A 57,671-nucleotide genomic window follows, 5' to 3' on the forward strand; every position below is an offset into this window, starting at 1 on the left:
CTCGGGGCGGCTGGTGCACATCGGTTCCCGCTCCGGCTTCGAGGGCGAGCCCGGTGTCAGCCTGTACTGCGCGTCGAAGTTCGCCGTCGCAGGCATCAGCGAGGCGCTCTCCGCCGAGATGGCCCCGTTCGGGATCCAGTCGATGGTCGTCGAACCGGGCGTGTTCCGTACGGACTTCCTCGACGCCAGTTCCCTCTCGGTCGCCGCGAACCGTATCGCCGAGTACGACGACACCCCGGCGCACGTGACGCTGGACTGGATCGACCGGGCCAACCACGCCCAGCTCGGCGACCCCGTCAAGGGCGCCGCGCTCATCGTCGAGGCCGCCTCCGCCGAGAAGCCGCCCACGCATCTCTACCTCGGGCGGGACACCCTGGAGCGGCTGGACGTCAAGTACCAGCAGGTGCGGGACGATCTCGCCCCGTGGCGCGAGAAGTCCGCCGCCACCGGGCACAGCGACGCGGCCTGACGCATCGCCGCCCACCATCAACCACTGCTCGTATCAAAGAGATCGAGGATTTGCGATGTCCGCTGCCCTGCTCACCGGCACGCCCCTGGCCGGCCGTGTCGCCGTCGTCTCCGGTGCCTCCAGCGGTATGGGCGCCGTCACCGCCCGGCGCCTCGCCGAACTCGGCGCCACCGTGGCCGTGTTGGCCCGGCGCAAGGAGCGTCTCGACAGTCTGGTCAAGGAGATCGAGGCCGGTGGCGGCTCCGCGCTCGCCCTGGCAGTCGACGTGACCGACCGTGCCGCCGTCCGGAGCGCCGCCGACCAGGTCGCCGCCCGCTTCGGCAAGGCCGACCTGGTGTTCAACAACGCCGGGGTCCAACTCATCTCCGGCATCGAGGAGTTGAAGGTCGACGACTGGCAGCGCCAGATCGACCTCAACATCGGCGGGCTGATGAACGTGATCGCCGCGTTCCTCCCCCACCTCACCGACGCCGCCGCCCAGGGCCGGCCCGCCGACCTGATCAACACCTCGTCGATCGCGGCGACCCGCATCCTGGCGAAGTTCTCCGTCTACTCCGGCACCAAGGCGTACATCAGCCATCTCACCCGGCTGCTCCGCGTCGAACTCGGTCCGAAGATGGTCCGCGTGGCCACCATCGAGCCCGGCATGGTCGAGACCGAACTCCCCGACCACGTCACCGACCCGGATGCCTCGAAGCTGATGGCGGACCTCATCCACGACATGGACTGTCTGCAGTCCGCCGACATCGCGGAGACCGTCGCCTTCATGGCCGCCGTCCCGCGCCATGTCAACCTCACCGAGATCACCGTCATGCCCACCGCGCAGGCCATCTGAGGTCCGTCCCGTCATGGCGGGGGACACGGACGAGCCGCGCCGGCTCACGGCGTCGGCTGGATGTCCCCGCGGGTGTCGGGTGGAGGACGCGGTGGTGTCGCGGTCGGCGAAGTCGCCCGGGGTGGGAATGCCGGGGTGGTGTCCGAGCCCGGTCGGCGGTGCCGCGGCCGAGGGGCCGAGGGTGAGCCGGGAGACGATGCGGTAGCGGTCGCCGCGGTAGATCGAGTGGACGTACTCGCTCGGGCACATCGAGCAGCTCGGTCTCGGCCCGGGTGACGACGGTCGGCTCGATCGCCTGTACGGCCTCGGAGACCTGTACGGCCGTGCTGTTCGCGCAGATGCTCGTACAGGTCGCCGGCCTCCAACTCCGGGCGCCGTGGTCAACGGCCCCAACGCCGCTGAGAAGTTGGCGGAGTTGAACGGCTTCCCGGCCATGAGGAAGTGCACGGCCGCCCCGCCGTCGGGAGCCTGGACCGACTTCGACGGCAAGGGCGCACGGTACGTCGACGACGTGGGGGCCTGGCAGACCTGGAGCCCGCACTGGACTTCACGACGACGGCCCTGGCGGCCTTCGCCCTGGCGGCGGAACCCGCACAGGGCGAAGGCCGGTAGCCGAGCGCTGGCTTCTCAGGAGGTCAGATAGCAGCCCTTCCGTACACCCGGCAGCGGATCGGTGGTGAACGCCGCCGTCGTGCAGGCGGTGCCGCCGGTGAACGTCCTGTACACGAAGGTGCCCCGCGCGCCGTAGGCGACGGTCCGCTGCCCGGTGAAGGCGCAAGTCCCGGTCTCGTCCGAGCAGTTGGTGCCGTAGCCGGCCGGGCCGCCACTCGCGGTGTAGCAGGCCTTCGCCTCGCCGGGGATCGGATCGCCGAAGGTGGCGTCGGTGCACGGGGTGTCGCCGGTGGCCGTCCTCGTGGCGAAGGCGCCGAAGGCGCCGTACATCACCGGCTGTCCCGGCGCGGCCGGGCAAGTGCCGTTCTGGTCCGCGCACTTGGTCCAGCCACCTGCCGGGGCTCCGGCGGGCGGCAGATAGCAGGACTTGGCGACGCCGTCGATGGGATCGCCGAAGTGTGCGTTGGTGCAGGCGACGGAGCCGTTGGTGACCTGGTGGGCGAAGTTGCCGTTGGCGCCGTAGGCGACGTCACGGTTGTAGCCGGGTACGGCGCAGGTGCCTCCCTCGGCCGCGCAGACGGTGTATCCGGGCGGGCCGCCCGCGTCGGCGACGTAGCAGGACTTGAGGAGATCGGCCGCCGGGTCGCCGCCGAAGGAGGCGTTGGTGCAGGCGGTACTGGCGTTCGCCGTCTTGTACGTGTACGTGCCCGCCCCGTAGGCGACCGCGCGGGTGCCGCTGAAGGAGCATGTGCCGCCCTCGCCCGCGCACCGGGTGAAGCCCGCGCGCAGCGCACCGGTGCCCGGCTCGGCGGGCGGAGGAGGATTGCCCAGCCCGGTGGCGGTCACGGTGTAGCTGCCCGGGGCGACACCGGTGAGGTAGACGTAGGTGTCGTCCTGGCTCGCGCCGCCGATGCCGGAGGCCGGTGTGAACGTCCCGTCGCTCCAGACGACGTTGCCGTTCACGGAAACGGAGATGTTGGAGCCGCCGAACTTCGGGACGCCGATACGGCCGTTGGTGCCGGCCGGGCTGGTGAGGTGCGCGGAGTAGGTGCCGGCGGTGGGGACTCGGGACCAGGACGCGTCGATCGCGCCCTGCGGCATGGTGATGCGGCCCTCGGCGCTGGTCAGGTCGCCGGGGTGCGGGACGAAGCGGTACGCGCCGGTCGCCGACTCGGGCGTGGTGCCGAGCACGTCGAAGGTGAGCGTGGAGGTGGGCGCGGAGGACCAGCCGTGGGCCAGGCTCATGAACGAACCGCCGTAGGCGAGGCCGCCGTCGGCCCTGATGCCCTCCCAGAAGGTGCTCCTGGTGCCGATGTCGCTGTTGAGCATGTGGCCCCAGGTGCGGCGGATCTGCGTCAGGGCGGTGTGGTCGTCGTTGGCGGCGAAGTGGGCGTTCAGCTCCATCCCGCCGGCGAACGGCGAGACGTTGCCGCCCCATTCGGGTGTGGTGGGACCGTAGATGCCCCACCGGGTGGTGAGTTGGCCGACGATGCTGCGCGACTTCGCGGCGGAGTCGGTGAGCCCGTACCAGACCGCGAGCGAGTTGCCGTCCTGCGGGTACAGGCCGCTGGTCGGGTTGTCCTTGTACATGCCCTTGGAGGCGTCCCACAGACGGGAGTTGGCGGCGGCCTTGACGGCGTCCGCCTTGGCGGCCCAGTTCGCGGCGAGCGCGCTGTCGCCCTTGACCTGGGCCAGGGTGACGCCGTTCCTGAGCGCGGCGTACAGCAGCGCGTTGGCGGAGATGTTCTCGCCGCCCTGGCCGACCCGGGCCCAGTCCTGGGTGCGGGTCACGTTGAGCAGATTGTTGCCGTCGATCTTGTTGATGATGAAGGCCATCCCACGCGTGTAGTTGGCCCATTCGGAGTCCAACCACGCCCGGTCACCGGTGTAGTTGTAGTACGTGGCCGTGCCGAGCAGCGTCCAGGTGTGGTAGGTGTCCGAGCCGGTGAGGTTGAACGGCGGGCCGGACCAGGGGATTTCGCCCTCCGCCGACTGCACGTCGTACATCGTGGTGAGCGCGTTGCGGGTCGAGGTGAGGTCGCCCGAGTAGGCGTACTGCGTCGGTACGGCGATGCCCAGGTCGCCCGGCCACACCGTACGGTCGCGCTTGGCCCCGTCGACCAGGACGGACTCCCCCGCGCCGACGGTCGCCCCGTTGTCCCACTCCGTGGCCGGCGGGGGCCAGGCTCGGCCCTGGTCGGAGGCGATGGTGTTGAGCTGCACGGTGTAGGCCCCGGCGAACCAGATGCGGTTGAGCAGGTCGTCGCTGGAGTGGAAGTAGTTGGCGTAGTCGGCCGGATTTACTTTGCCCGGGTCCGCGGTGAACGCGAGGCTGACGCCGGTGAGGTCCACCCAGCCCGAGGTGTCGAGGAAGACGGTGAGGTAGCGGAAGCCGCCGCGCTGTCTCGAAGTGGGCATCGTGTAGGTGCCGTTGGCGGCGGCCGTGGCGTAGAGGGCCCCGTCCTCGCCGTCGCGGCCACTGCTGCGGTCGCTGTTGTTGCCCACGTACAGGGAGGACTCGCTGAAGGCCAGGCCCACGCGTTGGCCGCTGCCGCTGGTGGCACCGAAGGACAACGTTGCCACTCCTCCGACCTCTTTGCCGAAGTCGAGCGTGACGGCCGACTGCGAGCCCGAGATCCGCGTTGCCTGTCCGGCGAGGACGTTCTGCGGGTCGGCGACGCTGCCGGACGTCCGGAAGACGGCGGTCGGCTTGACGGTGCGGGAGGTCGGCGAGTAGTTCAGGGCGTCGAGGCCCGCCGCGCTGACGCCCGTCGGGGTCACCGGGACCGTGGCCGTCGCGGAGGCGGCCGGCGCGGGACCCGCGGCCAGCACGGCGGCCGCGACCATGGCGAGGCTGAGCAAGTGGTACCGGCCTGGCGATCTGCTCAGCGGGGAACGACGGCGCACGGGAACCTCCTGGAACGGGTGCGGGAACACGGGGACGCTGTTTTATGAAACGATTCAAATCCATGACGCGCGAGGCTCGGAGACGGGTCGGACGGTGGGTCGCACGAGGAGCCTCGCCGAAGTGCCACCGATGATGGGTGCCTGAAAACGGGGTGTCAACCCGTCACGGCAACCCCGAACAGCCCTTGAAATGACGCCCGTTGGAGCCATTGACAGGGTCCCGCCATAACGATTCACTGCCCCGGAGGCAGGTATGGACCAGTGTGTGAGCCCCGTCCGGCCCATCGGCATCCCCCACCGTGGAATCGAGGCGAAGCCCGATGTCTGCACGCGATTCCGACATCGTTGTCAGAACCCGAACGCGAGCCCGAACGCGAGCCCGAACCCGAACCCGAACGCGAGCCCGAACGCGAGCCCGATCGCGGCTCCTCGGACTTCTGCTGACGGCCGCTCTCGCGGGTGCGGCGCTGGTCGTCCCGGCCGCGGCGCCCGCGTCCGCCGCCACCCCGGTGTGCGTACTGGCCTGTGACACGCTGGACCCCTCGCAGGCCCGGCAGGAGAGCTTTCCGGTGCCGGCCAGGAACCTCAACGGCCGTCGCCTCCAACTGCATGTCTCGGACGCGGACGACATGGCCTGGGCGAGCATCGACGACGGCGTGACCGGCGACTCCGTGTGGCTGGACCGCTCCTGGGACGGCGGCACGACCTGGGAGGGGCTGCTGGGCAGGGCGAGCGTCCCGGGCACCTGGACCGGTACCAGGACGCTGATGTACAACATCACCGATCCCCGCGACCACCGACGCGGACTGGTCCGGGCCTGCGGCGACGCCGCCGGTGTCGGCTGCACGAACTGGGTCTACCCGACGGTCTGCGACACCCTCTGCGACGGCACCGGCGCCGGCCAGGCGGCGGGCGACGACCAGCCGGTGCCGTCGACGACCCTCTACGGCCGTACGATCCGGCTGCACGTCGACCAGCGGAACTCCATGGCCTGGGCGAGCGTCGACACCGGTGGCGCCGGCGACGAGATCTGGCTCGACCGCTCCTGGGACGGCGGCGCGACCTGGCCGGACGGCTCCTCGCTCGGCCGTACGAGCACCCCGTCCGGGGCCACCGGCACCCGTACCGCGATGTACGCCACCCGCGACCCGCGCGGCCTCCTGTACGGCGGCGCGGTCCGTGCCTGTGGCCGGGAGGCGAGCCACAACGAGGGCAGCTGCACGGCGTGGGTCAGGCCCGCGCCGACCAGGGCGCGCGGAGCGGCGGACGCCCTGATGACCTCGTACGACCCCTACAACGGCTGGTGGCCCGGCAGTTGGTGGAACTCCGCCGCGACTCTCACCGCCCTCGTCGACTTCGCGAGGACCACCGGCAGGCACGACTACGACTGGGTGATCGCGCGCACCTTCGAGCAGAACAGGGGCGTATTCGCGGCCGGGGTGCGCAGCACGGACGCGATCGAGGGCCACTTCATCAGCCGTTCCATCGACGACTCGGGCTGGTGGGCCATCGCGTGGCTCGACGCGTACGACCACACCGGCGACGCCCGGTACCTCGACGAGGCGGTGACCATCGCCAACTACGTTCAGCGGTACTGGGATCCCGGCTCCTGCGGTGGTGGTGTGTGGTGGGACCGGGAGCGGACGTACAAGAACGCGGTGACGAACGGGCAGTATCTCTGGCTGACCGCGGCACTGCACCGGCGCGTCCCGGGCGACACCGTATGGCTCCAGCGGGCGAGGACGGCCGCCGCCTGGTACCGAGCCGGCGGGATGATCAACTCCTCGGGTCTGGTGAACGACGGGCTGACCTCGGCCTGCGCCAACAACGGCGGCACCGTGTGGAGTTACAACCAGGGACTGGCCATCGGCGGCTTCACCGAACTGTGGAGGGCGACCGGTGACGCTTCGCTGCTGACCACGGCGCGCACCCTGGCCGACGCCGCGATCGGCAGCCCGGCGCTGACCCGGGACGGGGTGCTCACCGAGTCCTGCGACCTCGGCTCGGCGTCCTGCGACGACAACCAGAAGCAGTTCAAGGGCATCTTCATGCGGCACTTCGCCGACCTCGCGCAGGTCACCGGGGCAAGCGCCTACCGGGCCTACGTCCAGAAGCAGGCGGACACACTGTGGGCACGGGACCGTACCTCCCTCAACGCCCTCGGCCAGCGCTGGGCCGGCACCGGCCCCAACCAGACCGACTGGCGCACCCAGGCGAGCGCGCTCGGGGCGCTCACCGCGGCAGAGGGCTGACGACCGGTCGGTGGGCAGGGTGCGCCGTGCTCCTGGGCGTACGGCCGGCCTGGTCCCTGGTCCCTGGTTCCGTTCCCTGTACGCGACCAGGGACCAAGACAGGCCGTGGGCCGGCCGCAAGATGCTGTTGACCCCGCGTCGGCCGGCGCATCCGTACCGCCGGGCCTACTCCGAAGGTCGCCCTGCCGCTCAGGACATGAACGGCGGCCCTCGCGTCGGCGTCCGGACCGGTGGGCACGACTTCCGGTGCCCGGAGCTCATCGCCGACGGCCGCTACGGGCGGGTGCTCACGGGCCCACCAGGGCCGGTGGTGGATCGACGGCGACCGTGTCCGCCGGCCGGACGACCTCGGGCTCTGGGCCCGCGGGGAGTTCCAGGGCGAGGGCGGGTCGCGGAGTTCAGCCCCGGCCGTCGGTCTTCCCGCACGTCGGGTAGAACGTGCTCAGGCCCGTGTCGGGCATGTTGCTCGGGGTGTCGTCGTCGGTCTGGTCCGCGTAGATCCTGTATCCGCTCGTGTCGGCGGTCGCGTCGGCGAGTCCCGTGTCGGCATCGCCGAGGCGGGCCTCCGTCTGGTAGACGCCGTCGCCGGCGTAGCTGAACACCGCCAGGTCGGGGTGGGGGTCGTGGTCGTAGTCGGCCACGGCGATGCCGCGTGTCTCGCCGAGGTCGAGGTGCCGGGTGCGCTGTCCCTGTCCGGAGGCCGAGAAGGGGCCCGAGATCAGCTCGTCCACGGTCGGCTCGATCGCGTCGTCCCCCTGTATCCGGCCGGTGGCCACGACGACCAGGTCGTTCCACCCGTCGCCGTCGAAGTCGGCCACGGCGGCGAGCACGTCCTTCTCGTCGCTGCCGGAGCCGCCGACCAGCTTGCGCACGCCGACCGGGGTGCCGTAGCCCGTCTCCTCGCCGAACGCGACGGTCAGTCGGGCACCGGTGCGGGAGGGGTCGGACACGCGGTCCGTGAGGCCGTCGCCGTCGATGTCCGCCAGCAGATCCCCCGACGGCGTCACGCACGAGGGGACCGAGGGGCTGCCCGTGGGATGGGGAGGTGCCCCCTCGACGGCCTCTCCGCAGGCGCCGAGCAGGGCCGCGGTGGCCGCCAGGCCGGCCGCCCGCCTGAGCAGTTGTGCGCGCCCGCCCGGACGGCTCGTTGTTCGCATGACTGTGACAAGCACCTTTCGGACAACGGGAGATGACCGCTGAGGCTCCGAGCGCGGGCGGCGACGGCGTCGCCGGGAAAGGCCGAGCCTACTGATTCGCACCAGGTGCCGGTCGAGGGCCCCGCGCCGCCCGCGCCGCATCGGACCTTCCGTCGTCCGCCTGGGAGTGCGCGGGGGCCGTACGGTCCTCGGTGTCCTGGGCCGTTGCCGAAACGCTCGCGCGGTGGTGGCGCAGCGCGGGCAGGGCCAGCAGGGCGCCCAGGACGAGCGCGGCGGCGACGGCGCGGAGGATGCCGCCGAAGCCCAGGCCGGTCAGGGCGCCGGTGAGCTGCGGGCCCAGGCTGGCGCCGATGAACATGCTGCAGCCGTAGAGGGCGACGGCCGCGCCGCGTGCGTGCGGGGCACCGGCGTTGACGGTCTCGACGACGGCGGGCGCCGCCGCCGCGACGGCGGCCACGAACAGCAGCAGCACGACGACCAGCGGCACGATGTGGCCCCCGAGGAAGGAGCCGGCCGCGACGGTCAGGGCGGCCAGCGCGAAGGCCAGGACCGCGCGCAGGGGTGCGGCCAGGCGCTGGAGGACGGGGGCGAGTACGGGGACGGCGACCAGGGCGGGCAGCGCGCCGGCCCGCAGGGCGAGGATCGCGGAGGAGTCCCCCGCGACACCGGGCGGTCCGGCGATGGCCACGGCCGTGTAGACGGCGACGAAGGCGGCCATCAGGGCCATGGTCGACAGGTAGAGGGCGACCGTGCGCGGGCGGCGCAGCAGTCGTGGCATCGCCGCGAACGCCTGGCTCAGTCCGCCGCCGGTGCCCTGGCGGAGCGTGGGCCGCAGGACACGGCGTACCGGGATCAGGCTCAGGGCCATGAGGGCGGCGCCGATCCAGAAGACCGCGCGCCAGCCGAGCCCGGCGGCGACGGCCTGGGCACCGATCTGGAGGAGCACGGCGGCGGCGAACATACCGCTGGTGATGCAGGTCAGGGCGGTGCCGCGGCGCTGTGGGGCGAGGTGGTGGACGGCGTAGGAGAGCGCGGACGGCGCGAAGGTCGCGGCGGTGAGTCCCTGCACGGCGCGCAGGGCGATGGCGGTGGGGAGGTCGGGGGCGGCACCGACCGCGAGGGTGGCCGCTGTGGCGGCCACGAGGCCGGCAGTGATCACGGAACGCGATCCGTAGCGGTCGGCGAGCGGGCCGGCGAGGAGGAATCCGCCGGCGTAGGCGAAGCCGAACGCCGTCGCCGTCCAGGTGACCTGCCCGGGCGTGGTGCCGAGGCCGGCGGCCATGGGGTGCAGCAGGGCGAGAACGGTGTACATCTGACCGACCATCAGTACGCCGAGGGCGGTCAGCAGGGCGATGGTCGGCGCGGCGGGGGCCCAGGAGGGCGGCGGGCCGGGGGTGTTGGGCGTGGCCGCTGTGGGCGGTAGGGATGTGACGGGGTGGGACATGGGAACTCCAGGAAGGGGGGCGTCGGGTCGCCGCCGCCCCACGTGTTCGCGTGCGGGACGGTCGGCTGGTGGGCGCCGCCGGGGATGCGACGGGTGCCCCGGCCTTGGGCGGACGGCCAGGGGGGTGGGGCGGGAACCGGCCGGTGGGCGGGGGCTGTTCAGGGTTTGCCGCGGTGCTCAGCACGTAGTGGAGCGATCGGCCGGTGGGCCACCGGGATGCGACGGGTGCCCCCGGCCGTGCACGGACGGCCCGGGGGGCGGGACGGGAACTGGGCAGTGGGCGGGGGCCGTTCAGGGTTTGCCGCGGTGCTCAGCACGCAGCGGGGCGATCGACGGTGGGCGCCGCCGGGATGCGATGGGTGCCCCCGGCCGTGGAGGGACGGCCGGGGGACGAGGGTGGGAAGCGGTCGGTGGGCGAGGGCTGTTCAGGCGGGCGGGGGCTGCTCAGGCAGCGGGCGTGTTCAGTACGTACTCGCGTGAGGCGTGTACCTCGTCGCGCAGGGCGGCGAGGTCTATGTCCAGGACCTGGCCGTTCCACTTGCGGGGCTCGCCGGCGACGAGGACGGCGCTGATGTTGCGGGCGTCGGAGCCCAGCACAACCGTGCCGATCGGGTCGTTGAGGGGCATGTTGTTGAGGTCCTCGGCCCGGATGACCAGCAGGTCGGCCTTCTTGCCCGGGGTGAGCGAGCCGGTGACGGCCGCCAGGCCGTTCGTTCGGGCGCCCTGGAGCGTGGCGAAGTCCAGGACGTCGTACGTGGTGATGCGGGAGGGCTGCCGGTCGGTGCCGTAGGCGGAGTTGACCGCGCGCATCCGCTGGATGGCGTGCAGGGCCCGCATCTGGGTGAACATGTCGCTGGCCAGGGCGACTTCGACGTCGATGCTCAGTCCGGGGCGGATGCCGACGGCGAGGGCCTCGTCGACGGCGGGGATCGCGGTCTCCAGGCCGATCTGCGCGTCGGAGGTCGGGGCGAGGGCGACGGTGGTGCCGGTCTCCCCCATGGCCCTCCACGCCTCGGGGGTCAGCCCGGTGGAGTGGATGAGGGTGACGTCGGGGCCGAGGACGCCGTCCTTCGCCCAGCGCAGCACCGCCTCGGAGCCGGACGTGCCGAAGACGGCGTCGACACTCACTCCGATGCCCAACTCCTTTGCGGTGCGGGCGAGTTCGGGGCCGTACGCAAGTGCCGGTCCGGCGATCTCGTCGGTGGCCAGGGTCGCCAGGCGCAGGGTGAGGAGTTGGTCGTCGCTGCTGAAGTACTTGTCCTTCACGCGGGTCAGGTCGCCGGGCCATTGGCGGTCCCACTCGCCGAAGTGCGGACCCATGGAGGCGTGCACACCTCGGATGCCGGTGTCGCGGAGGGCCTCGATCGCGGCGTCGGAGTGCTCGGCGGTGCGGGAGTTGTGGGAGAAGTCGAGCATCGTCGTGATGCCGCTGTCGATCGCGGTCAGGGCGGCGAGTCTGGTGCCGGTGTACATGTCCTGGGGCCGGTAGACCGTCGCGTAACCGGCGAGGGTGGCCATGACGTAGCCGCCGAGATCGTCGACGTCCGGCATGATCCGGCGCAACTGGGCCTCCCAGGCGTGCCGGTGGGTGTCGACGAACCCGGGGGTGAGGACCGTACCGGTGGCGTCGACGACCACGGCGTCGCCGGCGTCGAGGTCGCGGCCGACGGCGGTGATGGTGTCGCCCTCGACGAGGACGTCACCGTCGTCGATGACGCCGAGGTCGGGGTCCATGGTGACGACGGTCGCGCCGGTGAACAGGATGCGCCGCCGGTCGGCGGGGCGGCGCCGGAGCTCTTCGAGGACGGCGGCGCTGGTGGTGTCGTTGGTGTTGGCGTTGGTGTTGGCGTTGGTGTTGGCGTTCATGAGAGGTCTTCTTTCGGCTTTCGATACGGCGGAGTTGGAGGAGAGACAGGGAAGGTCAGCCGAGTTTCATGACGTAGCCCGCGTGGTGCAGTTCGTCGTCCTGGAACGCTCCGTAGGCCCAGAAGCCGAGGTCGTCCAGGTAGTCGATGCGGTCGCCGTCGATCCAGTAGCGGCCCTGGTAGGCGTGCGGGCGTCCGCCCCGGGTCTCGTCGTAGCGGCCGTCGGCGGTGAGTTCCTGGTGCAGGAAGTCGTTCCGGTCGATCCAGACGCCGACGCGCGGGCTGCCGGTCAGATCGGCGGCGGCCGGGATGCCCGTCTCGGGGGCGGTGACGCGGCCGGGGACGTCGGTGCCGGCCCACAGGACCGGTCGGCCGGCCGCGACGAGGGCGCGTACCTGCTCCGGCCGGGTGAAGAGGGCGGCCACGGCGCCGGGCACGTCGGCGGCGAGTTCGTCGGGCAGGACCAGGAAGTCGGGGGTGTTGCCCGGGGTCAGGGTCGCGACGTACTCGGAGCGGTGGCCACGGCCGCCGGTCAGCGCCACGGTGTCCACGACGGCGGGGGCGATGGTCATCCCGGCGCAGTCGACGACGATGGCGTTGTCGTCCGCCGCCGCGGTGATGATGCCGGGGCCGACGCCCACGACCAGGGAGCCGACGAACAGCAGGTCGGCGCCGGTCATGGTCCCGATCAGCGGGTCCGCCGTCAGGATGCGGGCGTTGGTGAACAGGACGGGACGCCCCTCACCGTTCGAGAGGATCTCGGTGAGGGCCTCGGGGTTCCAGCGCACGGCGCCGGAGTCGGTACCGGAGTCGGAGATGGCGTGGGTGACGGTCATTGCGTGCTCCTCGGTGGAGTCGCCTCGTCGGTGTCACCGCTGCGCGAAGTGAGCGCCGGTACGGGTCCGAGGCGAGTGTTTCGGCAGCTGCTGCGGCTGCTCGACCACCAGATTCGTCGCGCCGGGGAATCGGAACCAGGCCGCGGTTTCCCCAGGTGTCGCGCACCCAGGATCCGGCCCGCCGCGTACGGCGGAGGGTGCCCGGGGCGGTCGCTCGCGATGCTGGGTGCGCGGCACCCAGGAGGCCCCCACCTGGGGAGACGGCGGCCTGGTTGCCCCCGGCCGACGGGGCGATCGTAGAGCCATGACCAGCAACGACACGCCCCGCGCCCCGCACCCGTACGTCGGGATGTGGGTGACCGCCGACGGGTTCATCCGCCAGGAACTGCTGCCGAACGGCCGCTACGACGAGGCCCGCGGCAACCGCCGCAGCGCCTACACCGGCAGCTACACCGTCACCGGCGACCACATCGACTACGTCGACGACACCGGCTTCACCGCCACGGGCGACGTCCGTGACGGTGTGCTCTTCCACGAGCACCTGGTGCTCTACCGCGAGGGCACGGAGCCCGCCCGGCGGTGAGCGGCGGTGCCCCAGGCGGGGCCAGGGGGTCGGGGCCGGTGCCCCGGCCCGGGGCCACGGTCAGGGCCGGGGCGAGGGAGGGCGCGCCTCAGGCGGGCCCCCTGCCCGGAGCGGGCCCCCGCCCGGAGCGGCCCCCCGCCCGGAGCGGCCCCCCGCCCGGAGCGGCCCCCCGCCCGGAGCGGCCCCCCGCCCGGAGCGGCCCCCCGCCCGGAGCGCGGGGGCGAACCCCATCGATTCCGATGGGTTGCCCCCGCGCTCCGGGGTCAGGATCCCGCCGCGACCGGACCCGTCTCCGCCCCCGCCGGCGTGAAGGCCACGTCCAGGCGGGTGAGGCCGCGGAAGTTGAGGCTGCGTTGCCACTTCGGGGGCTCTGTGCCGTCGAGGTGGAGGTCCGGGAGGCGGTTGAGGAGGGTGTCCAGGACGATCTCGCCCTCCATGCGGGCCAGTGCCGCGCCGAGGCAGAAGTGCGGGCCGTGTCCGAAGGACATGTGCCGGCCGCCTGAACCGGAGCGTTCGAAGTCCAGCGTGTGGGGGTCGGGGAAGACGGCCGGGTCCCGGTTGGCGGCGCCGCACACCAGCAGCACCGTCTGTCCCTCCTCAATGGCGCGGCCCGCGAGGTCCAGGTCGTGCCGGGCCCGGCGCAGCATCAGCTGTACCGGGGCGTCGTAGCGCAGGAGTTCCTCGACCGCGGCGGGCATCAGCTCGGGTTTGGCGCGCAGTTGGTCGGCGGCGTCCGGGTCGCGGAGCAGGGCGAGGGTGGCGTTGCCGATGAAGTGGGTGGTGGTCTCGTGGCCGGCGATCAGCAACAGGGCGCAGTTGGCGAGGAGTTCGTCGAGGTCCTGGTCGTTGTTGCCGGCCTGTGCGTTCACCATCGCGCGCAGGGTGTGGGGAGTCGGCGTGGCGTCCTGGCGGGTGAGGAGTTCCCGCAGGTACGCGAGCATGTCCGCCATGCTCTGCGAGGCCTCGCGGTTGCGGTCCTCGTCGAGCCGGGAGTTGCCGATGGCCTCGGCGACCGGCTCGGACCAGGCGGCGACGGCGGCGCGGTCCTCCTCCGGTACGTCGAGCAGGTCGCAGATGATGGTCAAAGGGAGGGGCTTGGCGAGGTCCGCGACGATGTCCATGCGGCCGGTCGGCGCCGCCCCGGCGATGATCCGGTCGACGGCCTCGACGATCCGCGCGCGGAGTGCCGCCACCGCGCGCGCGGTGAACGCCTTGCCGATCAGGGCTCGCAGCCGGGCGTGGTCGGGGGCGTCGTTGTAGAGCATCTGTCGGCTCAGGACCCTGGCCAGCGGCCGTAGTTCCTCGGGGACGGCCTCGATGTCGGGGTAGCGCACCGAGGACAGACCGGGCGCGTTCGCGGCGCTGCTGACCACGGCGTGCCCGGTCGCGATCCAGGCGCCCGTACGGCGGTCCCAGAACAGGTCGTCGGCGCTCCGGAGTTCTTCGTAGAAGTCGTAGAGACGCTCTTGGACCTTGGGACGAAACGCCGACAGAAGTGAGGAAGGGGTGCTCATCGGGCCATCTTTTCAGTCCTGTTGGCCCGGAGATCACCGGGTGCCGAGCCGTGGACGTCCATCCGCGGGCATCTATCCGTGGGCATCTATCCGATGTGGACCACTCGCGCCCAGTCGGGCGGCAGGTCCGGTACGTAGTCGTCGTCGCCCTCGCTCTCGCCCCACCGCCGGCCCGTGGGCTGCCTGCGGAACAGGCCCACCACCGTCCGGCACGGGGGCCGCGTCTCCGGCCAGGGGGTCTGCCCGTCGGTCAGGACCACGACGGCGTCGGGGCACGGATTCGCCCCGAGCGCCTTGGCGAAGCCGCTGCGCAGGTCCGTACCCCCGCCGCCCAGCAGGGCAATCCCCTCGGCGCTGCACAGCGTGTGGGCGATCGGGGCCGACGCGTCGCACGGCACCACGGTGACCATGTCCCGTCGGCCGCCCACCGCGCGGGAGATCGCAGCGACCTCCAGGAGCGCGCTGCCCAGCTCGGCGTCGCTGACCGACCCGGAGGTGTCGATGACCACGGAGACCCGGGGCGGTCTGCGTCGCAGACTCGGCAGGACGACGCCGGGGAGTCCGGCCGAGCGGCGCGAGGGCCGGCCGTACGTGTAGTCCTCGCCGACGCCACCGCCGGAGGCCGCCGAGCGGACCGCCGCGCCCAGCAACTCCCGCCAGGGCTGCGGCGGATGGAACGCCTCCTCAGCCCAGCGCCGCCATCCCTTCGGGGCGTGCCCGGGGCGGCCGTTGATGCCCTGCGCCACCCGGAAGCGGACCGCGTCCCGTTCCTGCTCGCTCAGGCCGTGCGCGCCGTCGGGGCCGAGATCCCATTCCCGGCCGAGTCCGTCGGCGCCGCTGCCGCAGTCCAGCCAGTACAGGCCCATCATGTTCGGTGCGAGCTTGAACCGGGTCAGGTACTCCTCCATGAGCAGGCCTTGCGGAAGCCCCGCCGATCCTGGCTGGACGGCGCCTTCGGGGTGAACGAGCCCGTCGCCGAACACGTCGTCGTTGATCTCGAAGTCCGCGGCGATGTTCATCCGCAGCCGCTCCCCGGGGCCGGTCAGCCCGTGTTCGCGGGCGTAGCGGTCGCTGCGGCCGTGGTGGTCGCGCAGCAGGTGCGACACCTCGTGCACCCACACCCCGGCCAGTTCCTCGACCGGCATCCGGTCCACGAACGCCGGCGAGACGTAGCACCGCCAGTGCCGGTCGACGGCCATCGTCGGGACCTGCCGCGACTCGACGGGGTGCAGGGCGAACAGGGCCGTGGCCAGGTACGGGCGGGCCCGCACGGCGTGCAGTCGGGCGGCGAAGAGCTTGCCGAGGTCCAGGGTGGCTCGTGCTGCTGCGTCGGTGGTCATCGGCCGCCCTTCGTGCCGGCCCCGACGCGTCCCGCGACACGGTCCGCCGCCCGGTCCGCCCGCCGGGACAGGGTCACGACACCGGCGAGCCGCTCGATCTCCGCCGGGACGTCCCAGTCCTCCTGCCGCAGCGAGGCCAGTGTGGTCGCCGGGACGACCACCAGGTCCGGGGCCCCGGTCTCCAGCGCCCGGACGAGCAGCGCCCACGCCGCGTCCCAGCGGGACCTGTCCGGGCGCCCCCGGACGGCCGCCACCACACCGTCCAGCACGGCCTGCCGCAGATCCCCGCGCTCGGGCAGGTCGGCACTGGCCGGGTCGGCGAGCAGCGACTCGGGATCCGGGAGGTCCAGCCGGTCCAGGCTCGCCAGCAGTTCCAGCCCCGGACCGTCCCCGACCGCGCCCCTGACCAGCAGCGAGAGCACCTCCCGGGAGGAGCCGGCGGCGGTCGCGAAGGCGATCAGGCTCAGGGTCATGTCCCAGGTCCGGGGTGACGGCCAGGCCCCGCCCCGGCGCGTCTCGTTGCTGGGCAGCTGGTGCACGAGCTTGGGCCGGGCGGCGAGGAGCGCGCTCACCGCGCGGCGGGCGAAGTCCACGGCCTCCGGCAGCTTCTCGGGGTCGAGCCGGGGCAGCGTGGCCCGGGGCCAGGTCCCGCCGAGGCCGCGTACGACGACCTCGTGGTCGTGGGTCCACCGGAGATGGACGAAGCGGTTGGCGAGCGGCGGGCTCAGTTCCCAGCCGTCGGCTGCCGAGGACCGGGGGTTGGCGGCGGCCACGATCCTTACGCCGGGCGGCAGTTGGAGGGCGCCGATCCGCCGCTCCAGGACCAGCCGGAGCAGCGCGGCCTGAACGGCGGGCGGCGCGGTGGACAGTTCGTCGAGGAACAGCAGTCCCCGGCCGGCCCGTACGAGTCGTACCGCCCAGTCCGGCGGGGCCATCGGCACTCCGTGCGTCGCGGGATCGTCCCCGACGACGGGCAGCCCGGAGAAGTCGGACGGCTCGTGGACACTCGCGATCACCGTGGTGAGGGGCAGGTCCAGGGCGGCGGCCAGCTGTGTGAGGGCCGCGGTCTTGCCGATCCCCGGTTCACCCCACAGCAGCACGGGCAGGTCGGCGGCCACGGCCAGGGTCAGGGCCTCCAGCTGGATGTCGGGGCGGGGTTCGGTGGTGGTGTCGCGCAGCAGGGTCAACAGCTCGGCGGCGATGTCGAGTTGGGGGGTGGGGGGGTAGGGCCGAGGAAGGAACAGGGGCGGCGAAGGAGATGTCTGTGGGCATGTTTGATCACCTTTAGGTTCGTAGTAATCAGCGGAAGTACAGGGGGATTCAGCAGCAATGCAGGGTGTTTTGGAGCGGCGCTCAGTGCGTTCGGCGGCCGTGGGGGCGGCGGCCCCGGGATCCAGGTCCCGGCCCGGGTCCGGCTCCGGGTCCGGCTCCGATCAGGCCCGCCCTGAACAGTCCGTAGGTGATCCGCCGCTCGGCGGCCCGCTCCAGCTCGTCGCGCAGGGCACCGCCGCGCAGCACCGCCTCAGGACCCAGCAGTCCTTCTACGACGGCCAGCGCACCGGCGATGTCTCCGTGGTCCAGGCGCTCGCGGACGCCGGTGAGGCAGTCCGGGTGCCGGTGTGCCTCGTCGATGGCCCGCAGACAGGGCATCGGGGTGCCGGTCAGCTCGGCCAGGAGTTCTTCCCTGCGAATCTCGGCCGGGTCGTGGTCCAGCGGGGCGAGGACCCCGTCGACCAGGGCGATCCGATGGCGGACGCCCCGGCACTCGACGAGGCGCGGCTCGCCCGCCCGGTCCGGGATCCGGGGCGGGCCGGTCGGCGGACGGTCCGGTACGAGTGCCGAGGCGACCAGCGGGTGCAGCCGGTCCACCTCGATCGCGCCGGCCCGGAGCAGCTCCAGGTCGGGCAGTACCCAGGTCGACGCGTCCGGCAGGACCGGGAGCCCAGAGGCGTGGCTGCCCTTGGGCGCCTCCGTGATCCGCAGCGCGGGCGGGACGCCGCCGTCCGGGGCCGCGACCAGCTCCAGGAGCAGTCGGCGCCGGGCCCCGAACCGTACGGTGACGACGCCCGCGCCGGTGCCGGAGGACCGCCCGTCGGCGTCGAGCACCAGCTCCGCCTCGGCCGCCCACCGGTCCACGGCACAGCGGCGCCCCTGCGGGACCCGGCCCAGCAGATCCGGGGCCGGTGCGGGACGGTCGTCGCCGGGCGGCCGGTCGGCCCCGGACCGGATCCGCAGCTCATCGGTTCTGCGCGCGTCCCACAGGTGGCGATGCAGGTCGAGGCGGAACCGTCGGCTGGGGTGGGGGTGCGGATGGCGGCGGGCGCCCGCATCGGCGTGGGAGGCGTGGAAACCGTAGGAGCTGTGGGCGCCGAGGGAGCCGTCCCACAGCGTCAGGCTGATCCGCTGGCCCGCGTCCGCCCAGGCGGGCGGGGTCCGGACCACGAGGTGCACCGGGTGGGCGCCGGGGTGCCCGGTGGCGCCGTACCGGGCCAGGCTGATCGTCAGTCCGGGGCGCAGCAGTCCGTCGGGGGCGATCCTCGGCAGGTGCCAGCGCAGCAGGTCGGGTGCCAAGTGGCGGAGATCGGCGCGGAGTTGGGCGGCGAGTTCGCGGCCATGGGTGCGGGCCACGGACCGTGGGTGCAGATCGACGTCGACGCCCGCGGCGGCACACGCGCCCGCCCAGTCCCCGGCCAGACGGCGCGCGGTCGCAGTCTCGATCATGGACGGAGGCACGGCGAACTGTCGTACGCGCGGCCAATAAGAGAGGTGGGTGTCCCCGGACGCGTGGCGAGTGAGCATCAGCACTCACCTTGCGCGGACGGGACCCCCGTTCTGTCAACGGAGTCAGTAGTCATCGTGCGGGACCGTACCGACCCCCGGCCGCGGTCCGCCACCTCTTTTCCGCCCGGCCATTCCCCATCAAATGCCCCAAATAACCATAAATAGATTTCGCTACAAGTTCCGAAATTATTCGTGACGGCAGTGCCACTCGACCGAAATACCTCGCTCATACCTTTTCGCCATCAGTCACTGGCACAACCCCTGCACAGGAGTCCCGAGTGTCCATACCCTCCAGACGCGGCGCCCTGAAGCTGACCGCGGGCCTCGCTCTCGCGGGCGCCTTCGCCCTCACGGGCTGTGGACGCAGCGACGACACCGCCGCCGCGACAACCACCGCCGAACCCGTCGACAGCTCCCCGGCCACCGGGACCGTCACCGTCTGGGCCGCCCAGGGCGACGCCGACGTGCTCGACAAGGTCATCAAGCCCTTCAAGGCCGCGAACCCCGACGTCACCGTGAAGCTGACCCTGATACCGAACGGTGAGTACTACACCAAGCTCCAGTCGGCGATCGCGGCGGGCAAGGGGCCCGATGTCGCCCAGTTCTTCCCCGAGTCGCAGGCGCAGTTCCTCGACCCGGCGATCCTCCGGCCCGTCCCGGACGGCCTCGTCGACAAGTCGTCCTTCTTCGAGAGCCTCTGGGCCGCGGGGGTGGCCGGAAACGTCGCCTACACGGTGCCCTGGTACGCGTACACCTACGCGCTCGTCTACCGTGCCGACCTCGCCAAGAAGGCGGGCGTGAGCGCGCCGGCCAAGTGGGACGAGACGGTGCCGTTCCTCAAGGCGCTCCAGGGCGCGGGCGCCAAGCACGGTCTCGGGGCCGACATCGGCTGGGACATCTTCAACGGCCAGGACGTCGCGATGTACGCCTGGCAGGCCGGCGGTTCGCTGCTCTCCTCCGGCGGGAAGTGGACCATCGACACTCCGGCGATGGTCGACGCGCTCCAGTACAACGCCTCGTTCTTCACCTCCGGCGTGGCCGACACCAGCGGGCCCACGTTCCTCGACGCGCAGCCGTACTTCGTGTCCGGGAAGACCGCCATGATGATCACCGGGCCGTGGGTCGTCGGCCAGCTCGACGCCGCCGCGAAGAAGGACGGCTGGACGGCCGCCAATGTGGCCACCGCGCCGCTGCCCGCCGGGTCCTCGGGCAGCAAGTCCTTCTCCGCCGGGGGCAGTTGGGGCGTCCTCGCGGGCGACGGCGACGCGGACGCGTCGTGGAAGCTGGTCCGGTATCTGGCGGAGCCGTCCACTCAGGTCGCGCAGTACAAGGCGTACAGCTCGCTGCCGGCCGTCATCTCCGCCTGGGACGACCCGGCGATCGCGGACCAGCCGCTCCTCGACGCCTTCCTCACCCAGCTCAAGAACACCCAGGCGTTCCCCCAGGTGAGCACCTGGCAGCAGGTCGCGACGCGGCTCGGCAAGGAGATGGAGGCCGTGGCCAAGGGCAAGGAGACCGCCGCGAAGGCCGCCGCGAACGTCCAGTCGTACGCCGACAGCCTCGGCACGGGCACGAAGTGAGCCGCCGACGATGACCACCATCAGTCCGGGGGCGCCGCGCCGGGCGCGCCGCCCCCGGAGCACCCGGGTCGGCCGGCGAACCGCCGTCGCCTGGCTGTTCCTCGCGCCGTTCGGTGTCGTGTTCCTCCTCTACACGGCGATCCCCACCGTCGCCGCGCTCGGTTTCAGCCTCACCGACCTCCGGGGCGCGGACCTGCGGCACCCGTTCGCGGTCAACTTCACGGGCCTGGAGAACTATCTCCGGCTGTTCCAGGACGAGAGCTTCCTGCGGGACATCCTCAACACCGCCGTCTTCGTGGTGGTCGGCGTCCCGCTGACCATGGGGCTCGGATTCGCGCTGGCCCTCGCGCTGAACTCCGGTATCCGGCGGCTGCGCGGGGTGTTCCGTACGGTCTTCTTCGCGCCGGTCGTCACCAACGTCGTGGCGGTGGCCCTGATCTGGCAGTACGCCTTCAACGCCAACGGCACCGTCAACAAGGTGCTCGGCGCGGTCGGCCTCGCCGGACCGAACTGGCTCGACGACCAGAACCTGGCGATGCCCGTCGTGATCCTGCTCGGCATCTGGCGCAACTTCGGCACCGCGATGGTGCTGTTCCTCGCCGGGTTGCAGGCGATCCCGCAGGACGTGTACGAGGCCGCCGCGCTCGACGGGGCGGGCCGCTGGCGGCAGTTGAGGCACATCACCCTGCCCCTGCTGCTGCCGACCACCCTGATGGTGTCGGTGCTGCTGACCGTCTTCTACCTCCAAGTGTTCGACGAGCCCTATCTGTTGACCAACGGCGGCCCGTTGGGCTCCACCGAGTCGATGGCGCTGTACACCTACCGCCAGTTCGGCTCGGGCGAGTTCGGGGTCTCCTCGGCCGCGTCCTTCGTGATGCTGCTGCTCGTGGCCCTGGTGAGCATCGTCCAGTTCCGTCTGCTGAGGTCCCGCACATGACCACCCTCGCCGCACCGGCGAACGCCCACGCGACCACCGACGTGGCCGCCGCGCCCCGCCGCTCGTTCTCCCGGCCGCTGCTGTACGGCGCGCTGGTGCTGTGCGCGCTGCTCACGCTGCTCCCGTTCGTCTGGGTGGCCAGCGGCTCGTTGCGCAGCCTCGACGAGATCCGCTCCGACCCCGGCGCCTGGCTCCCGCACCACGTCACCCTCGACAACTTCACCCGGCTGTTCCGGACCGAGGGCTTCGGCCGGTTCCTCGCCAACAGTGTCGTGGTCGCGGCCCTCGTGGTGGCGGGCAACATCGTGGCCGCTTCGGCCGCCGGTTACGCGCTCGCCAAGCTCGAATTCGCCGGCAAGCGGCTCGCGTTCGGCGCGGTGATGGCGGCGATGATGGTGCCGCTCACCACGGTGTTCGTCCCGCAGTTCGTGCTCACGGTGGACATGGGGCTCGCGGACACCCTCACCGGTATCGCCCTGCCCGGCGTCGCGTTGCCGCTGTCGGTTTTCATCATGCGGCAGTACGCGATGTCCGTCCCCGACGAGCTGCTGGAGGCGGCGCGGATCGACGGCGCGGGCGAGTTCCGGATCTTCTTCCGCATCTTCCTGCCGCTGGCCGGCCCGGCGGTCGCGACGATCACGATCATGTCGTTCCTCGTCTCGTGGAACAACTTCATCTGGCCGCTCATCGTCGCCCAGAGCATGGACACGTACACGCTCCCGGTGGGCCTCGCCGCGACCAGCCAGGCAGCCGCCCACGTCACCGACTACGGCCTGCTGCTCGCCGGCGCGATCGTCGTGATGCTGCCGGTACTGGTGCTCTTCCTCTTCCTCCAGCGCTACTTCGTACAGGGCATCTCCGGATCGGGCATGCGGTGACGATCGTGGACGCCATCACCGTGCACTCCCCCGCCGGTCCCGTCGTCGGCCGCCGCACCGGCCCCGTGCGACGCTTCCTCGGCATCCCGTACGCCCAACCACCCACCGGTGTACGGCGGTTCGCGGCGCCGGTCCGACGCGGCCGGTTCCCGGAGCCGTTCGACGCGTCCCGGCACGGGCCCACCTCGCAGCGCGTTCCGCTGTTCGCCACGACCACGATTCCGGAGCCGTCGGTGCCCGGCGACGACATCCTGAACCTCTCCGTCGTCGCACCGGCCTCAGTGGACGTTCACGTGCCCTGCCCGGTCCTGGTGTGGATCCACGGCGGTGGCTTCCTCGCGGGCAGCCCGGCGAGCCCCTGGTACGACGGCCGTTCCCTCGCCCGCGACGGAGTCGTCTGCGTCACCGTCGGCTACCGGCTGGGCGTCGACGGATTCGCCCCGCTGGACGACGTACCCACCAACCTCGGCCTGCGCGACCTGCTGCTCGCGCTCGACTGGGTCCAGGAGAACATCGGCGCGTTCGGCGGCGATCCGGGCCGGGTCACCGTCGCCGGTCAGTCGGCCGGGGGCGCGGCGGTGCTCGCACTGCTCTCGTCGCCCGCCGCGAGCGGCCTGTTCCAGCGTGCGGTCAGCCTGTCGGGCGGCCTCTTCGACGGGGACGGAGTCGTCGCCCGCGACTTCGTCGAGCGGCTCGGGGAGCGGGTGGGCATGCCGCCGACGAGGGCCGGGTTCGGCAGCCGTCCCGTCGAGGAGTTGCAGACGGCCGTAGTCACCCTGCGGGACGAACTCGGCTCCGACATCCTCCCGTTGAGCCCGATCGTCGGCGACGACATCCTCCCGATGCCGGTCGCCGACGGACTCGCGCGGCACGGACACGACGTGCCGCTGCTGCTCGGCGCGACGGGCGACGAGTTCGACTGCGGTGCCGCGCCCGAGAACGCGCACCCGAGCCCGCACAGCCCCGCCGAACTCGCCGTCGCCCGCGCGGCGGGCACCCGGGTGACGGACACCCTGTTCCGCGCCGCCTGTCCACGAGTGGCGGCCAAGCGCCGCGATGCTGACGCCGGTACCTGGCTGTACTCCTTCGAGTGGCCCTCCCCCGTGCTCGGCGGCTCCGCGCACTGCGTCGACATCCCGTTCTTCTTCGACCTGCTCGACGCACCGGGCTGCGCGGAGGCGCTCGGGCCGGTCCCGCCCACGGAGTTGGCCACAGCGATGCACGCCGATCTCGTCGGCTTCGTCCACGGCAGGGAGCCGGGCTGGGCGCGGGCGACCGGTGGGCCGGGGGATCCGGCGCGCGAGTACGGCCGGCCCGGCGCGGCGACCGTGGCCGACACCACAGGGGTGTTCGATCCCGTCGTACGGGCGGTGTCCGGGGTGGAGGAGGCATGCTGAGGTCCGGGATGAACGGCATGAACCAGACCGCGGTCCGACGCGTCAACACCTCGGTGATCCTGCGGGCGTTGGCGGTGTCGGCCGAGCCGATGACACTGACCGCGCTCGCCGAGCGGGCCGGTCTCTCGCGCCGCACCATCGAACTCATCCTGGACTCGCTCGTCGAGGCGGGCTGGGTGACGGAACTGGAGCGCGTGCCGACCAGCGGCTGCGCCGGACGCCCCGCCCGACGCTACGAACTGCGGGCCGAACACGCCCTGTTGGCCGCCGCGCAGATCACCACCTCGGACGCGTCGGCGGTCGTCGCCGACGTCCGGGGCCGCATTCTCGGCCGGGCCCACCGGCCGCTGCGCGCCTACCTGGATCCGCAGGTCACGCTGGACGACGTGGCAGCGCTGGTACGGGAGGCCCTCGACGACGCGGGCGGGTCCGCGGACCGGCTGCGGGCCGGCGCGGTCGCGGGCGGCGGTGCCATCGACGACGACGGGATCGTACGCCGACTGGTCCATACGACGCGGTGGGAGGGCGTGAACCTGCCCGACGAACTCACCCGACGCGTCCCGGTGCCGTGGTTCGCGGACAACGACACCAACCTCGGTGCCCTCGCGGAGCGTTGGCGGGGCGCGGCCGGCGACCACGACAACGTCGTATGGGCGATGCTCGGGAACCGAACCGGTCTCGGCATTCTCATACGGGGTGAGGTGCACCGGGGTCTCGACGGCGCCGCCGGTGAGATCGTCGAGGCGGCCTCGATGCCGGCGAACTCGGTCGAGAACCACCCGGTGGCCTGGCTCACCTCGCCCGATCCGGCCCAACGCGCGGTCGCGCTCGGCCGGTTCGAGGCGGCCCGCGAGGGTGACGTGGCCGCGCTCGGCGAGGTCGACGAACTCGTGGAGCACATCACGTCGATCCTCACGACCCTGTCGTGGACCGTCGCGCCCTCGCTCATCGTGCTCGGCGGCGGTCTGGAGGAGGCGGCCGACATGCTGCTGCCCCGGGTGCGTGCGGCGCTGCACGATGCCCGCAACCCCGCCGTCGAACTGCGTGCCACACTCCTGGGCCGCGATGCCCCGCTGGTCGGAGCCGTCAAGCTGGCCCTCGACCGCATGGACACAGAGCTGTTCGGCCCCCTCGTCCACAGCGCGTAGCGCGCCCACCTCTCACTCTTCTCAGCACCAACCGCGGTACAAGACATGGAGCTTCACTGTGACCGACACCCCCCACACCGATGTCCTCGTCGTCGGCAGCGGCATCATGGGAGCCGTCGTGGCCCGCCTGCTGCGGGACAGCGATCCGGCGCTGCGCATCACGATGGTCGACGGCGGCGAGGCGATCGGTACGGCCCCCGGTGTGCACCTGCACGACGTCGACGACCCGGTCCTGTGGGAGCGCTACAACGAGCAGGTCACCAGCGGCATCCAGGGCATGTACCTGGGCGCCGAGGTGGTTCGCGAGGTCGCGGACGGCCTCGACGCTCTGACGCCGGGCATGTTCCACGCGCTGGCCTTCGGCGAGGACGCCGAGGCGATGCCCGCGACGGCGCTCGCGTGGAACGCGGGCGGCATGGGCGTGCACTGGACCGCCGCGACACCGTGGCCCGCCGGGGACGAGGTGTTCGACTTCGGCGACCCGGCCGGCTGGGCGGCGGATCTGGCCACCGCGCACCGGATGCTCGCGGTCACACCCGCCCCGATCGGCCCGACCGAGGTCGGCGAACTCGTCCTCGACGTCCTGCGCCGCCGCTACGACGGCACCGGACCCCACGACCGGCGCCCACAGCCCATGCCGATGGCGGTCACGGCAACGCCCTCGGGCCCGCTGCCACGCACCGCCCCGGGGACGATCTTCCCCCCGATCGCGGCAGGCGGGGACCCCGCGTTCACCCTGGTCACCGGCACCCTCGCGACCTCGCTCATCGCGTCGGAGGACGACGGCCGGGTCACCGGCGCCCGACTCCGGCGCGTCATCGACGGCGCCGAGTCCGAACTCCGCGCCGACACCGTGGTGGTGTGCGCCGACGCACTGCGCACCCCGCAGCTCCTGTTCGCCTCGGGCATCCGCCCCGACGCACTCGGCCGGCACCTCAACGAGCACGCCTTCGTCACCGGCCGGGTGCTGCTGGACCTCGACCGGTTCGGCATCGCGCTCGACGCCCTGCCGCTGGCCCGCGTCGGCGAGTTCTGCACGGACTCGCTCTGGCTGCCACGGAACGGAGCGGCACAGCCGTTCCACGGCCAGATCATGAACCGGACGTACGTGGACGAGGCCGGCCGCCCCCTCGCGCACAACGTGGGCTTCGCGCTGTACGTCCCCGTGGAGTCGCGCCCCGAGAACCGGCTGGTGTTCTCGGAGTCGGCCACCGACCTCGCCGGGCTGCCGCGCATAGGCGTCGAGTTCGCCTACTCCGACGCCGACCGGGCACTGCTCCGGCGCGCGCTGGACGAAGTCCGCGCGATCGCCGAGGAGTTCGGCCCGTTCGACCCGGCGACCGAGTCCGCGCTGCTGCCGCCCGGCTCGTCCCTGCACGTGACCGGCACAGTCCGCTCGGGCACGGTCGACGACGGCACCAGCGTGTGCGACCCGGACGGCAGGGTGTGGGGATTCGACAACCTGTACCTCGCCGGCAACGGCGTGATCCCCACGGCGATGGCCGCCAACGTCACGCTGACAGGCGCGGTGACGGCCGTACGGGCAGCCCGCGCCGTCACGGCACACCGCACCGCGCTCACCGCGCACTGACCTGCCTGACCTCACTGAACCGCCGTACATCGCAAGGGAGTTGGACCGTGATCGAGATCGCGAGGGAATACCGGGTTGCGTTGCCGGCCTGGATCGACGACGAGTTGGCGGACGTGCCCGGCGTCGTCCCGGACCGCGACGACCGGATGCGTCTCGTGCACCGCCTGGCGGACCGCAACTGGCGTGAGGGCAACGGCGGTCCGTTCGCGGCGCTCGTCGCCGAGCAGGACACCGGCCGGATCGTCTCGGTCGGCGTGAACGTCGTGCTCGCCTCCGGTGTCTCCAGCGCGCACGCCGAGGTCGTCGCCCTCGGACTGGCCCAAACGGCGGTCGGCGGCTGGGACTTGGGCGGCGACGGGCTGGCGGCGCACGAACTGGTCGTCAACTGGCGTCCGTGCGTGCAGTGTTACGGCGCGACCCTGTGGTCCGGGGTGCGTGGCCTGGTGGTCGCGGGCGAGGGACCCGAGCTGGAGGAGATCACCACGTTCGACGAGGGCCCGCTCGGCGCGGACTGGGCCGAGCAGTTCGAGGCGCGCGGCATCAAGGTCGTACAGGACGTGCTGCGGGAGGAGGCCCTCGCCGTGTTCCGGAACTACCGGGACGCGGTCGACGCCGACGGTGTGGTCGTCTACAACGCCCGTGGGGGTGCGGAGTGACCGCGCCGACCGCCCACGCGGAACCGCGGTTCGCGACCGACGTCATCACCTTCTACCACCCGGCGTTCTGGGGCCTCGAAACCGCGGACGCCGTACGGGAGTTGGCGCTCGCCGACCCCGGGGGCTTCTGGGAGCGGGTACTGGACGCGCTGGCCGAGGCCGGGGTGACCGGTATCGAGCTGACCTTCGCGCCCGGCGACATCGAGTCGGCCCTGCGGGCGTTCGGCAGCGCGTCCGTGTTCCGGCGTGCGCTGGAGGCACGGGGGTTGAGCGTCGTGAGCGCGTTCATCGCCGGGAGCGACGCCCCCGACTGGCGGCAGGGCGACAACCTGCCCGCGATCGTCGCCGACGCCGAGCGGCGCGCGGCCTTCCTCGCCGAGGTGGGGGCAGACCTCCTGATCGCCGGGCTGCCTATGCGGACGACGTTCGGGACGCGCCCGCCCTTCTTCGTCGACGCCGCGTACATGTCCCGGATGGCCGACATCGCCCACGCGGTCGGCGACGCGGTCACCCGGCACGGCGTGCGGCTCGCCTTCCACACGGAGTCCAACAGCACGCTCTGGTACGAGCGGGACATCGACCTGTTCATGGCGCTGACCGACCCGCGCTATGTGTGGCTGTGCCCGGACTCGTGCCACATCGCGCTCGGCGGCGGGGATCCGGTGGCCGTCGCGCGTCGGCACGCGCAGCGCATCGCACTGGCGCACTGGAAGGACGCGGTCCGGCCGATCGACGTCGAACTCACCATCGACGACACGGTGTTCGCCCAGCAGCAGCCCTATATGACGGAACTGGGCACGGGCATCGTGGACTGGCCCGGCTGGGCCGACGCGATGTCCCGCACACCTGGCGCCGGCACGGTTCTCATCGAGCTGGACGAGGCGCCGGACCCGGTGGCGGCGCTGCGGGCGGGGGTGGCTGTCGCCCGGCGGGCTCGGGGATGATCGCAGCCTCCGGGGCGGTCCTCCGCCCGGTCGTCCGAGGGCCAGTCCTCCGTCCGGTCAGTTGTCGAGACCGCCGCGCTTCACCAGCTGGCTCGCGATGACGTTCCGCTGGATCTCGTTCGTGCCCTCGCCGACGATCATCAACGGCGCGTCGCGGAAGTAGCGTTCGACGTCGAACTCGGTCGAGTAGCCGTAACCGCCGTGAATGCGGACGGCGTTGAGGGTGATCTGCATCGCGGTCTCCGAGGCGAACAGTTTGGCCATGCCCGCCTCCATGTCGACCCGCCGGCCCGCGTCCGCCTCCCGGGCCGCGTAGAGGGTGAGCTGGCGGGCGGCGGTGAGCGAAGTCGCCATGTCGGCGAGGTAGTTGCCGATGGACTGGTGCTGCCAGATCGGCTTGCCGAACGACTCGCGTTGCTGTGCGTAGGCGAGGGCGTCCTCGAAAGCCGCCCGGCCGACGCCCAGCGCACGGGCGGCGACCTGGAGGCGTCCGGTCTCCAGGCCCTTCATCATCTGGGCGAAGCCCTTGCCCTCGACTCCGCCCAGGAGGGCGTCCGTCGGTGCCCGATGGCCCTCGAAGGTCAGCTCGCAGCTCTCGACGCCCTTGTAGCCGAGCTTGGGCAGATCACGGGAGACGGTGAGTCCGGGGCCGTGCTCGACGAGGAGGACGGAGATGCCGTGGTGGGCCGGCCGGGCGTCCGGGTCCGTCTTGCAGAGCAGGGCGATCAGCTGGGAGCGCCGGGAGTTGGTGATCCAGGTCTTCGCACCGTCGACCACGTAACCGTCGCCGTCGGGGGCCTTGCGGGCGACCGTCCGCAGAGCCTGCAGATCGGAGCCACCGCCCGGCTCGGTCAGGGCCATGGTCGCGCGGACCTCACCGGTGGCCATCCGGGGCAGCCAGCGGCGCTTCTGCTCCGCCGTGCCGAAGGCGACGAGCAGCTTGGCGACCACCGTGTGCCCGCCCATGGCCCCGGCCAGGCTCATCCAGCCACGGGCGAGTTCCTCGGTGACCAGGACATAGCAGGGGGTGGAGACCGGGATGCCGCCGTACTCCTCCGGGACGGCCAGCCCGAAGACGCCGAGCCGTTTCATGCGCTCGACGAGTGCCTCGGGGTAGGTGTCGGCGTGTTCGAGTTCGCGCACGACGGGCCTGACGTCCTTGTCGACGAAGTCGCGCACCGTACCGACGACGGCACGCTCGTCCTCGGACAGTGTGTCGAGTGCGCTCATACGTTCCGCTCCCTCGTCCGCCTCGCCCGCACCCCGGGCGTACCATCATGAATGGTCATGCGACCTCAAGTGAAATAGCAATACGTGATGGATCCATGCGTGCCGCGCATGCCGCGCCGCACACGCACCGAAGGGGCACCGGAGGCTCACCCGTGGACGTCAAGCAGCTCAGGGCGCTGGTCACCGTGGCCGAGGTGGGCAGCGTGACCCGCGCCGCCGAGCTGCTGCGCCTGGTGCAGCCGGCCGTCACCCGCCAGATCCGCACGCTGGAGGAGGAGTTGGGCGTCCCCCTCTTCGAACGGACCCGGCAGGGCATGCGCCCCACCCAGGCCGGCACGATCATGGTGGACCGTGCCCGACGCGCCCTGGGCGAACTCGAACGCGCCCGCGCCGAGATCCAGCCCGCCCCCGGCGAGGTGACCGGCATCGTCACCGTCGGCCTGCTGGAGAGCACCAGTGATCTGCTCGCCGAGCCGCTGGTGTCGGCCGTGACCCGCGACCACCCGGGCGTCGAACTGCGCCTGCTGACCGCCTACTCCGGGCACCTCCAGCAGCGGCTCGACGAGGGCGATCTCGATCTGGCCCTGCTCTACAACCTCGACAGCACCCCGTCCCTCAACGCCCTTCCGCTGGTACGGGAACGCCTGTGGGCGGTCGCTCCCCCGGCCGCCGGACTCCGCGCCGACCGGCCCGTCCCGTTCACCGAGGCCGCCGCGCACCCCCTGGTCATGCCGGCCGCCGGGCACGCCCTGCGCACCCTCATCGACGGGGCGGCGGCGCGGGCGGGGGCGGCCCTGGACATCGCCGTCCAGACCAACTCGATGCGTGTGCAGAAGCAGTTGGTGCTGGCCGGGCACGGCTGGACGGTCCTGCCGGGCGTGGGCATCGCGGAGGACGTCGCACAGGGCACGCTGAGCGCGGCGCCCCTGTGCGAGCCCGAGGTGTGGCGGTCGATCGTGCTCGCCACGTCGAGGTCCGGCCGGACACCACCGGCCGTGGAGGTGGTCGCGCGGGAACTGGTCGGCCGTATCAACTCAGCAGTGGAAGAAGGACGTTGGAACCGATGACAGACACCGCACGCCACCGCGTCCACGCCGTCGCCCGAGCCCAGGACGGCACAGCCCTCGCGCACCAACACCAGGGCGACGGGCATCCCCTCCTGCTCCTGGCCGGCCAGGCCAACAACCACCACTGGTGGGACGGCCCGCGCGAGGACTTCGACGCCACGCACCGAACGATCACCATGGACCACCGGGGCACCGGCGCCAGCGACAAGCCCCAACAGGGCTACTCCACCCGGCAGTTCGCCGAGGACGCGATCGCGGTCCTCGACCACCTGGGCGTGGAGCGCGCGGACGTCTACGGCACATCCATGGGCGGCCGGGTCGCTGGGGGTACCCCCTCTGGGGGAGGATCGCCGCCCGCCACCCGGACCGGGTCCGGCGGCTCGTCCTGGGCTGCACCTCCCCCGGCGGGACGTACGCCGTAGAGCGCGATGTCTCCGTACGACGCGCCCTGGCCCGGCCCGACCCGGCCGCCGTACGAGGTGCGCTGATCGACCTGATGTACTCCCCCCGCTGGCTCGCCGGCCACCCCGGCCCGTACGCCACCCTCGGCGACCCGGACATGCCCCCGCACGCCCGGCACGGCCACCTGATCGCCAGCAATACGCACGACGCCTGGGAGGTACTCCCCCTGATCACCGCACCCACCCTGGTCCTGCACGGCGACGAGGACCGCCTCACCCCACCCGACAACGTCCCGCTGCTCGCCGCCCGCATCCCGGACACCAGGACGCACCTTTTCCCCGGCGCCCGGCACGCGTACTTCGAGGAGTGCCGGGACGAGGCCGGAAAACTGGTCCGGGACTTCCTCAGCTGATGTCTCGATCCGGAAGGACCTCACCGACCATGCCTCCGTCCTCCCCCTCCCCCACCCCACTGGCCTCGTACGTCGAGTCGTGGCACCCCGCGCCGGTCAGGGACGAGGACCCGCTGCCGCCGGGCCCGGTGGCGGCCGTGTCCGCGCTTCTCGACCTGCCCGAGGCGGTCGCCGGGGCCGGGGACCCGTTGCCGCCGCTGTGGCAGTGGTTCTACTTCCTGCACTGGCCGCCCCAGCACGCACTCGGCCCCGACGGACACCTGCGGGACGCGCTGTTCCTGCCGCCCGTCCCCGACCGGCAGCGGATGTGGGCCGGCGGGCGCTGCGAGATCGCCGAGCCGCTGCGCCTCGGGGAACCGACCGAGCGGATCAGCAGCTTGACCGCGGTCACGCCGAAGCAGGGCCGGACGGGGGAACTCCTGTTCGTCACGGAACGCCGCGAGTTCCGGCAGTACGGCCGTACGTGCGTAGTCGAGGAGCAGGACATCGTCTACCGGTCTGGCCGCGCCCCCGGCAGACGGTACGCCGATCCGCACGCCGACCGCGCATCTGCCCCGACGAGCCCCTGGCACCTGCGCCTCCACCCCGACCCGACCTTCCTCTTCCGCTTCAGCGCACTCACCGCCAACGCCCACCGCATCCACTACGACACGCCGTACTGCCAGCACACGGAGGGCTATCCGGGCCCGGTCGTCCACGGCCCGCTGCTGGCCCTGCTGATGCTCGAACTGGCCCGCCGCAACGCCCCGGAGCGCCGGGTCCGCTCGTTGTCCTACCGGCTGCGGCAAGCGGCGTTCGCCGGCGAGCACCTCTTGGCCGAGGGACAACTCACGGGCGAGGGAGCCGAGTTGCGCGTCAGCACCGTCCGCGAGGAGCAGCACGCCACGGCGGAGGTGACGTTCGTCTGACTCCCGGAAAGGGATTCTCGGCGTGATCGTGGATGTATCATCCCTTTCACTCTTATGACAGCACATGCCGCTTCCCCCACGCCCGACGGCACGTCGACCCCCGCCCGCCGGGACGTCCTGACCCTCGCCGCAGCCCTCTCCGCAGCCGCCTCCGGCTGCACCGCCGAATCACGCTCCCGTCCCCCTGCCGCCGCAGGCCCACCCGCGTTCCGCTTCCGGGGCCCGCGCCAGGCCGGAGTGACGACCCCACAGCAGTCCGCCGCACTCGTCACGGCGTACGACCTCGCCCCTGCGGTACGGGGAGCGGGCGGCGTACGTGCCCTCCGGGAGGTGTTCGGCCGCTGGACGCGGGCACTGGCGGAGACCCTGGACGGCGAACTCCCGCCCCCAAGTCCCGTACGGACAAAGGAACTTGAAGGAGTGGCCGGAAAGTCCCGCCTCACCGCGACCGTGGGGATCGGTCCCCGGCTCCCCCAACTCCTCTGTGTCGCCGCACCGCGTGGCCTGCGCGAGCTGCCGCCGTTCCCCGACGACCGGCTCGACCCCGCTTACAGCGGCGGGGACTTGGTGCTCCAGCTCTGCGCCGACGATCCGCGCGTCACCCGGGCCGCCGCGAGCGCGCTGACCCGGCTGGCGGGCGACACCCTGCGCCCGCGCTGGCGACAGACCGGGTTCGTGCCGCCGACGCCCGCCGGGCAGGCACCGAGCGACCGACTCGGCTTCAAGTACGGCACGGAGAACCCGACGCCCGAGGAGTGCGAGCGCTGGGTGTGGTCGAACGACGCCACCTTCCTCGTCGTACGGCGGATCCATGTCGACATGACCGAGTTCGCGCGGCTCGGTACGCGGCGGCAGGAGGAGGTCGTCGGCCGGGTGCGTGCGAGCGGGGCGCCGCTGGGGCACGGGCACGACGACGTGATCCCGCCGCGCTCGCACGTACGGGCGGCCAGTCCGCCGCTGGACGCGGGCGCCCGGATGCTGCGCCGGAGCTACAGGTACGACGCCGGACCGGACGACCGGGGCCTGCTGTTCCTCGCCTTCATACGGGACCCGGCATTGTTCGCACGCGTCCAGCGCCGGACGGCGGCGACGGACGAGCTGAGCCGCTTCACCGAGCACCGGGGTTCGGCGGTGGCATACGTCCTTCCGGGCGCTCTCCCGGGCGAGGACCTGGGCGCGCGTCTGCTGGCCTGACCGGATCCGCGGGCCTCGACGACGAGCATCGTGCGGTGAGTCGCGAGGCCCGCGATCGGTGGCGTCAGGCATGTCACCAGGTCAGGTGCAGGCTCTCCGGAGACCGGTGGATCATCGTCGGGCGCATTGTGACCGGGTGGTCGTCGGCCAGTCGCAGGCCCGGCAGTCGGCTGGTCAACTCCCGTAGGGTCAGGCGGAGTTGTTCGCGGGCGAGCTGGGAGCCGGGGCAGCCGTGGGCGCCGAAGCCGAAGGCGAGGTGGCGGGCCGGGGTGCGGGTGATGTCGAAGTCGTCCGCGCCGGGGTACCGGGCACCGTCCCGGTTGGCGGCGCCGAAGGCGACGAACAGCGTTGCCCCGGCCGGGAGTTCGGTGCCCGCGAGGGTGACCGGGCGGGTGGTGACCCGGCGGAATCCCTGGACCGCGGAGTCGTACCGGGCGGCCTCCTCCACGGCGGCCGGGATCCGGTCCGGTTCCGCGCAGAGCAGCTCCCACTGGTCCGGGTGCCGGAGCAGATGGAGGACCGTCGTGCCGATGAGCGCGGTGGTGGTGAGGTGGCCGGCGATCAGCAGGTTCTGGAGGTGGGAGGCGGCTTCGTGGCGCTGGTCGAGGGTGAGTTCGGCGCTTCCCTCGTCCGCGACGGAGGCGACGATCTCCGTGCAGAGGTCCTCGCGGGGTTCGGTGTGCCGGGCGCGGGCGTACCGGTCGAGGATGCGCTGGGTCGCGACCACGTCCTCGGCGACGGCGATCTGTTCGTCCTCCGGCAGGGGCCGGAAGAGGAGTTCCTCGGCGCGGTAGCCGCCGTGCACGACGGCCGGGATGTCGGCGGGGTCGAGTCCGACGATGCGGCCGATGACGTCTCCGGGGAGGCGTCGGGCGTAGGCGGACATCAACTCGACGTGCCCGCCCTTGTGTTCGCCAGGCTGGTCATTCATGAACGCGTCGACCAGGGCGGCGGCGCGCTCGGCGGCGTACGGCACGGCGGCGGCGACCCGGGCGGGCGAGAGGCCCCGGACGATCGGGGCACGCAGCTCCTGGTGCCGGGTCCCGTCCGCGCCGACGACCACGGGCCGCCCGCCGAACCCTCCGCCCAGCACGGCAAAGGCGGCGGGCGCCGGCATGACGTCGGGGCGGAGGGAACCGGCCGAGGAGAAGTCCTCGGCGCGGCGCAGCACTTCACGCACGTCGGCGTCCCGGGCGACCAGCCAGGCGTCGAGTTCGGCGACGAAGGTCAGCCCCTCGGCGTCGCGGGCGCGGGTGTAGTGGGGATAGGGGTCGCGCTGCAACTCGTCGAGCCTGTCGTACGGTTGGTCGGCCGAGTTGTGGGATTGGTCGGCCGGGCCGTGTGATTGGCCGAGTGTGTCGTCAGGTTGGTCGAGTGTGTCGTGCGGTTGGCTGTCCACGCGGGCGCCCTCCGGCCGGGATACAGGTCACGGGTCACGGGTCACGAAGTCGCGCCCATGCTGCCGTACACCGTGCGGGGGCGGAAGCGGTCGACAGGGCACAACCGTGCCGCCCGCCGTGCCCGGCCGGTCCCCCGCTCAGAACACCACCGTCCAGCCTTCGCGTCCGGCGTCCTCGGCGGTGTAGGAGACGCCGTGCACCTTGAGGCCCGCCGCGTCCAGCAGGGTGATCTCCCCGCCGTGGTTGCCGAGTTGGGCGCCGCCACTGAGCAGGACGGGGAGAGCGGCGCCCGCCGCGAGCGATACCGGCGGCAGCGGGCTGCTGTGGCCGAGCCGGTCGAGGAGGCGCCAGCCGGTGAGGTCGACGGCGGCCGGTGAGGCGTTGAGGAGGGTGACCGCCTCGGCCTCGGGGGCGGGGCCGCGCGGGTTGACCAGGGCGCCGACGATCCGGACGGGCTGGGTTCCCGGTGCGGGACGGCCGCCACCGGTGTCCGTGCCGGTGTCGGGGGCCGTGCCCGGGAGGGCGTGGCCGGTGCTGTCGTCGGTGTGCCACTTCTGGCTCTGGAAGGCGAGGAAGACGGCGACCCACCGCTCCTGGGCGGGCTCCTGTCCCGGGAAGCGGATGAGGAGACCGCCGTCCTGCCAGACCCCGTCGTCGCCCTGGAAGCGGCGGCTGTTGCCCTGGTTCATGTGGATGTCGTGGACGCCGTTGCCGGGCAGAAAGCCGAAGATCTTGTCGCGGACGTCGGCCTCCGGCCCCCAGCGCTCGCCGAAGACGTACAGGCGCGCGGCCGGGTCCTCGATCGCGCGTCGAACGTAGTGGTCGAGGAGGTCGGCGAGGTCGTTGTCGGGGCCTGCCACGTCCGGCGGCAGGACGCGCATCTTCGACGGGTCGAAGAGATTGCCGCGCACGAAGTCGAGGTTCGGGCCACCGGGCCCGGCCGGAAGGGTGTTCCAGCCGCTCGCAAGGCCCGTGAGTCGGGCCGTGACGGGGTGCCGGAGGTCGTCGTCGACGAGGTAGAGCAGTTCGTTCGGCCGTTCCTGCGACTTCACGTTGACGGACGCGCGGTAGTGCGTGCCCTGATCGTCCGTCAACTCGATCTGGTAGTGCGGTGTGTTGGCGGAACCCTCGCGACGGGCGTCGACGGCCCGCGCGATCAGTACGCCGTAGGTCTTCAGCGGCATGACGAACAACTCCCCGTGAGCGTGGGCGGACTGCCGGATTGTCCACTCCTGCGGCAAATGTTAGTGCGCCGCGGCTCACCGTCCCCCACCGCGACGGGAATTGACCGCCGGTGTCCCTTCTACGTCACCTCGTGAATGCGCGACTGGGCCATCTGTGTGAGTCAGCTGTGAACAGGGGTCGTGGGATCCCGGATCGTGCCGTACCGCCCTCCGGGTTCCCTACGATCGTGCCGTGGTCAACTTCCTCCTCGAACGCACGGTGCCGCTCCCCCTCGACGAGGCCTGGCGCCGGCTCACGGAGTGGCCCCGCCATGCCTCCGTGGTCCCCCTGACCCGCGTCACGGTGCTCACGGCCCCGCCGACCCACGAGGGCACGGTGTTCGTCGCCCGCTCGGGGATCGGCCCGCTCGCCTTCGACGACCGTATGGAGGTCACCCTCTGGCGCCCCCCGACGGACGACACCCCGGGCCTCGTCCGCCTGGAGAAACGCGGCCGGGTCGTCCTGGGCTGGGCGGAGATCGAGGTACGCCCGGGCCCGGGCGGGCGCTCGCGGGTGGTCTGGCGCGAGGAGCTGCGCGTACGCCCGCTGCCGTCGCTGTTCGACCGGCCGCTGGAGTCGGCGGCCCGGTATGTGTTCGGGCGGGCGGTGAACCGACTGCTGAGGACGGGGTGACGGACGTTACGATCGACCCCGTGTGCCGGTAGCACCGCCGGTCGGGGGAAGGGGAGAACGTGCCCGAGGAGAACGTGCGGCTGGAGCTACGGATCGACTCCGGCCCGGGAGCCACCGCGGAGCGGACCGACCGTCAGGTCCGCAGTCTGTACGGCGATCTGCGGACCCTCGGGCTTCTCCGGGTCGAACGCAAGACCGTCGCCGCACCCGCCGAGTCGATGGCCGGAGTGGGGCACGACCTCGCGGTGCTGGTGGTCAGCGGCGCCTTCTCCGCCGCCGCGCTCAAGGCCGTGAGCAATGTCGTCGTCGCCTTCGTGCAACGTTCGAAGGCGCGGTCGGTGGAGTGGGAGATCGACGGCCAGAAGGGGTCGTTCGGCGCCCTGTCCGCCAAGGACCAACAGGCGCTGGTCGAGGCGGTGACCGCGCGGATCGGGGCGGGCACCGCCGCCCTGACCGGCACCACGAACGACCCGGGCACCGCCCCGGTCATCGGCCCGAACACCACCAGCGATCCGGGAGTTGGCGATGGCGGGACGCCGGATCGCACTGCTCGTCGCGACTGACGGCTACCAGGATCCCGGGCTCAACCGGCTGCGGGCGCCGGCCCGGGGTGCCACTGAGCTGAAGCTCCTGCTGGAGGACCGGTCGATCGGCCGCTTCGACGAGGTGCTCGAACTGCTGAACAGGCCCAAGGACGAGATCGAGTCCGCGATCGAGGAGGCGCTCAGCAACCGCGACCCCGACGATCTCGTCCTGCTCTACCTCGCCTGTCACGGCATCCGCAACGACGCCGACCGGCTGTTCTTCGCCACGCTCAGCACACGGTTGCAGCGCCCGCACACCACCGCCATCCCGGCCGCGCTGCTGCACCAGCTCCTCGACGAGTGCGAGGCCCGCGCCAAGATCGTGCTGCTGGACTGCTGCTACAGCGGGCTCTTCCACCGGGGCACGCCCATGTCACCCCCGTCCGTGGACGTGAGGACGGCACTCGCCGGGCGCGGCACGTTCGTCATCACGGCGTCGACGGCCCTGGAGTACGCGTACGACGGCGAGCATCTGACGATCGACAACCCCACGTCGGCCCCGCGGTTCACAGCGGCCGTGATCGAGGGCCTGAGCAGTGGCCTCGCCGACCAGAACCGGGACGGGGTGATCACCCCGGAGGAGCTGTACACATACGTCCACGACACGGTGATCAACCAGGCGGGGCCCGAGCAGACGCCCACCAAGTCGGGCCAGTGCGAGGGAAACGTGGCCCTCGCCTACGCGCCCTGGATCGACGCGTCCGCCGGTCCCGCCGCCCGGGCCGCGATGGCCGAGGAACTCACCCTCGGCTCGCTGCTGCCGCCGCCCGTGGAGACCGTCGACCGGGGATTCATCTGCGACGCGTGGGAGGGCTCGTCCCGGCTGCTCGTGCCCGTCGGGCGGCTGGAGCACAGCACCGGAGGCGATCCGCTGTGCGTCGACTTCGCCGGCCGGGACGGGAACGCGGCGGTCGTGGGCAAGCTGGGCAGCGGCAAGACCACCCTGTTGCGCTCCATGATCATGTCGCTGGCGCTGACCCACACCCCGCACGAGGCGGAGTTCTACCTGCTGGAGGGCGCGGTAAACCGGCTCGGGGTGCTGCGTTCGCTGCCGCACGTACGGACGTTCGCGGCGCCGCACGAGCACAGCGCGGTCGAGGGCGCCCTGACGGCGGTCAAGGCCGTGATCTCCACCCGGCGCACCCTGTTCCGGGACCTCGACATCGATTCCATCGAGGCGTTCCGCGCGCTGCGCACGACCGACCGGATCGAGGCGGGGGCGGCGAGCGACGTCTTCCTCGTCGTGGACGGCTGGCTCGACTTCACCTATGAGCACCCGGAGTTCGCGGACAGGGTCCAGAAACTGGCCAACACCGGCCTGAACTACGGCGTCCATCTCCTGGTCACGGCTCGCCGCTGGAGCGACTTCACCACGGATCTGCGCGGGCTGCTCGGTACCCGGCTCGAACTCGCCCTGGACGACCCGGAGGAGTCCTTCTTCGACCCCGCGCTGGCTTCGGGGGTCGCGGTCGGCTGGGCGCTGTCCCGGCGCCGGCGGTTCCGGGTGGCGGTGCCGCGCTTCGACGACGGGGTGGGCCCGGTGGCGCCACTGGAGTCGTTGACGGACACGGCGGACTCGGTACGGGCAGGCTGGGCGGCACTGCGGACCCGGGAGGACACCGGTGCGCCGGTCAAGTACCCCGTCGGCCGCCAAGGGACCGTCATCACCGGCTTGTTGGGCGTGGAGGACCCGGCTTCGCCGAATCTGCCCGCACTGCGCATCCGCCGCACCTCCGGGGACCGGCTGAGGGTGCCGATCGGGCTCGGCGAGGACGGTCAGCCGGTGTCCCTCGACCTCAAGGAGAGCGCACACCACGGGATGGGCCCGCACGGCCTGTGCGTGGGCGCGACCGGTTCCGGCAAGTCCGAACTGCTGCGCTCGATCGTGCTGGGGCTGGCCGTTCGCCACTCGGCGGAGGAAGTGGCTTTCGTGCTGGCCGACTTCAAGGGCAGCGCGACCTTCGCACCGCTCGCGGACCTGCCGCATGTCGCCGGGCTCGTCACGGGCCTGGAGGGCGATCCGCTGCTCGTGGGGCGGCTGAGCGAGACGATCAGCGGTGAACTGAGTCGGCGTCAGGCCCTGTTGCGGAGCGCGGGCGGTATGCCGAGCGTCCATGAGTACCAGAAGGCCCGCGCCTCCCGGGGAGACCTCGACCCCCTGCCGACGCTGGTGCTGGTGATCGACGAGTTCTCCGAACTCCTCTCTGCGCACCCGGACCTCATCGATCTGCTCGTACAGATCGGCCGCGTCGGCCGGGCCCTCGGCGTACACATGCTGCTGGCCTCGCAGCGCCTGGAGCAAGGCAGGCTGCGCGGACTGGAGACGTACCTCTCGTACCGCATCGGCCTGCGCACCTTCTCGGCCTCCGAGTCCCGTGCCGTGCTCGGCTACCCCGACGCCTACCATCTGCCGCCGGACCCGGGCGCCGGATTCCTCAAGGCCGACACGACGGACACACTGATCCGTTTCAAGGCCGCGTACGTGTCCGCCCCCCTGCCGGGCGCGGACGGGACCGACAACTACGCGTCGCTGCTGGACTCCGTCGTCGGCCAACTGGCGGACACGGAGCCGGACGTACGTCGGGTCTGGCTGCCGCCGCTGGGCAAGTCGCTCTCGGCGGAACAGCTGCTGTCCAGGACACCGGCTCCACAGGCCTCGCTCCATCCTCTGAAGGGGGTCCCCTTCGCACTGGTCGACGAGCCGTTCCTCCAGCGCAGAAGTGTGCTCATGCTGGATCTCTCCGGGATCGAGGGGCACACTCTCGTCGTCGGCGGGCCGCAGTCCGGCAAGTCGACCGCGGTGGCCACTCTCATCACCTCGCTCGCCCTCACCCACACGCCCCTCGAAGTGCAGTTCTACTGTCTCGACTTCGGCGGCGGACAACTGGCGCCGCTGGCCGGACTGCCCCATGTCGGTGGCGTCACCTCCCGGCTGGAAGCGGACCGGGTCCGGCGTACGGTCGCCGATGTGGCGAGGGTCCTCGCGGAGCGCGAGGAATTCTTCCGCGCCCATGGCATCGAGTCCATGGATGTGTACCGCCGGCGCCGCGCCGAGGGCGATTGGCCCGACCAGCCCTGGGGCGATGTCTTCCTCGTCATCGACGGCTGGACGACGGTGCGAACGGTCTACGAGGAACTCGAACCCGTCGTCGCGGACATCGCCGCCCGTGGCCTGCACCACGGCGTGCATCTGCTGATCAGTGCCGTCCGCTACGCGGAGATCCGTCTGTCGACGCGTGATCATCTGCTCGGCAGGGTCGAACTGCGGCTCGGCGATCCGACGGAGTCCGAGATCGACCGGCGGCAGGCGGCCAACGTCCCGCTGGGAGTCCCGGGCCGCGGCCTGTCCCGTGACAAGCTGCACTTCCTCACGGCTCTGCCGGGCTGGAAGACCGAAGACGAGTCCGCCGGCGACGCGACGGCCCGTCAGGTCGCAAACGTGGCCGACAGCTGGTCAGGGCCCTCAGCTCCCCCCGTACGCACACTCCCGTCCCTGGTCGCCCTTGATGAACTCCCCGGCCCTGCCGAGTCCCCCGGCCGCGCCCTCCCCATCGGCATCGACGACACCAGCCTCGCCCCGGTGTTCCTCGACTTCTCCAACGACCCCTTCTTCCTCGTCTACGGCGAGCCCGAGTCGGGCAAGAGTTCGTTTCTGCGGCTGCTGGTAGGTCAACTCTGCGCCCGGGTCCCGTCCGACAAGGCGCAGCTGCTCGTGGTCGACTACCGTCGCTCGCTGCTCGGGGAGGTGCCCCAGGAGCATCTGCTGGCGTACTGCCCTTCGGGTCCGCCGACCGCCGAGGTCGTCAAGGAGCTGGCCACCGTCCTGGAGGCCCGGATGCCCGGCCCCGATGTGACCGCCGAGCAGCTGCGTGCCCGCAGCTGGTACCAGGGCAAGGACGTGTATCTGCTGGTCGACGACTACGACCTGGTCTCCTCCAGCAGCGGCAACCCCCTCGCCCCGCTGATGGACTACTTGCCCTTCGCCCGCGACCTGGGCCTGCACATCGTGCTGGCGCGCAGCTCGGGCGGGGCGTCGAGGTCCCAGTACGAACCCTTCGTGACGCGCTTGAAGGAGCTGGGCGCACAGGGGCTCCTGCTCTCCGGCGACCCCACCGAGGGCTTCCTCCTGGGCACCGTCAAACCGAGTCACCAGCCGCCCGGACGCGGCACGCTGGTGACCCGCAAGTCGACCCACGGTGTCCAACTCGCCTACACGGATCCGAAGTCGGACTGAGCGACCGAGGTCAGGCCACCACCCCGATCCGCCCCACCGCCGACGACGTCCCGTCGTGATGGATCGGCGTATGCGCCCCGGTCAGCGAAACCCCGCTCCCGCCCCGCCTGTTGGCGACGATCTCCGAAGCGATGGACAACGCCGTCTCCTCGGGCGTACGAGCGCCCAGGTCCAGCCCGATCGGGGACCGCAGCCGCGCCAACTCCAGCTCTGTCACGCCGACTTCGCGCAGCCGCTCGTTCCGGTCCAGGTGGGTCCGGCGGGAGCCCATCGCGCCGACGTACGCCACCGGCAGGCGCAGGGCGAGTTGGAGCAGGGGTACGTCGAACTTGGCGTCGTGGGTGAGGACGCACAGGACCGTACGGGCGTCCACCGCCGTCCGTTCCAGGTACCGGTGCGGCCACTCGACGACGATCTCGTCCGCGTCGGGGAAGCGGGCGGGCGTCGCGAAGACCGGGCGGGCGTCGCACACCGTCACGTGGTAGCCGAGGAACTTGCCGATGCGGACCAGCGCCGACGCGAAGTCGATCGCGCCGAACACGATCATCCGGGGCGGCGGCACCGACGACTCGACCAGCACCACGATCGGCGCTCCGCAGCGAGAGCCCTGCTCGCCGATCTCCAGGGTGCCGGTGCGGCCCGCGTCGAGGTGGGCGCGCGCCTCGGCCGCGACCGTCCGGTCCAGCTCGGGGTGGGCGCCGAAGCCGCCCTCGTACGAGCCGTCCGGGGCGACGAGCAGGGCGCGGCCCAGCAGTTCCGCCGGGCCGGAGACGATCCGTGCCACAGCCGCCGCCTCCCCGCCCACGGCGGCGGCCAGAGCCGACGCGAGCACCTCACGGACGGGATCCGACGCCCGTACCGGCGTCACGAGGATGTCGATGATCCCGCCGCACGTCAGACCCACCGCGAACGCGTCCGCGTCGCTGTAGCCGAAGCGTTCGAGGACCGACTCCCCATCCTCCAGGGCCTGTTGGCACAGTTCGTACACCGCGCCCTCCACACAGCCGCCGGAGACCGAGCCGATCGCCGTGCCGTCGGTGTCCACCGCGAGGGCGGCACCCGGCTGGCGGGGCGCGCTGCCGCCCACGGCCACCACGGTGGCCACGGCGAAGTCGCGTCCCTGCTCGACCCACCGGTGCAGTTCTTCGGCGATGTCCAGCATCTCGGTCTCCTCATCGACAGTGTGCGTATCGCGTATGCGGTGGTGCCTAGTGGACGCCCAGCCAGTTCTCAATAGGACTGAGGGCGAAATAGACGAAGAAGATGCCTGTCAGGGCCCACATGAAGGCGCCGATCTCGCGCGCCCGGCCCTGCGCGACCTTGATCGCGACGTACGAGATCACGCCGGCCGCCACGCCCGCCGTGATCGAGTACGTGAACGGCATGATCACGACGGTCAGGAAGACCGGGACGGCGGTGGCGCGGTCGGCCCAGTCGATGTGCCGGGCGTTCGACATCATCATCGCGCCGATGACCACCAGGGCGGCCGCCGCGACCTCCCCCGGCACAATTGCCGTCAGCGGGGTGAAGAACAGACAGGCCGCGAAGAACAGGCCGGTGACGACGGAGGACAGTCCCGTACCCGCGCCCTCCCCGACGCCAGTCGCCGACTCCACGAACACCGTCTGGCCCGACGCGCCGGCGACGCCGCCGATCGCCCCGCCCGCGCCGTCGATGAACAGCGCCTTGGACAGCCCCGGCATCCGGCCCTTCTCGTCGGCGAGCCCGGCCTCCGTGCCCACGCCGATGATCGTCGCCATCGCGTCGAAGAAGCCCGCGAGGACGAGGGTGAACACGATCATGCCGACCGTCATCGCGCCGACCTCGCCCCAGCCGCCGAACTCGACGTCCCCGAACAGCGAGAAGTCCGGCATCGACACCGCGCCACCGTGCAACTCCGGTGCCCCGCTGGCCCATTGCCTGGGGTCGATCGCGCCGGCCGCGTTGAGCACGACGGCGATGACGGTCCCGCTGACGATGCCGATGAGGATCGCGCCGGGAAGGCCGCGCGCCTGGAGCATGAAGATGAGGAGGAGGGTCGCGGCGAACAACAGCACGGGCCAGCCCGTGAGTTCGCCGTTCGGGCCGAGGGAGAGCGGGGTCGCCCTGCCCTGGTGCACGAAGCCGGCCTTCACCAGGCCGATCAGCGCGACGAACAGACCGATGCCCATGGTGATCGCGTGCTTCAGGGCCAGCGGGATCGCGTTCATGATCATCTCGCGCAGGCCGGTGACGACCAGCAGCATGATGACCACGCCGTACAGCACGCACATGCCCATCGCCTGCGGCCAGGTCATCGCGGGCGCCACCTGCGAGGACAGCACGCCGGAGACGGACAGTCCGGCGGCGAGGGCGAGGGGGGCCTTGCCGACGAAGCCCATGAGAAGCGTGGTGACGGCTGCGGCGAAGGCGGTCGCGGTGATCAGCGCCTGCTGGCCGAGGGTGTTTCCGGCGGCGTCCTTGCCCGAGAGGATCAGGGGGTTGAGGAGGAGGATGTACGCCATCGCCATGAAGGTGGTGATGCCGCCGCGGATCTCGCGGGCGAGGGTGGAGTTGCGGTGGGTTATGTCGAAGTAGCGGTCGAGCGGGGTTCGGGCGCGCGGGGGCGCCTCGATGGGCCTCGGCTGTACCGACTGCTGGGTCATGGTGCGGTCTCCCAAGGTTCATAGGGGGTTGGGAAGGTGCACGACCCGGGGGACGGCCCGAGACGAGTGGGGTGTTTGTGGGGTTCGTTGTCGGGTGCGGGCCCGGTGGGGGCTGGTCGCGCAGTTCCCCGCGCCCCTAAAAGCAAAAGACCGGGCCCTGCGGGCCTGAAAAGCAGGGGGCGCAGCCCCTGCTTTTCAGGGGCGCGGGGAACTGCGCGAGAAGCCCCACCGGACCCGCACCCGACAACGAACCGACTACGCCGTACCAGTCAGGTGCTCAGGCCGCACCGGAGTCTTCGTCAGCTCCAAGCCGGTCGCATTCCGAATCGCCGCCAGGACAGCCGGAGTCGACGACAACGTCGGCGCCTCGCCAACGCCACGCAACCCGTAAGGCGCATACGCGTCGGCCAGTTCAAGGACGTCAACCGGAATGGTCGGGGTGTCAAGAATCGTCGGGATCAGATAGTCCGTGAAGGACGGATTCCGTACCTTCGCCGTCTTCGGATCGACGATGATCTCCTCCATCACCGCGATACCAAGCCCCTGCGTCGTACCGCCCTGGATCTGCCCGACCACCGACAGCGGATTCAGCGCCTTGCCGACATCCTGCGCACAGGCCAGCTCGATCACCTTCACCAGGCCCAGTTCCGTGTCGACCTCGACGACCGCCCGGTGCGCGGCGAACGAGTACTGGACGTGGCCGAAACCCTGCCCTGTACGGAGGTCGAAGGGTTCCGTCGGCCGGTGCCGCCATTCCGCCTCGACATCGACGGACTCCTCACCCAGGACGTCCACCAGGTCGGCCAGGACCTCGCCGGCGTCCGTCACCACCTTGCCGCCCTCCAGGAGCAGCTCCGCCGTGGCCCAGGCCGGGTGGTAGGAGCCGAACTTGCGGCGCCCCATCTCCAGGACCTTCTCGCGCACCAGCTCGCACGAGTTCTTCACGGCGCCACCGGTCACGTACGTCTGGCGGGAGGCGGACGTCGAACCCGCCGAGCCCACCTGGGTGTCGGCCGGGTGGATCGTCACCTGGGTGACGCCCAGCTCGGTGCGAGCGATCTGGGCGTGGACGGTGACCCCGCCCTGGCCGACCTCCGCCATCGCCGTGTGAACGGTGGCCACCGGCTCGCCGCCGACAACCTCCATACGGACACGGGCAGTCGAGTAGTCGTCGAAGCCCTCGGAGAAGCCGACGTTCTTGATGCCGACCGCGTAGCCGATGCCCCGGACGACACCCTCGCCATGGGTGGTGTTGGAGAGGCCGCCCGGCAGCTGCCGTACGTCCGCCGCCTCGCCCGCCGCCAGCCACTGCTGCTCCGGCGGCAGGGGCATCGCCTTGACGCGGCGCAGGAGTTCGGCGACCGGGGCCGGAGAGTCGACGGCCTGCCCGGTCGGCAACAAGGTCCCCTGTTCCATCGCGTTGAGGCGGCGGAACTCGACCCGGTCCATGCCCACCGCGTCGGCGAGCTTGTCCATCTGCGCCTCGTAGGCGAAGCACGCCTGGACCGCGCCGAAGCCGCGCATCGCGCCGCAGGGCGGGTTGTTGGTGTAGAGGGCGATGCAGTCGATGTCGACGTCGTCGACGACGTACGGGCCGGCGCCGAGCGAGGCCGCGTTGCCGACGACCGCCGGGGAGGCGGAGGCGTACGCGCCGCCGTCGAGCACGATCCGTGCCTTCAGGTGGGTCAACTTGCCGTCCTTGGTAGCCCCGTGCTCGTAGGTGAGCTTGGCGGGGTGCCGGTGGACGTGACCGAAGAAGGACTCGAACCGGTTGTAGACGATCTTCACTGGTTTGCCGGTGCGCAGGGCCAACAGGCACGCGTGAATCTGCATCGACAGGTCCTCGCGCCCGCCGAAGGCACCGCCCACGCCCGACAGGGTCATCCGGACCTTGTCCTCGGGCAGGCCCAGCACGGGCGCGATCTGGCGCAGGTCCGAGTGCAGCCACTGGGTGGCGATGTAGAGGTCGACTCCGCCGTCTTCGGCGGGGACGGCCAGGCCCGACTCGGGGCCCAGGAACGCCTGGTCCTGCATGCCGAAGGTGTACTCGCCGGTGACGATGAAGTCGGCCCGGGCGCGAGCCGCTTCGACGTCGCCTCGGACGATCGGCTGGCGGTGGACGATGTTCGGGTGATCGACGTGGCCGATGTGGTGGTCGGTGCGGTTCTCGTGGATGAGGATCGCGTCCGGGGCCGTGGCCGAGGCCTCGTCGGTGATGACCGGCAGGTCGCGGTACTCGACCTTGATCTTCGCGGCGGCGCGGCGCGCGGTCTCCGGGTGGTCGGCGGCGACGATGGCGACCGGTTCGCCGTGGTGGCGGACCCTGCCGTGGGCGAGGACCGGGGTGTCCTGGATCTCCAGGCCGTAGTTCTTCACGTCGGTCGGCAGATCGTCGTACGTCATGATCGCGTAGACGCCGGGCAGGGCGAGGGCCTCGGCCGTGTCGATGGAGACGATCTCGGCGTGGGCGACCGTGGAGCGCAGGATCTGGCCCCAGAGCATGTCCTCGTGCCACATGTCGGACGAGTACGCGAACTCGCCGGTGACCTTGAGGGTGCCGTCCGGGCGGAGCGTGGACTCGCCGATGCCGCCCTTGGTCTTGGAGCCCTGGGTGACCTTGGTGGGCGTCCCGAGGGGAGCGCTCTTGCCGGGCATGTCAGACCGCCTCTCCCTGTCGGGCCGCGGCCAGCCGGACCGCGTCCATGATCTTCTCGTAGCCCGTGCAGCGGCACAGGTTGCCCGACAGTGCCTCGCGGATGTCCGCGTCGGTCGGGTTGGGGTTCTGCTCCAGCATCTCGTCGGCGGCGACCAGCAGACCGGGCGTGCAGAAACCGCACTGGACGGCGCCCGCGTCGATGAACGCCTGCTGGATCGGGGCGAGTTCGACGCCCTCGCCGGTCTGGGAGTCCGTGCTGCCCTTGGGCTGCCAGCGCTTGGCCGCGTCAAGTGGCGTACCGCAGGCGCCCGTTCCGCAACTGCCGTGCTCCGTACGCTGTTTGGCGTAGTCGGCGAGCCCTTCGACCGTGACGACCTCGCGGCCCTCCGCCTGTCCCGCCGCGACGAGACACGAGCACACCGGTACGCCGTCGAGGCGGACGGTGCACGATCCGCACTCGCCCTGCTCGCAGGCGTTCTTGGAGCCCGGCAGGCCGAGCCGCTCCCGCAGGACGTACAACAGGGACTCGCCCTCCCACACGTCGTCGGCTTCCTGCGGACGTCCGTTGACAGTGAAATTGACGCGCATCAGGCGACTCCCTCCGTGCGGGCCGCGTTACCGCGGTACGACTCCCAGGTCCACGTCAGCGTGCGGCGGGCCATCACGCCGACCGCGTGGCGGCGGTAGCTCGCGGTGCCCCGGACGTCGTCGATGGGGTTGCAGGCGGCGGCGCACAGGTCGGCGAACTGCTTGGCGACCGACGGGGTGATGATCTTCCCGTTGTCCCAGAAGCCGCCCTCGTCGAGCGCCGCGTTCAGGAACTCCTCGGCGGCCTTCGCCCGGACGGGTGTCGGCGCCGCCGAACCGATGCCCGTACGAACGGTCCGCGTCGACGGGTGCAGGGCGAGGCCGAAGGCGCAGACCGCGATGACCATGGCGTTGCGAGTGCCAACCTTCGAATACTGCTGGGGGCCGTCCGCCTTCTTGATACGGACGGCGCGGATCAGCTCGTCGGGCGCGAGCGCGTTGCGCTTCACGCCGGTGTAGAAGTCGTCGATCGGGATCAGCCGGGTACCCCGTACGGACTCGGCCTCGACCTGCGCGCCCGCGGCGAGGAGCGCCGGGTGGGCGTCACCGGCCGGGGAGGCGGTGCCGAGGTTGCCGCCGACGCCGCCACGGTTGCGGATCTGCGGGGAGGCGACCGTGTGCGAGGCGAGGGCCAGTCCCGGCAGCTCGCCGCGCAGCTGCTCCATGATCTTCGTGTACGGGACCGAGGCGCCCAGGCGCACGCTGTCACCCTCGGTGTCCCACTCGTACAGATCTCCGATACGGGTGAGGTCGAGCAGGTACTCGGGCCGGCGGTGGTCGAAGTTGATCTCGACCATCACGTCGGTGCCGCCCGCGATCGGCACAGCGGTGGGGTGCTCGGCCTTCGCGGCGAGCGCCTCCTGCCAGCTGGCGGGGCGAAGGAAGTCCATGACCGGCTCTTTTCCTCTTTGTCGCGTAGGTGGCGCCAATGGCTCGTTCATGTGCTGTTCACAGGGGATGAGATCAGTACACAGCGCTGTGCTCCGCCCGGGTCAGTCACGGAAACCATGAAGGAGTTGGCTGGCCAGGGCGATCGTCTTGTAGATTCGTATGAACAGGGGTCATCAGTAACCTCTCTGATTTTCCCCGGAAACAGTGAGCGCCGCGCAGGCGGAAAAGCGCGGCTCGCAAACAGAACGGCGGCGACGAGAATGCGGCTGCGCGCACTGCTGGACACCGACGCGCTGGGCCTCAGGCTGCTCGGCGGCGAGGACGAGCTGGACCGCACCGTCCGCGGGGTGATGACCACCGACCTCAGGGACCCCAGCCGCTACCTCTCGGGCGGCGAGCTGGTGCTCACGGGCCTGGCCTGGCGACGCGAACCGGCGGACTCCGAGTCGTTCGTACGGCTCGTGGCGGGAGCCGGGGTCGCGGCCCTGGCCGCCGGTGAGGCCGAGCTGGGGGCCGTCCCGGACGACCTGATCACGGCCTGCGCCCGGCACCGGCTGCCGCTGTTCGCGGTGCACGAGTCGGTGGCGTTCGCGTCGATCACCGAACACGTCGTACGGCAGGTGTCCGGCGAGCGTGCCGGAGATCTGGCGGCGGTCGTGGACCGGCACCGCCGGATGATGACCTCGGGCCCGGCGGGCGGCGGCCCCGACGTGGTCCTGGACCTGCTCGGCTCGGACCTCGACCTGCGCGCCTGGGTCCTCTCCCCCGCCGGACGTCTCATCGCGGGCTCGAAGGTCTCGGGCCCCGCCCCGGCCCACGACGTGTGCGCGGCCCTGGCGGCCGAACAGCTGACGGCGGCCCGCACCGGCCGGCGCGGACCCCACCGGGTGGCGGTGGGCGGCACGACGTACTCCCTGTTCCCGGTCCGCGGCAACGGCCGTACGGCCACGCAGGGCGCCTCCCGGGACGTACGCGAAACCCTTCTCTCCGACTGGCTGCTCGCCGTCGAGGCGGACGCCGGGGACTGGCCGGCGGAGCGGCTCGATCTGCTCCAGGGCGTCACGCAGCTGATCGCGGTCGAACGCGACCGGCGCGACACGGCCCGTACGGTACGGCGGCGGCTCGCCCAGGAGGTCCTGGAGCTGGTGCAGACGGGCGCCGCGCCCGCCGAGATCGCGGCCCGGCTGCGGGTCGCCGCGCCGGTGCTGCTGCCCGGCCTCGGCGCGGCCCCGCACTGGCAGGTCGTCGTGGCCCGCGTGGACTGGGCGGGCGCCGGGATCGAGGGCGGCCCGGTGGCCCAGGCGTTGCTGGAGGAAATCCTCGTCGACCCGCTGCTGACGGGCCCGGAGCACTCCGACCGGATCGCCGTGGCCCATACGGGGGACGAGGCGATCGCCCTCGTACCGCTGCCGGCGGTGTCGTCGGAGCACGACGGTTCGGAGACGGGAATCCTCGCCGAGGAGCTGCTGGCCGCCGTACGGGACCCGCTGTCGGCGGGTCTGGACGACGACGGGCGGCTCACGATCGGGGTCAGCGCGGCCGTGCACTCGGCGGAGGGGCTGCGCGGGGCGCTGGAGGAGGCACGGCACGCGCGCCGGGTGGCCGCGGCGCGCCCCGGCCGGGTGTGCGCGGCGGGCCACCAGGAGTTGGCCTCCCACGTCCTCCTCCTCCCCTTCGTCCCGGACGACGTCCGCCGCGCCTTCACGGCCCGCCTCCTGGACCCCCTGCGCGACTACGACCGACGCCACCGGGCCGAGCTGATCCCGACGCTGGAGGCGTTCCTGGAGTGCGACGGCTCGTGGACGCGCTGCGCGACCCGGCTGCATCTGCATGTGAACACGCTGCGGTACCGGGTGGGGCGGATCGAGCAGTTGACGGGGCGTGACCTGTCACGGCTGGAGGACAAGCTGGACTTCTTCCTGGCGCTGCGGATGAGCTGAGCCCGCGGCGGCTTCGCGGCGACGGGTCCGGTGACAGGGGCAGTACCTGGGGTACGGGGCGTGCGGTCCTGGCGTGCGCCGGGTGAAGCCCTCCGCGCGGCAACCGGGGCGCACAGTCTTCCCCGACTTTGTGAAATCCTTCACCTACCCCCTTGGCCGGGTGCCGGGATTCATGCTGAGATGCCGCCACCACTCAACAAGCTCGATGGCGTGCTCGGGGAGGGCAACGTGGCGCATACCGCCATGTCTGGTTACGGAACGACCTCTGGTGACGATCCTCTCCAGACCGCGGTATGGCGGCTGCGCTCACGCGCCTGCTGGGCGGACGCGGCGGCGCTGCTCGAACCCACCACGGCCGACGCCTCGCTCCAGCGGGCCGGGCTGCTGGTGGAGCGGTGCCTCTACACCGAGCAGGGCTGGGGAGAGGCCGAGGACGCGCTCCGTACGGCGGAGGCGCTGGCCCAGAGCGACGACGAGCGGGGCGCGGCGGCGTGCGAGCGGGGGCAGTTGGCGTACGCGTCGACGCTGCTCGGCGTACGGGACCGGGCCGACGAGGCGCGGGCCGCGCTGGGGCGGGCCGCCGCGCTGATCCCGCCGGGGGCTTCCGGGCGTGCGGTGCTGGACTTTCGGCGGGGGTTGCTGGCGGAGAACCTGGCGGGGTCTCCGCAGGCGGCTCGGGCGGCGTATCGGCGCGCCCATGCGGGGGCCACGGCCCATGCGGATCCGTTGCTGCTGTCGTTCACCTGGCGCCATCTCGCCGGACTCGCCCTGCGGGACGGGGAGTTGGCCGAGGCGCGGCACGGGTTCAGTGAATCGCTGCGGATCCGGGAGGAGTTGGGGTATCTGGTGGGGACCGCGCCGGCGTTGGCCTCGCTCGCCGATGCGGAGTCCGAGCCGGAGGCTTCTCGGTTGCGGGCGGAGGCTGGGCGGTTGTTTCGGTTGCTCGGGGGTGTGCCTACGTGGTTGGCGCGGCAGTTGGCTCCGCCTGCGGCGTCTGCCTAGTTGGGTGGGTGCGCCAACTGGGTGGGGTGGTTCTGCTGTTCGGCGGGTGCGCGTGCGTTGTGACTTGTCGCGCAGTTCCCCGCGCCCCTTGAGGGCGCTTCAGTGGGCGCCTGTTATATGTTCTCGTGTCAGTGACTGGACCAACTGCACGTCTCTTGCCGCCAGTGCGTCCAGCAGGGCCATGTGGTCCGCCGCGTCTGCCATGAGTGCTGCCGGTTTCGCGCTCACCAGGGGCCACTGGGCTCGGCGGTGGAGGTCTTCCGCTATCTGGACGAGTTGGGTGTTGCCGGTCAGGGACAGGACCGCTCGGTGGAAGGCTCGGTCGGTTTCGGCGTAGGTGGCCCGGCAGCCGGTGGAGGCCGCGCGGGCCGTTGCCTCGGCCAGGGGGCGGAGTTCCGTCCAGCGTTCCGTCGGCACCGTACGGGCCAGTCGGAGCATCACCGGGAGTTCGATCAGGGCGCGGATCTCGGCCAGCTCGGCCAGCTCGCGGGCGCCGCGTTCCACGACGCGGAAGCCACGGTTCGGGACGACCTCGACGGCGCCCTCCAGGGCCAGTTGCTGCATCGCCTCGCGGACGGGCGTCGCGGAGACGCCGAAGCGGTCGCCGAGCGCGGGGGCCGAGTACACCTCCCCGGGTGCCAGCTCGCCCCCGACGAGCGCGGTGCGCAGTGCGTCGAGGATCTGGCCGCGCACGGAGGAACGCTGGACGACGGGGCGCGCCTGCTCGGTGCGAGGGAGCGGGATCGGCCGCTCACTGTGCGTGTGCTCGCCCCGGGCAGCGGTGACCGGCTCGCCGGCTCCCGCGTCCGGACGGGCCGTCGGGGCGCTCGCCCCCTGACGCCACCCCCGGTCCACGTCCGCGGCCCTGGGCTGCGGTGGAACGCGTACGGCACCCGGGCGTGAAGCCGGGACCCCTGTCTCGGGCGAGCCGTGCGCGCCCTGTGGGCCGGCGTGCTGCACGGGGGCCTCCTCCGGGCTAGATGGCACCTTGACGGCACATGGGGTCATTACGGCGGGTTGTTACTCGCCCGTCAAGCACCATAGGCGCACATTCCGTCAGTTCAAATCCCGATTCGCGTCCAGGTTCGGTTCAGGGCCGGATCCGGTGTTAAATCCGGATCACATCACGGGCATGATGGGTAAGGTAAGCCTTACCTTTGATCTTCGTCTTCGGTCTTCGTCTTCGGTCTTCGAACGATCTAACGATCTAACGAGATGTGGTGGTCCCGACATGTCCGCTCCCGTCCAGGCCCGGTCCGCCGTCGCGGACTCGTACGACCGGCTCGCCGAGGCCTACTCGCACGCGACCGTCATCGAGCTGGGCCCCGGGCAGGAGCATCCGCGCGGCGACGGCTGGGTCCGGGCCGCCGGGCTCGCGGCCGGTGACGGCGACCTCGACTCCTTCCTGGCCTGGGACCACGAGCAGGTCGTGCGGGACTACGGCGAGCCGGGCCGCCCGGACGCCGTGGCCAGTTTCGGGCTGCACCGGTACGCGTGGACCGCCTGCCTGTTGATCACCGTGCCGTGGTTCCTGCACCGCCGGGTACCCCGGCTGCCCGTGGAGGACGTCTCCTACCACCGCGTGGACGGGCGTTTCCGTGTCCGTCCGGGCACCTTTTCCTGCCTGCCCGACGACCCGGCGGCGGCGCTGCCCGGCGCCCGGGTCGTCGACGACGAGGAGGCGCTGCGCGGGGAGGTGCGGACGGCGCTCACCGAGCACCTGGAGCCCGTGCTCGGCGGTTTCGGGCCGCGGATGCGGCGGCGCGGCCGGGCCCTGTGGGGTGTGGTGACCGACGACGTCGTGGAGGGCCTGCACTACATAGGACAGGTCGTCGGCGAGGCGGACCGCGCGCAGCGGGAGCTGGAGCTGCTGCTGCCGGGCTCGACCAGGCCGTTCGTCGGCTCGGCGGGCTTCCGCGAGGTGACGACACCGGACGGCGCGACACTGCCCACCCGCGACCGGGCCAGCTGCTGCTTCTTCTACACGATCCGCCCGGACGAGCTGTGCGACAACTGCCCGCGCACCTGCGAGAGCGAACGCGTCGCCAAGCTCGTGGCCGCCGCCGCGAGTTGAGGAACCCTCAGGGAGCCCCCGGGGAACCGTCAGGAGTACCCCCCTGTCGCACGGGCCCGCATGACGTGTCGTAAGATCCCCGCCGTAAGATCACGTTCGATTAGGTCTCCCTACGGTTACAGCCACTTCACAAGTTCCTCACTTGTCGCAGGAACTTTCCGTGGAACCACCCGTACGGGTAGTCTTATTCGAACTCAACTCCCGCCCCTCAAGCGGCAGTTCGAGCAGAATGTCGCCCTGAGTATCCCCTTGCACCTCCTTAGGCGGCCTCTTGCCCCGAAACCCCCTGAGGGCTGAGGGGATTGGGCCACTATGGCGGGCGTTACGCCCTATCCCAATGCAAGGGACCCCAGATGAGATTGACCGACATATCGCTTAACTGGCTGCTTCCGGGCGCCGTACTGCTCCTGGGCGTGCTGGCGGCGGTGGCGGTGCTCGCGCGCGGCAAGCGCTCCTCCGGGGCGAAGGCCGGCCAGGACGACTCGTGGGAGCGCACCGAAGAGCGCCGCAGGCGCAAGGAAGCCATATTCGCCACAGCTTCCTACGTACTCCTCTTCTGCTGTGCGGCGGTCGCCGCGGCGCTCTCCTTCCACGGCCTCGTCGGCTTCGGCGAGCAGAACCTGAACCTCACCGACGGCTGGCAGTACCTCGTCCCGTTCGGTCTGGACGGAGCGGCGATGTTCTGCTCCGTGCTCGCGGTGCGCGAGGCCAGCCACGGTGACGCGGCGCTCGGCTCCCGGATACTCGTGTGGCTGTTCGCGGCCGCCGCCGCCTGGTTCAACTGGGTGCACGCGCCCCGGGGTCTCGACAACGCGGGTGCCCCGCAGTTCTTCGCCGGCATGTCCCTGTCCGCCGCGGTGCTCTTCGACCGCGCGCTGAAGCAGACCCGCCGGGCCGCCCTGCGCGAGCAGGGTCTGGTGCCGCGTCCGCTGCCGCAGATCCGTATGGTCCGCTGGGCGCGGGCGCCCCGTGAGACGTACAAGGCCTGGTCGCTGATGCTCCTTGAGGGCGTGCGCAGCCTGGACGAGGCGGTCGACGAGGTGCGTGAGGACCGGCGCCAGAAGGAGCAGGCGCGGCTGCGCCGCCGGGAGCAGGAGCGGGCCGAGCGCGCGCACCTCAAGGCGATCAGCCGGGGCCACCGCGGCCCGTTCGGCGGCGGTGGCGGCGGCGGTGGCCACCAGCAGGTCGAGGTGGAGCGGGCGCCCGCCCAGGTCACCTCGGAGCCTGCCATATCCTCCGCGGAGCAGCTGCCCTTGCGCGCCCGTCCCTCCCTCCAGCCCGTTCGTGGCAGCAGTGACTCGATCACGGTCGACCTCACGGCGGAGGACGACACGATGGCCCTGCCCCGCCTGGACTCCCTGGAGCGCAAGCTCCGGGACCTCGAGAAGCAGTACGGCTGAGCACTACCGCACGTTCTGAGCGCGACCGACACGGGGGCGCGGCCGATTCAGGCCGCGCCCCCGTTCAGTTCGAACCACACCGCCTTGCCCACGCCGTGCGCCCTGACTCCCCACGCGTCGGCGAGGGACTCCACCAGAACCAGACCTCTGCCATGCGTACCGTCGTCGGCGTCCGGTACGCGCAGCCTCGGCCTGCGTCCGACGAAGTCCCGTACCTCCACGCGTAATCCGTGCGGCGAGACGGTGGCCGTCAGCACCGCGTCGCGGTCGGTGTGGACCAGTGCGTTGGTGACCAGTTCGCTGGTCAGCAGTTCCGCTATCTCCGAGCTGCCCGGCCATCCCCAGTGCCGCAGCAGCTCGCGCATGGCCCTGCGGGCCTCCGGTACCTCTCTCAGATCCGAACAGCCCAGCCTGCGCCTCAATTGCGACGCCTCCCCCCGGTTCACGCCATCGCCGTCGCGGATGCCGTGGTCTGTGTCGTTGTCGCTGCCCTTGTCGGTGTCTTCCTCCGCCTTCGTCGAGAAGGCCCCGATGGTTACGGGACCGCCCCCTCGTGCCTGCCTCTCCATGACCCCCGCCCGGACGCCGGTGTACTGTCCCCTCCTGATCGAACGCGTTCACGGGATCCATGCCCCCGACCTGAACACGGCAGTCATGTCGAATCGTCAACGACCGGATGTACGGGGATGGTTGGACGGTTCCTGGCCGGATCAGGACGTCGACCGCGCCCACCGGGCGCTGCTGGAGAGGCATGTGGAGCGGACGCTGCGGCAGTTCACGCGCCCGTCCAGTCCGGGGCCGGGCGCGTGGCGGCGACGGACCGCCCCAACTGTCCAGCGGGGGCTGCCGATCCAGCCGTAGGCCACTTCCTTCGGCAGCCCCTGTCACGCCTCCCAGACCGCGGCGGCCGTACGATCGTCCGCGTACCCCTTGACCCGTACCTGGGTGTCCGCGAGGAACGCGGCGAGGCCGGGCGGGGTGGGGCCGGACCAGCGCCCCGTGAGGTACTCGCACAGCTCGGGCTCGCCGCGCAACGGTTCGGCGAGGCCGCCGGTGCACAGCAGGAGCGTGTCTCCCGGGTGAGCGACGGAGGCCCGGAACCGGAAGGGTTCGCGGGGCGGTTCGGGGGCGGGCTCGTACGGGCTCGGCGGTGTCGTGATCCCGAGGTCCATGGTGAGCCGGTCCCCGTCCGGGGTCTCGTGGGGCAGCGAACCGAACCCGACGACGGGCTCACCGGCCGGGATCTCGGCGACCCGGGGTTCGATGTCCTGCCACTCGCCGTCCCGGAGCCGGAACAGTCCGCCCGCGCCGACGCCGAAGAAGACGCGCGTACGGCAGTCGGGGTCGGCGGGGAGCAGCAGACAGCGCAGGCCCGCGGTGTACTCCTCGGGCTCGATGCCCTGCTCGGCGGCGCTCGCCCGGAGCTTGCCGAGACTGCGGTCGGTGAGCCGGTGCAGCCCCGACTTGAGGTCGCCGCGCCGGGCGGCCCGGATGTCCTCGGCGAGCCGCACATGGCTGCGCCCCACCGCACGCCCGATCCACTGGCACGCCTCGGCGGCGGCCCGGTGCGCGCCGGGCGTGGCACGGGCGCCGGTCGCCATGGCGATGAGGACGAGCGCGTGGTCGCCCGCTCCGAAGCGGGCGGTGAGGAGGGAGTCGCGGCGGGGCTCGCCCCGGAAGCGCGCGGAGTCCCCGCGCAGGGAGACGGCCCGCAGCGTGCTGGCACCGTACTGCGCCCCGTCGAGCACGGTGTCCGCGACGAGGTCCCCCAGGTCGTCGGGGTCGGCGGGCGGGAGGGCGGTGGGCTCGGGGGCGTAGGTGGGGGGACCGGAGCCGACGTGGTCGACGCTGGTGGGCGGCCCGTCGGTGGCGATCGCGGAGGCAGCGGGCTCGGGTGTTCCGGGGCTCTGCGACTGTTCCTGGGCGTTCGGCGGCTCGGGCGGGATGGCCGGAATGTCCCGACGGGTGGGGGTACGGAGGACCGGGCCCCGGAGGAGGGAGGAGTCGGCCGGGGGACTGTCCTGGACGGGATCGCGCCGGGGTTCGCCCTTCGACGCGGCCCAGCCGGAGTGGGGCGGTGGCCCCGAGGCGGGCCGCCTGTCCGAAGAGTCCTCCCGAGCGGACGCGGATACGGGGCCGGTCTCGGCGGACGGACGCGGCGGGGCGTCCCACACGGCGTCCACGGCGTCCGAGCGGTCAGCGCCCGCCTCCTGGGCACTCTCGCTGCGCGACCCCTCGGCACCGGGCGCGAGCGGCAGCGGACGTGACGGGGCGTCCCACACGCCATCCGCGGTATCCGCGCTGCCGGCGCCTGTCTCCCGGGCGCCCCCACGGATCGGCCCCTCGGCGCCGGGCACGGACGACTGCGGACGTGGCGGGGTCTCCCATACGGCACCCACGGCGTCCGTAGCGTCCCGGAGGTCGGCGCCTGCCTCGCGGGCCGGTCCCTCGGCGTCAGGCGCGGAAGACTGCGGACGCGGCGGGGCGTCCCACACGGCACCTGCGGCGTCCGTGGCGTCCCGGAGGTCGGCGCCTGTCTCGCGGGCCGGTCCCTCGGTGTCGGACGCGGGCTGCTGCGGACCTGGCGGGGCGTCCCACACCGCACCTGCGGCGTCCGCAGCGTCCCGGAGGTCGGCGCCTGCCTCCCGGGCCGGTCCCCCGGCGTCGGACGCGGGCTGCTGCGGACCTGGCGGGGCGTCCCGCACCGCACCCTCGGGATCGGCGGCGTTCCTGATGCCGGCGCCTGTCTCCCAGGCGCTCTCGCGCTCCGGCCCCTCGGCGCCGCGTGCGGGCGGCTGTGTGCGGTCCCGGAAGCCCGGGGGTTTGGGGCCGGGCGGGAAGGTCGCCGGGCCCGGGGGCATGGCGGGTGGTGGCTCCCAGGGGGCGCGGGGCCGTGCGGGGCCGTTGCCGCGCGGGGCGTTCCACATCCCGTACGGGACCCCGCCACGCTGCGGCGGAAGCGAGACCGGAGCCGGAGGCGGTACGGGCCGCGACGGCAGCGGTGGCAAGGCCTCCGCCGCCAAGTCGTCCCACTCCTCGAAGGCACCGGAAGCACCAGAGGCACCGAAGGCATCCCCCGACACGGTCTCGCGCCCGAACACCGCGTCGTCCTCGTACCCGGACCCGTACCCCGACCCGTAGGCCGAGGACTCCTCCGGGACATCCCCGTCCCGCCCCGGAGTCGCGTCGACCGTGCCCGCCGCCGAGGCGAACCGGTCGTCCAGGGAGTCGCCCGCGGCCGTGGGCCCGGTGTCCTCGGTGGAGTCGTCGTACAGCTGCCCCCACCAGTCGTCCTCGTGACCGGTGGACCTCTCCCCCTGCTGGCTCATGCCCCCAATTGTCCACCGCACGGGCCGGATGAAAACGGGGCATCCGGAAAATCCGACCCGGCGTTCCGTCGCGAACGGCGTGTTCGACGGCGTGTCGGATGACACGACGAACGGCCGTACGAAACAAGTCGC

42 protein-coding genes and 3 pseudogenes (1 of these 45 cut by a window edge) are annotated in these 57,671 nt (G+C 71.9%); 24 read left to right on the forward strand and 21 right to left on the reverse strand.

The genetic code is table 11. From position 1 onward, the window contains the following. Window positions 1-469, forward strand: the 3' portion of a protein-coding gene (locus ACFYXF_RS39800; RefSeq protein WP_389356914.1) for an SDR family NAD(P)-dependent oxidoreductase. Its footprint begins 371 nt before the window's first position; the window shows 469 of its 840 coding nt (coding positions 372-840); its start codon lies off the left edge, out of view; the stop codon is at window positions 467-469. A gap of 55 nt (window positions 470-524) precedes the next feature. Next, a complete protein-coding gene (locus ACFYXF_RS39805) occupies window positions 525-1,304 on the forward strand; it encodes an SDR family oxidoreductase (RefSeq protein ID WP_389356916.1) in 780 nt (259 codons plus the stop codon). Window positions 1,305-1,379: 75 nt separating this feature from the next. Here ACFYXF_RS39805 and ACFYXF_RS39810 read toward each other — a convergent pair. After that, window positions 1,380-1,672: pseudogene (locus tag ACFYXF_RS39810) on the reverse strand (UTRA domain-containing protein); the annotation flags it as partial. Between the two features lie 259 nt (window positions 1,673-1,931). Then, window positions 1,932-4,823 (reverse strand): alpha-L-rhamnosidase, encoded by a 2,892-nt coding sequence (locus tag ACFYXF_RS39815; RefSeq protein WP_389356918.1) that lies wholly within the window; start codon window positions 4,821-4,823, stop codon window positions 1,932-1,934. Window positions 4,824-5,143: 320 nt separating this feature from the next. On the opposite strand from ACFYXF_RS39815, the gene ACFYXF_RS39820 reads away from it, so the two are divergent. Further along, on the forward strand, window positions 5,144-7,075 hold the full coding sequence (locus tag ACFYXF_RS39820; RefSeq protein WP_389356920.1) for a glycoside hydrolase family 76 protein: 1,932 nt from the start codon (window positions 5,144-5,146) through the stop codon (window positions 7,073-7,075). 230 nt (window positions 7,076-7,305) lie between these two features. Next, window positions 7,306-7,443: pseudogene (locus tag ACFYXF_RS39825) on the forward strand (Atu4866 domain-containing protein); the annotation flags it as partial. A 30-nt stretch (window positions 7,444-7,473) separates the two neighbouring features. Here ACFYXF_RS39825 and ACFYXF_RS39830 read toward each other — a convergent pair. The 4 genes from ACFYXF_RS39830 to ACFYXF_RS39845 form a co-directional block, all read right to left on the reverse strand. Next, the gene (locus ACFYXF_RS39830; protein ID WP_389356923.1) at window positions 7,474-8,232 is read right to left on the reverse strand and encodes an FG-GAP repeat domain-containing protein; all 759 of its coding nucleotides are present in this window, start codon (window positions 8,230-8,232) and stop codon (window positions 7,474-7,476) included. An 88-nt stretch (window positions 8,233-8,320) separates the two neighbouring features. Next, window positions 8,321-9,676: an MFS transporter gene (locus ACFYXF_RS39835; protein ID WP_389356925.1), complete on the reverse strand. Its 1,356-nt coding sequence runs from the start codon at window positions 9,674-9,676 to the stop codon at window positions 8,321-8,323. 444 nt (window positions 9,677-10,120) lie between these two features. Next, a complete protein-coding gene (locus ACFYXF_RS39840) occupies window positions 10,121-11,542 on the reverse strand; it encodes an amidohydrolase family protein (protein ID WP_389356927.1) in 1,422 nt (473 codons plus the stop codon). A gap of 55 nt (window positions 11,543-11,597) precedes the next feature. Continuing rightward, window positions 11,598-12,377 (reverse strand): Atu4866 domain-containing protein, encoded by a 780-nt coding sequence (locus ACFYXF_RS39845; protein ID WP_389356929.1) that lies wholly within the window; start codon window positions 12,375-12,377, stop codon window positions 11,598-11,600. Window positions 12,378-12,681: 304 nt separating this feature from the next. On the opposite strand from ACFYXF_RS39845, the gene ACFYXF_RS39850 reads away from it, so the two are divergent. After that, the gene (locus tag ACFYXF_RS39850) at window positions 12,682-12,960 is read left to right on the forward strand and encodes an Atu4866 domain-containing protein (RefSeq protein WP_389356931.1); all 279 of its coding nucleotides are present in this window, start codon (window positions 12,682-12,684) and stop codon (window positions 12,958-12,960) included. A 263-nt stretch (window positions 12,961-13,223) separates the two neighbouring features. Here ACFYXF_RS39850 and ACFYXF_RS39855 read toward each other — a convergent pair whose 3' ends face one another. From ACFYXF_RS39855 to ACFYXF_RS39870, 4 genes are all read right to left on the reverse strand, one after another. Continuing rightward, window positions 13,224-14,474: a cytochrome P450 gene (locus ACFYXF_RS39855; RefSeq protein WP_389356933.1), complete on the reverse strand. Its 1,251-nt coding sequence runs from the start codon at window positions 14,472-14,474 to the stop codon at window positions 13,224-13,226. 86 nt (window positions 14,475-14,560) lie between these two features. Then, window positions 14,561-15,814 carry a VWA-like domain-containing protein gene (locus ACFYXF_RS39860; protein ID WP_389356935.1) on the reverse strand — a complete coding sequence of 418 codons (1,254 nt, stop codon included), beginning with the start codon at window positions 15,812-15,814 and terminating at the stop codon, window positions 14,561-14,563. Further along, window positions 15,811-17,058, reverse strand: a complete 1,248-nt coding sequence (locus ACFYXF_RS39865) for an AAA family ATPase (RefSeq protein ID WP_389357030.1) — start codon at window positions 17,056-17,058, stop codon at window positions 15,811-15,813. The genes ACFYXF_RS39860 and ACFYXF_RS39865 overlap by 4 nt, the downstream gene beginning before the upstream one ends. A 109-nt stretch (window positions 17,059-17,167) precedes the next feature. Next, complete coding sequence (locus tag ACFYXF_RS39870) at window positions 17,168-18,613, reverse strand: hypothetical protein (protein ID WP_389356937.1); 1,446 nt, start codon at window positions 18,611-18,613, stop codon at window positions 17,168-17,170. 260 nt (window positions 18,614-18,873) lie between these two features. Here ACFYXF_RS39870 and ACFYXF_RS39875 point away from each other — a divergent pair, with 260 nt between their 5' ends. The 8 genes from ACFYXF_RS39875 to ACFYXF_RS39910 are packed head-to-tail and all read left to right on the forward strand — an operon-like array spanning window position 18,874 to window position 27,726. Further along, the gene (locus ACFYXF_RS39875) at window positions 18,874-20,175 is read left to right on the forward strand and encodes an extracellular solute-binding protein (protein WP_389356939.1); all 1,302 of its coding nucleotides are present in this window, start codon (window positions 18,874-18,876) and stop codon (window positions 20,173-20,175) included. Between the two features lie 10 nt (window positions 20,176-20,185). Further along, window positions 20,186-21,112: a carbohydrate ABC transporter permease gene (locus ACFYXF_RS39880; protein ID WP_389356941.1), complete on the forward strand. Its 927-nt coding sequence runs from the start codon at window positions 20,186-20,188 to the stop codon at window positions 21,110-21,112. Further along, window positions 21,109-21,990, forward strand: a complete 882-nt coding sequence (locus ACFYXF_RS39885) for a carbohydrate ABC transporter permease (RefSeq protein ID WP_389356943.1) — start codon at window positions 21,109-21,111, stop codon at window positions 21,988-21,990. The genes ACFYXF_RS39880 and ACFYXF_RS39885 overlap by 4 nt, the downstream gene beginning before the upstream one ends. A 5-nt stretch (window positions 21,991-21,995) precedes the next feature. Continuing rightward, window positions 21,996-23,387, forward strand: a complete 1,392-nt coding sequence (locus tag ACFYXF_RS39890) for a carboxylesterase family protein (protein WP_389356945.1) — start codon at window positions 21,996-21,998, stop codon at window positions 23,385-23,387. After that, window positions 23,381-24,535, forward strand: a complete 1,155-nt coding sequence (locus ACFYXF_RS39895; protein ID WP_389356947.1) for an ROK family protein — start codon at window positions 23,381-23,383, stop codon at window positions 24,533-24,535. The genes ACFYXF_RS39890 and ACFYXF_RS39895 overlap by 7 nt, the downstream gene beginning before the upstream one ends. 58 nt (window positions 24,536-24,593) lie before the next feature. Further along, window positions 24,594-26,126, forward strand: coding sequence for a GMC oxidoreductase (locus ACFYXF_RS39900; protein WP_389356949.1), 1,533 nt, complete (start codon window positions 24,594-24,596; stop codon window positions 26,124-26,126). Between the two features lie 47 nt (window positions 26,127-26,173). Then, on the forward strand, window positions 26,174-26,782 hold the full coding sequence (locus ACFYXF_RS39905; protein WP_235474032.1) for a nucleoside deaminase: 609 nt from the start codon (window positions 26,174-26,176) through the stop codon (window positions 26,780-26,782). After that, a complete protein-coding gene (locus tag ACFYXF_RS39910; protein ID WP_389356951.1) occupies window positions 26,779-27,726 on the forward strand; it encodes a sugar phosphate isomerase/epimerase family protein in 948 nt (315 codons plus the stop codon). The genes ACFYXF_RS39905 and ACFYXF_RS39910 overlap by 4 nt, the downstream gene beginning before the upstream one ends. A gap of 57 nt (window positions 27,727-27,783) precedes the next feature. On the opposite strand, the gene ACFYXF_RS39915 is transcribed toward ACFYXF_RS39910, so the two are convergent. After that, window positions 27,784-28,956, reverse strand: coding sequence for an acyl-CoA dehydrogenase family protein (locus ACFYXF_RS39915; protein WP_389356953.1), 1,173 nt, complete (start codon window positions 28,954-28,956; stop codon window positions 27,784-27,786). Between the two features lie 152 nt (window positions 28,957-29,108). Here ACFYXF_RS39915 and ACFYXF_RS39920 point away from each other — a divergent pair, with 152 nt between their 5' ends. From ACFYXF_RS39920 to ACFYXF_RS39935, 4 genes and pseudogenes are all read left to right on the forward strand, one after another. Further along, window positions 29,109-30,023, forward strand: a complete 915-nt coding sequence (locus ACFYXF_RS39920) for a LysR family transcriptional regulator (protein ID WP_389356955.1) — start codon at window positions 29,109-29,111, stop codon at window positions 30,021-30,023. Next, a pseudogene (locus ACFYXF_RS39925) lies at window positions 30,020-30,837 on the forward strand (alpha/beta fold hydrolase). The gene ACFYXF_RS39920 and the pseudogene ACFYXF_RS39925 overlap by 4 nt, the downstream one beginning before the upstream one ends. A gap of 29 nt (window positions 30,838-30,866) precedes the next feature. Beyond that, the gene (locus ACFYXF_RS39930; RefSeq protein WP_389356957.1) at window positions 30,867-31,745 is read left to right on the forward strand and encodes a hypothetical protein; all 879 of its coding nucleotides are present in this window, start codon (window positions 30,867-30,869) and stop codon (window positions 31,743-31,745) included. Between the two features lie 54 nt (window positions 31,746-31,799). After that, window positions 31,800-32,939 (forward strand): Dyp-type peroxidase, encoded by a 1,140-nt coding sequence (locus tag ACFYXF_RS39935; RefSeq protein WP_389356959.1) that lies wholly within the window; start codon window positions 31,800-31,802, stop codon window positions 32,937-32,939. Window positions 32,940-33,012: 73 nt separating this feature from the next. Here the strand turns inward: ACFYXF_RS39935 and ACFYXF_RS39940 are convergent, their stop codons facing one another. Continuing rightward, the gene (locus ACFYXF_RS39940) at window positions 33,013-34,221 is read right to left on the reverse strand and encodes a cytochrome P450 (RefSeq protein WP_389357032.1); all 1,209 of its coding nucleotides are present in this window, start codon (window positions 34,219-34,221) and stop codon (window positions 33,013-33,015) included. A 255-nt stretch (window positions 34,222-34,476) separates the two neighbouring features. Next, window positions 34,477-35,523 (reverse strand): DUF2278 family protein, encoded by a 1,047-nt coding sequence (locus ACFYXF_RS39945; RefSeq protein WP_389356961.1) that lies wholly within the window; start codon window positions 35,521-35,523, stop codon window positions 34,477-34,479. A 232-nt stretch (window positions 35,524-35,755) separates the two neighbouring features. On the opposite strand from ACFYXF_RS39945, the gene ACFYXF_RS39950 reads away from it, so the two are divergent. The 3 genes from ACFYXF_RS39950 to eccCb are packed head-to-tail and all read left to right on the forward strand — an operon-like array spanning window position 35,756 to window position 41,014. Further along, a complete protein-coding gene (locus ACFYXF_RS39950; protein WP_389356963.1) occupies window positions 35,756-36,196 on the forward strand; it encodes an SRPBCC family protein in 441 nt (146 codons plus the stop codon). A gap of 59 nt (window positions 36,197-36,255) precedes the next feature. Beyond that, window positions 36,256-36,759 carry a hypothetical protein gene (locus ACFYXF_RS39955; RefSeq protein WP_389356965.1) on the forward strand — a complete coding sequence of 168 codons (504 nt, stop codon included), beginning with the start codon at window positions 36,256-36,258 and terminating at the stop codon, window positions 36,757-36,759. Continuing rightward, window positions 36,722-41,014, forward strand: coding sequence for a type VII secretion protein EccCb (gene eccCb / locus ACFYXF_RS39960; RefSeq protein WP_389356967.1), 4,293 nt, complete (start codon window positions 36,722-36,724; stop codon window positions 41,012-41,014). The genes ACFYXF_RS39955 and eccCb overlap by 38 nt, the downstream gene beginning before the upstream one ends. A gap of 10 nt (window positions 41,015-41,024) precedes the next feature. Here eccCb and ACFYXF_RS39965 read toward each other — a convergent pair whose 3' ends face one another. The 5 genes from ACFYXF_RS39965 to ACFYXF_RS39985 form a co-directional block, all read right to left on the reverse strand. Then, a complete protein-coding gene (locus ACFYXF_RS39965) occupies window positions 41,025-42,176 on the reverse strand; it encodes an XdhC family protein (protein WP_389356969.1) in 1,152 nt (383 codons plus the stop codon). A 46-nt stretch (window positions 42,177-42,222) separates the two neighbouring features. Further along, complete coding sequence (locus ACFYXF_RS39970) at window positions 42,223-43,659, reverse strand: NCS2 family permease (protein ID WP_389356971.1); 1,437 nt, start codon at window positions 43,657-43,659, stop codon at window positions 42,223-42,225. A 255-nt stretch (window positions 43,660-43,914) separates the two neighbouring features. Continuing rightward, window positions 43,915-46,314, reverse strand: a complete 2,400-nt coding sequence (locus tag ACFYXF_RS39975; RefSeq protein ID WP_389356973.1) for a xanthine dehydrogenase family protein molybdopterin-binding subunit — start codon at window positions 46,312-46,314, stop codon at window positions 43,915-43,917. Between the two features lies 1 nt (window position 46,315). Further along, window positions 46,316-46,903, reverse strand: a complete 588-nt coding sequence (locus ACFYXF_RS39980) for a (2Fe-2S)-binding protein (protein ID WP_389356975.1) — start codon at window positions 46,901-46,903, stop codon at window positions 46,316-46,318. Further along, complete coding sequence (locus ACFYXF_RS39985) at window positions 46,903-47,793, reverse strand: FAD binding domain-containing protein (RefSeq protein WP_389356977.1); 891 nt, start codon at window positions 47,791-47,793, stop codon at window positions 46,903-46,905. Before ACFYXF_RS39985 ends, ACFYXF_RS39980 begins: the two co-directional genes overlap by 1 nt. Window positions 47,794-48,054: 261 nt before the next feature. Here ACFYXF_RS39985 and ACFYXF_RS39990 point away from each other — a divergent pair, with 261 nt between their 5' ends. Both ACFYXF_RS39990 and ACFYXF_RS39995 read left to right on the forward strand, forming a co-directional pair. Beyond that, window positions 48,055-49,734, forward strand: a complete 1,680-nt coding sequence (locus tag ACFYXF_RS39990) for a PucR family transcriptional regulator (RefSeq protein ID WP_389356979.1) — start codon at window positions 48,055-48,057, stop codon at window positions 49,732-49,734. A gap of 228 nt (window positions 49,735-49,962) precedes the next feature. Then, entirely contained in the window at window positions 49,963-50,736 is a 774-nt protein-coding gene (locus ACFYXF_RS39995; RefSeq protein WP_389356981.1) for a hypothetical protein, read from the forward strand. A gap of 99 nt (window positions 50,737-50,835) precedes the next feature. Here ACFYXF_RS39995 and ACFYXF_RS40000 read toward each other — a convergent pair whose 3' ends face one another. Then, complete coding sequence (locus ACFYXF_RS40000; protein WP_389356983.1) at window positions 50,836-51,696, reverse strand: GntR family transcriptional regulator; 861 nt, start codon at window positions 51,694-51,696, stop codon at window positions 50,836-50,838. Between the two features lie 271 nt (window positions 51,697-51,967). Here ACFYXF_RS40000 and ACFYXF_RS40005 point away from each other — a divergent pair, with 271 nt between their 5' ends. Both ACFYXF_RS40005 and ACFYXF_RS40010 read left to right on the forward strand, forming a co-directional pair. After that, window positions 51,968-52,810 (forward strand): (2Fe-2S)-binding protein, encoded by an 843-nt coding sequence (locus ACFYXF_RS40005; RefSeq protein ID WP_389356985.1) that lies wholly within the window; start codon window positions 51,968-51,970, stop codon window positions 52,808-52,810. A gap of 353 nt (window positions 52,811-53,163) precedes the next feature. After that, window positions 53,164-54,210 (forward strand): DUF2637 domain-containing protein, encoded by a 1,047-nt coding sequence (locus ACFYXF_RS40010; protein ID WP_369030440.1) that lies wholly within the window; start codon window positions 53,164-53,166, stop codon window positions 54,208-54,210. Between the two features lie 47 nt (window positions 54,211-54,257). On the opposite strand, the gene ACFYXF_RS40015 is transcribed toward ACFYXF_RS40010, so the two are convergent. Then, entirely contained in the window at window positions 54,258-54,779 is a 522-nt protein-coding gene (locus tag ACFYXF_RS40015) for an ATP-binding protein (protein ID WP_389356988.1), read from the reverse strand. Window positions 54,780-55,094: 315 nt separating this feature from the next. Further along, window positions 55,095-57,539 carry a protein phosphatase 2C domain-containing protein gene (locus tag ACFYXF_RS40020; RefSeq protein ID WP_389356990.1) on the reverse strand — a complete coding sequence of 815 codons (2,445 nt, stop codon included), beginning with the start codon at window positions 57,537-57,539 and terminating at the stop codon, window positions 55,095-55,097. Window positions 57,540-57,671 lie beyond the last annotated feature (132 nt).

Origin of the sequence: Streptomyces sp. NPDC002680, assembly GCF_042889145.1 — a bacterium.
Lineage (GTDB): Bacteria > Actinomycetota > Actinomycetes > Streptomycetales > Streptomycetaceae > Streptomyces > Streptomyces adonidis.

Excerpts from the sequence above, each read along its gene's own strand:
- ACFYXF_RS39935 (WP_389356959.1), top strand. The coding sequence starts at position 31,800 with ATGACAGCACATGCCGCTTCCCCCACGCCCGACGGCACGTCGACCCCC.
- ACFYXF_RS40010 (WP_369030440.1), top strand. The coding sequence starts at position 53,164 with ATGAGATTGACCGACATATCGCTTAACTGGCTGCTTCCGGGCGCCGTA.
- ACFYXF_RS39965 (WP_389356969.1), bottom strand. The coding sequence starts at position 42,176 with ATGCTGGACATCGCCGAAGAACTGCACCGGTGGGTCGAGCAGGGACGC.
- ACFYXF_RS39855 (WP_389356933.1), bottom strand. The coding sequence starts at position 14,474 with ATGAGCACCCCTTCCTCACTTCTGTCGGCGTTTCGTCCCAAGGTCCAA.
- ACFYXF_RS39975 (WP_389356973.1), bottom strand. The coding sequence starts at position 46,314 with ATGCCCGGCAAGAGCGCTCCCCTCGGGACGCCCACCAAGGTCACCCAG.
- ACFYXF_RS39850 (WP_389356931.1), top strand. The coding sequence starts at position 12,682 with ATGACCAGCAACGACACGCCCCGCGCCCCGCACCCGTACGTCGGGATG.
- ACFYXF_RS39880 (WP_389356941.1), top strand. The coding sequence starts at position 20,186 with ATGACCACCATCAGTCCGGGGGCGCCGCGCCGGGCGCGCCGCCCCCGG.
- ACFYXF_RS39840 (WP_389356927.1), bottom strand. The coding sequence starts at position 11,542 with ATGAACGCCAACACCAACGCCAACACCAACGCCAACACCAACGACACC.
- ACFYXF_RS39985 (WP_389356977.1), bottom strand. The coding sequence starts at position 47,793 with ATGGACTTCCTTCGCCCCGCCAGCTGGCAGGAGGCGCTCGCCGCGAAG.
- ACFYXF_RS39835 (WP_389356925.1), bottom strand. The coding sequence starts at position 9,676 with ATGTCCCACCCCGTCACATCCCTACCGCCCACAGCGGCCACGCCCAAC.
- ACFYXF_RS39930 (WP_389356957.1), top strand. The coding sequence starts at position 30,867 with ATGCCTCCGTCCTCCCCCTCCCCCACCCCACTGGCCTCGTACGTCGAG.
- ACFYXF_RS39970 (WP_389356971.1), bottom strand. The coding sequence starts at position 43,659 with ATGACCCAGCAGTCGGTACAGCCGAGGCCCATCGAGGCGCCCCCGCGC.
- ACFYXF_RS40005 (WP_389356985.1), top strand. The coding sequence starts at position 51,968 with ATGTCCGCTCCCGTCCAGGCCCGGTCCGCCGTCGCGGACTCGTACGAC.
- ACFYXF_RS39885 (WP_389356943.1), top strand. The coding sequence starts at position 21,109 with ATGACCACCCTCGCCGCACCGGCGAACGCCCACGCGACCACCGACGTG.
- ACFYXF_RS40020 (WP_389356990.1), bottom strand. The coding sequence starts at position 57,539 with ATGAGCCAGCAGGGGGAGAGGTCCACCGGTCACGAGGACGACTGGTGG.
- eccCb (WP_389356967.1), top strand. The coding sequence starts at position 36,722 with ATGGCGGGACGCCGGATCGCACTGCTCGTCGCGACTGACGGCTACCAG.
- ACFYXF_RS39945 (WP_389356961.1), bottom strand. The coding sequence starts at position 35,523 with ATGCCGCTGAAGACCTACGGCGTACTGATCGCGCGGGCCGTCGACGCC.
- ACFYXF_RS39845 (WP_389356929.1), bottom strand. The coding sequence starts at position 12,377 with ATGACCGTCACCCACGCCATCTCCGACTCCGGTACCGACTCCGGCGCC.
- ACFYXF_RS39820 (WP_389356920.1), top strand. The coding sequence starts at position 5,144 with ATGTCTGCACGCGATTCCGACATCGTTGTCAGAACCCGAACGCGAGCC.
- ACFYXF_RS39915 (WP_389356953.1), bottom strand. The coding sequence starts at position 28,956 with ATGAGCGCACTCGACACACTGTCCGAGGACGAGCGTGCCGTCGTCGGT.
- ACFYXF_RS39805 (WP_389356916.1), top strand. The coding sequence starts at position 525 with ATGTCCGCTGCCCTGCTCACCGGCACGCCCCTGGCCGGCCGTGTCGCC.
- ACFYXF_RS39895 (WP_389356947.1), top strand. The coding sequence starts at position 23,381 with ATGCTGAGGTCCGGGATGAACGGCATGAACCAGACCGCGGTCCGACGC.
- ACFYXF_RS40015 (WP_389356988.1), bottom strand. The coding sequence starts at position 54,779 with ATGGAGAGGCAGGCACGAGGGGGCGGTCCCGTAACCATCGGGGCCTTC.
- ACFYXF_RS39980 (WP_389356975.1), bottom strand. The coding sequence starts at position 46,903 with ATGCGCGTCAATTTCACTGTCAACGGACGTCCGCAGGAAGCCGACGAC.
- ACFYXF_RS39860 (WP_389356935.1), bottom strand. The coding sequence starts at position 15,814 with ATGACCACCGACGCAGCAGCACGAGCCACCCTGGACCTCGGCAAGCTC.
- ACFYXF_RS39870 (WP_389356937.1), bottom strand. The coding sequence starts at position 18,613 with ATGCTCACTCGCCACGCGTCCGGGGACACCCACCTCTCTTATTGGCCG.
- ACFYXF_RS39990 (WP_389356979.1), top strand. The coding sequence starts at position 48,055 with ATGCGGCTGCGCGCACTGCTGGACACCGACGCGCTGGGCCTCAGGCTG.
- ACFYXF_RS39830 (WP_389356923.1), bottom strand. The coding sequence starts at position 8,232 with ATGCGAACAACGAGCCGTCCGGGCGGGCGCGCACAACTGCTCAGGCGG.